The sequence below is a fragment of the Sphaerochaeta sp. genome, assembly GCA_022482495.1.
Taxonomy (GTDB): domain Bacteria; phylum Spirochaetota; class Spirochaetia; order Sphaerochaetales; family Sphaerochaetaceae; genus RUG023.
The window spans coordinates 57672-113820 of the sequence record JAKVPA010000006.1 but is presented as its reverse complement, the minus strand read 5'-3'; the positions used below and the strand labels follow the sequence as shown (position 1 = coordinate 113820).

General features: G+C 57.3%; 58 protein-coding genes, 2 pseudogenes and 1 riboswitch (2 of these 61 only partly in view). Of the genes and pseudogenes, 31 read left to right on the top strand and 29 right to left on the bottom strand.

Going from position 1 to position 56149, the window contains the following annotated elements; all coding sequences use genetic code 11:
- Positions 1 to 665: the 3' portion of a tRNA threonylcarbamoyladenosine dehydratase gene (locus tag LKE28_08175; GenBank protein ID MCH3908203.1), read on the top strand. 61 nt of this gene lie to the left of the window's left edge; the window shows 665 of its 726 coding nt (coding positions 62–726); its start codon lies off the left edge, out of view; it ends in the stop codon at positions 663 to 665.
- Here the strand turns inward: LKE28_08175 and LKE28_08170 are convergent.
- On the bottom strand, positions 653 to 1243 hold the full coding sequence (locus LKE28_08170) for a hypothetical protein (protein MCH3908202.1): 591 nt from the start codon (positions 1241 to 1243) through the stop codon (positions 653 to 655). The genes LKE28_08175 and LKE28_08170 overlap by 13 nt on opposite strands.
- A gap of 75 nt (positions 1244 to 1318) precedes the next feature.
- Between LKE28_08170 and LKE28_08165 the strand changes: the two genes are divergently transcribed.
- Positions 1319 to 2356: a hypothetical protein gene (locus LKE28_08165; GenBank protein MCH3908201.1), complete on the top strand. Its 1038-nt coding sequence runs from the start codon at positions 1319 to 1321 to the stop codon at positions 2354 to 2356.
- Here LKE28_08165 and LKE28_08160 read toward each other — a convergent pair.
- From LKE28_08160 to LKE28_08135, 6 genes are all read right to left on the bottom strand, one after another.
- Positions 2349 to 2741, bottom strand: coding sequence for a YbgC/FadM family acyl-CoA thioesterase (locus LKE28_08160; GenBank protein ID MCH3908200.1), 393 nt, complete (start codon positions 2739 to 2741; stop codon positions 2349 to 2351). The two genes, LKE28_08165 and LKE28_08160, sit on opposite strands and share 8 nt — an antisense overlap.
- Positions 2738 to 3991: a diaminopimelate decarboxylase gene (lysA, locus tag LKE28_08155; GenBank protein ID MCH3908199.1), complete on the bottom strand. Its 1254-nt coding sequence runs from the start codon at positions 3989 to 3991 to the stop codon at positions 2738 to 2740. Before lysA ends, LKE28_08160 begins: the two co-directional genes overlap by 4 nt.
- On the bottom strand, positions 3988 to 5220 hold the full coding sequence (locus LKE28_08150) for an LL-diaminopimelate aminotransferase (GenBank protein ID MCH3908198.1): 1233 nt from the start codon (positions 5218 to 5220) through the stop codon (positions 3988 to 3990). The genes lysA and LKE28_08150 overlap by 4 nt, the downstream gene beginning before the upstream one ends.
- Before the next feature lie 3 nt (positions 5221 to 5223).
- Positions 5224 to 6135, bottom strand: a complete 912-nt coding sequence (gene dapA / locus LKE28_08145) for a 4-hydroxy-tetrahydrodipicolinate synthase (protein MCH3908197.1) — start codon at positions 6133 to 6135, stop codon at positions 5224 to 5226.
- A gap of 14 nt (positions 6136 to 6149) precedes the next feature.
- The gene (dapB, locus tag LKE28_08140) at positions 6150 to 6902 is read right to left on the bottom strand and encodes a 4-hydroxy-tetrahydrodipicolinate reductase (GenBank protein MCH3908196.1); all 753 of its coding nucleotides are present in this window, start codon (positions 6900 to 6902) and stop codon (positions 6150 to 6152) included.
- Positions 6903 to 7000: 98 nt separating this feature from the next.
- Positions 7001 to 9298 (bottom strand): DNA topoisomerase 3, encoded by a 2298-nt coding sequence (locus LKE28_08135; protein ID MCH3908195.1) that lies wholly within the window; start codon positions 9296 to 9298, stop codon positions 7001 to 7003.
- Positions 9299 to 9375: 77 nt separating this feature from the next.
- On the opposite strand from LKE28_08135, the gene LKE28_08130 reads away from it, so the two are divergent.
- From LKE28_08130 to purU, 5 genes are all read left to right on the top strand, one after another.
- Complete coding sequence (locus tag LKE28_08130) at positions 9376 to 10104, top strand: NYN domain-containing protein (protein MCH3908194.1); 729 nt, start codon at positions 9376 to 9378, stop codon at positions 10102 to 10104.
- A 126-nt stretch (positions 10105 to 10230) separates the two neighbouring features.
- The gene (locus tag LKE28_08125) at positions 10231 to 10401 is read left to right on the top strand and encodes a 4Fe-4S binding protein (protein ID MCH3908193.1); all 171 of its coding nucleotides are present in this window, start codon (positions 10231 to 10233) and stop codon (positions 10399 to 10401) included.
- Between the two features lie 221 nt (positions 10402 to 10622).
- Complete coding sequence (gene xseA / locus LKE28_08120; GenBank protein ID MCH3908192.1) at positions 10623 to 11807, top strand: exodeoxyribonuclease VII large subunit; 1185 nt, start codon at positions 10623 to 10625, stop codon at positions 11805 to 11807.
- Position 11808: 1 nt separating this feature from the next.
- Positions 11809 to 12039 (top strand): exodeoxyribonuclease VII small subunit, encoded by a 231-nt coding sequence (xseB, locus tag LKE28_08115; GenBank protein MCH3908191.1) that lies wholly within the window; start codon positions 11809 to 11811, stop codon positions 12037 to 12039.
- The gene (purU, locus tag LKE28_08110) at positions 12036 to 12908 is read left to right on the top strand and encodes a formyltetrahydrofolate deformylase (GenBank protein MCH3908190.1); all 873 of its coding nucleotides are present in this window, start codon (positions 12036 to 12038) and stop codon (positions 12906 to 12908) included. The genes xseB and purU overlap by 4 nt, the downstream gene beginning before the upstream one ends.
- On the opposite strand, the gene LKE28_08105 is transcribed toward purU, so the two are convergent.
- From LKE28_08105 to LKE28_08080, 6 genes and pseudogenes are all read right to left on the bottom strand, one after another.
- Positions 12909 to 13382: a pyridoxamine 5'-phosphate oxidase family protein gene (locus tag LKE28_08105; protein ID MCH3908189.1), complete on the bottom strand. Its 474-nt coding sequence runs from the start codon at positions 13380 to 13382 to the stop codon at positions 12909 to 12911. It lies immediately after the preceding gene.
- An 85-nt stretch (positions 13383 to 13467) separates the two neighbouring features.
- Positions 13468 to 14829, bottom strand: a complete 1362-nt coding sequence (gene ltrA, locus LKE28_08100; protein ID MCH3908188.1) for a group II intron reverse transcriptase/maturase — start codon at positions 14827 to 14829, stop codon at positions 13468 to 13470.
- 546 nt (positions 14830 to 15375) lie between these two features.
- Entirely contained in the window at positions 15376 to 15678 is a 303-nt protein-coding gene (locus LKE28_08095; GenBank protein MCH3908187.1) for a P-II family nitrogen regulator, read from the bottom strand.
- A 258-nt stretch (positions 15679 to 15936) separates the two neighbouring features.
- Positions 15937 to 17016, bottom strand: a pseudogene (locus LKE28_08090) (ammonium transporter).
- Positions 17017 to 17277: 261 nt separating this feature from the next.
- Positions 17278 to 18387: an aminopeptidase gene (locus LKE28_08085; protein MCH3908186.1), complete on the bottom strand. Its 1110-nt coding sequence runs from the start codon at positions 18385 to 18387 to the stop codon at positions 17278 to 17280.
- A gap of 1 nt (position 18388) precedes the next feature.
- On the bottom strand, positions 18389 to 19108 hold the full coding sequence (locus LKE28_08080) for an RNA pseudouridine synthase (GenBank protein MCH3908185.1): 720 nt from the start codon (positions 19106 to 19108) through the stop codon (positions 18389 to 18391).
- An 81-nt stretch (positions 19109 to 19189) separates the two neighbouring features.
- Between LKE28_08080 and LKE28_08075 the strand changes: the two genes are divergently transcribed.
- Genes LKE28_08075 through LKE28_08065 form a run of 3 tightly spaced genes read left to right on the top strand, consistent with a single transcriptional unit; the run spans position 19190 to position 21187 of the window.
- Complete coding sequence (locus LKE28_08075; GenBank protein MCH3908184.1) at positions 19190 to 20131, top strand: CBS domain-containing protein; 942 nt, start codon at positions 19190 to 19192, stop codon at positions 20129 to 20131.
- Complete coding sequence (locus tag LKE28_08070; GenBank protein MCH3908183.1) at positions 20128 to 20472, top strand: iron-sulfur binding hydrogenase; 345 nt, start codon at positions 20128 to 20130, stop codon at positions 20470 to 20472. The genes LKE28_08075 and LKE28_08070 overlap by 4 nt, the downstream gene beginning before the upstream one ends.
- The gene (locus LKE28_08065; GenBank protein MCH3908182.1) at positions 20456 to 21187 is read left to right on the top strand and encodes a PHP domain-containing protein; all 732 of its coding nucleotides are present in this window, start codon (positions 20456 to 20458) and stop codon (positions 21185 to 21187) included. The genes LKE28_08070 and LKE28_08065 overlap by 17 nt, the downstream gene beginning before the upstream one ends.
- On the opposite strand, the gene LKE28_08060 is transcribed toward LKE28_08065, so the two are convergent.
- Positions 21167 to 21877, bottom strand: a complete 711-nt coding sequence (locus LKE28_08060) for a Bax inhibitor-1/YccA family protein (GenBank protein ID MCH3908181.1) — start codon at positions 21875 to 21877, stop codon at positions 21167 to 21169. The two genes, LKE28_08065 and LKE28_08060, sit on opposite strands and share 21 nt — an antisense overlap.
- A gap of 143 nt (positions 21878 to 22020) precedes the next feature.
- On the opposite strand from LKE28_08060, the gene LKE28_08055 reads away from it, so the two are divergent.
- Positions 22021 to 22410, top strand: coding sequence for a rhodanese-like domain-containing protein (locus LKE28_08055; GenBank protein ID MCH3908180.1), 390 nt, complete (start codon positions 22021 to 22023; stop codon positions 22408 to 22410).
- Here the strand turns inward: LKE28_08055 and LKE28_08050 are convergent.
- The gene (locus LKE28_08050) at positions 22379 to 23749 is read right to left on the bottom strand and encodes an MATE family efflux transporter (protein MCH3908179.1); all 1371 of its coding nucleotides are present in this window, start codon (positions 23747 to 23749) and stop codon (positions 22379 to 22381) included. The genes LKE28_08055 and LKE28_08050 overlap by 32 nt on opposite strands.
- Positions 23750 to 23824: 75 nt before the next feature.
- Here LKE28_08050 and LKE28_08045 point away from each other — a divergent pair, with 75 nt between their 5' ends.
- Both LKE28_08045 and LKE28_08040 read left to right on the top strand, forming a co-directional pair.
- Entirely contained in the window at positions 23825 to 24529 is a 705-nt protein-coding gene (locus LKE28_08045; protein ID MCH3908178.1) for a hypothetical protein, read from the top strand.
- The gene (locus LKE28_08040; protein ID MCH3908177.1) at positions 24526 to 26778 is read left to right on the top strand and encodes an AAA family ATPase; all 2253 of its coding nucleotides are present in this window, start codon (positions 24526 to 24528) and stop codon (positions 26776 to 26778) included. The genes LKE28_08045 and LKE28_08040 overlap by 4 nt, the downstream gene beginning before the upstream one ends.
- A 17-nt stretch (positions 26779 to 26795) precedes the next feature.
- Here the strand turns inward: LKE28_08040 and LKE28_08035 are convergent, their stop codons facing one another.
- Positions 26796 to 27986, bottom strand: coding sequence for an IS110 family transposase (locus LKE28_08035; GenBank protein ID MCH3908176.1), 1191 nt, complete (start codon positions 27984 to 27986; stop codon positions 26796 to 26798).
- A 228-nt stretch (positions 27987 to 28214) separates the two neighbouring features.
- Here LKE28_08035 and glf point away from each other — a divergent pair, with 228 nt between their 5' ends.
- Positions 28215 to 29309, top strand: coding sequence for a UDP-galactopyranose mutase (gene glf / locus LKE28_08030; protein ID MCH3908175.1), 1095 nt, complete (start codon positions 28215 to 28217; stop codon positions 29307 to 29309).
- Here the strand turns inward: glf and LKE28_08025 are convergent.
- The 6 genes from LKE28_08025 to LKE28_08000 all read right to left on the bottom strand — a co-directional run bounded on the left by LKE28_08025 (position 29287) and on the right by LKE28_08000 (position 33416).
- Positions 29287 to 30504: an HD domain-containing protein gene (locus LKE28_08025; protein MCH3908174.1), complete on the bottom strand. Its 1218-nt coding sequence runs from the start codon at positions 30502 to 30504 to the stop codon at positions 29287 to 29289. The genes glf and LKE28_08025 overlap by 23 nt on opposite strands.
- 57 nt (positions 30505 to 30561) lie before the next feature.
- Positions 30562 to 31089, bottom strand: coding sequence for an adenine phosphoribosyltransferase (locus LKE28_08020; GenBank protein MCH3908173.1), 528 nt, complete (start codon positions 31087 to 31089; stop codon positions 30562 to 30564).
- A gap of 36 nt (positions 31090 to 31125) precedes the next feature.
- Positions 31126 to 31452 (bottom strand): hypothetical protein, encoded by a 327-nt coding sequence (locus LKE28_08015; protein ID MCH3908172.1) that lies wholly within the window; start codon positions 31450 to 31452, stop codon positions 31126 to 31128.
- A gap of 36 nt (positions 31453 to 31488) precedes the next feature.
- The gene (locus tag LKE28_08010; GenBank protein MCH3908171.1) at positions 31489 to 31953 is read right to left on the bottom strand and encodes a hypothetical protein; all 465 of its coding nucleotides are present in this window, start codon (positions 31951 to 31953) and stop codon (positions 31489 to 31491) included.
- Positions 31950 to 32489, bottom strand: coding sequence for a phosphodiesterase (gene yfcE, locus LKE28_08005; protein MCH3908170.1), 540 nt, complete (start codon positions 32487 to 32489; stop codon positions 31950 to 31952). The genes LKE28_08010 and yfcE overlap by 4 nt, the downstream gene beginning before the upstream one ends.
- A 66-nt stretch (positions 32490 to 32555) precedes the next feature.
- Entirely contained in the window at positions 32556 to 33416 is an 861-nt protein-coding gene (locus LKE28_08000; GenBank protein ID MCH3908169.1) for a PocR ligand-binding domain-containing protein, read from the bottom strand.
- 102 nt (positions 33417 to 33518) lie between these two features.
- Between LKE28_08000 and LKE28_07995 the strand changes: the two genes are divergently transcribed.
- The 3 genes from LKE28_07995 to LKE28_07985 all read left to right on the top strand — a co-directional run bounded on the left by LKE28_07995 (position 33519) and on the right by LKE28_07985 (position 37337).
- Entirely contained in the window at positions 33519 to 34583 is a 1065-nt protein-coding gene (locus LKE28_07995; GenBank protein ID MCH3908168.1) for an aminoglycoside phosphotransferase family protein, read from the top strand.
- A gap of 86 nt (positions 34584 to 34669) precedes the next feature.
- Entirely contained in the window at positions 34670 to 36658 is a 1989-nt protein-coding gene (locus LKE28_07990; protein ID MCH3908167.1) for a DUF5107 domain-containing protein, read from the top strand.
- A 19-nt stretch (positions 36659 to 36677) separates the two neighbouring features.
- The gene (locus LKE28_07985; GenBank protein ID MCH3908166.1) at positions 36678 to 37337 is read left to right on the top strand and encodes a haloacid dehalogenase-like hydrolase; all 660 of its coding nucleotides are present in this window, start codon (positions 36678 to 36680) and stop codon (positions 37335 to 37337) included.
- Here LKE28_07985 and LKE28_07980 read toward each other — a convergent pair.
- On the bottom strand, positions 37324 to 38916 hold the full coding sequence (locus LKE28_07980; GenBank protein ID MCH3908165.1) for a hypothetical protein: 1593 nt from the start codon (positions 38914 to 38916) through the stop codon (positions 37324 to 37326). The two genes, LKE28_07985 and LKE28_07980, sit on opposite strands and share 14 nt — an antisense overlap.
- Positions 38909 to 39625, bottom strand: coding sequence for an ABC transporter ATP-binding protein (locus LKE28_07975; GenBank protein MCH3908164.1), 717 nt, complete (start codon positions 39623 to 39625; stop codon positions 38909 to 38911). The genes LKE28_07980 and LKE28_07975 overlap by 8 nt, the downstream gene beginning before the upstream one ends.
- A 173-nt stretch (positions 39626 to 39798) precedes the next feature.
- Here LKE28_07975 and LKE28_07970 point away from each other — a divergent pair, with 173 nt between their 5' ends.
- A complete protein-coding gene (locus tag LKE28_07970; protein MCH3908163.1) occupies positions 39799 to 41025 on the top strand; it encodes an argininosuccinate synthase in 1227 nt (408 codons plus the stop codon).
- Positions 41026 to 41078: 53 nt separating this feature from the next.
- A riboswitch (Fluoride riboswitch) is annotated at positions 41079 to 41153 on the top strand.
- An 18-nt stretch (positions 41154 to 41171) separates the two neighbouring features.
- The gene (crcB, locus tag LKE28_07965) at positions 41172 to 41531 is read left to right on the top strand and encodes a fluoride efflux transporter CrcB (protein MCH3908162.1); all 360 of its coding nucleotides are present in this window, start codon (positions 41172 to 41174) and stop codon (positions 41529 to 41531) included.
- On the opposite strand, the gene LKE28_07960 is transcribed toward crcB, so the two are convergent.
- Entirely contained in the window at positions 41521 to 42069 is a 549-nt protein-coding gene (locus tag LKE28_07960; protein ID MCH3908161.1) for a hypothetical protein, read from the bottom strand. The genes crcB and LKE28_07960 overlap by 11 nt on opposite strands.
- A gap of 76 nt (positions 42070 to 42145) precedes the next feature.
- Between LKE28_07960 and LKE28_07955 the strand changes: the two genes are divergently transcribed.
- The gene (locus LKE28_07955) at positions 42146 to 43024 is read left to right on the top strand and encodes an ankyrin repeat domain-containing protein (protein ID MCH3908160.1); all 879 of its coding nucleotides are present in this window, start codon (positions 42146 to 42148) and stop codon (positions 43022 to 43024) included.
- Here LKE28_07955 and LKE28_07950 read toward each other — a convergent pair.
- A complete protein-coding gene (locus tag LKE28_07950) occupies positions 43014 to 43712 on the bottom strand; it encodes a pyridoxamine 5'-phosphate oxidase family protein (protein MCH3908159.1) in 699 nt (232 codons plus the stop codon). The two genes, LKE28_07955 and LKE28_07950, sit on opposite strands and share 11 nt — an antisense overlap.
- A gap of 111 nt (positions 43713 to 43823) precedes the next feature.
- Here LKE28_07950 and LKE28_07945 point away from each other — a divergent pair, with 111 nt between their 5' ends.
- Entirely contained in the window at positions 43824 to 44294 is a 471-nt protein-coding gene (locus LKE28_07945) for a nucleoside deaminase (GenBank protein ID MCH3908158.1), read from the top strand.
- A gap of 1 nt (position 44295) precedes the next feature.
- Here the strand turns inward: LKE28_07945 and LKE28_07940 are convergent, their stop codons facing one another.
- Positions 44296 to 44601, bottom strand: a complete 306-nt coding sequence (locus tag LKE28_07940; GenBank protein ID MCH3908157.1) for a metalloregulator ArsR/SmtB family transcription factor — start codon at positions 44599 to 44601, stop codon at positions 44296 to 44298.
- Positions 44602 to 44711: 110 nt separating this feature from the next.
- Between LKE28_07940 and LKE28_07935 the strand changes: the two genes are divergently transcribed.
- From LKE28_07935 to LKE28_07925, 3 genes are read left to right on the top strand one after another with little or no spacing between them, the layout of a single operon-like run.
- Positions 44712 to 45596 carry an NAD(P)-dependent oxidoreductase gene (locus LKE28_07935; protein ID MCH3908156.1) on the top strand — a complete coding sequence of 295 codons (885 nt, stop codon included), beginning with the start codon at positions 44712 to 44714 and terminating at the stop codon, positions 45594 to 45596.
- Positions 45597 to 45599: 3 nt separating this feature from the next.
- Positions 45600 to 46898, top strand: coding sequence for a citrate synthase (locus LKE28_07930; protein MCH3908155.1), 1299 nt, complete (start codon positions 45600 to 45602; stop codon positions 46896 to 46898).
- The gene (locus tag LKE28_07925; GenBank protein ID MCH3908154.1) at positions 46885 to 47574 is read left to right on the top strand and encodes an HAD family hydrolase; all 690 of its coding nucleotides are present in this window, start codon (positions 46885 to 46887) and stop codon (positions 47572 to 47574) included. The genes LKE28_07930 and LKE28_07925 overlap by 14 nt, the downstream gene beginning before the upstream one ends.
- On the opposite strand, the gene LKE28_07920 is transcribed toward LKE28_07925, so the two are convergent.
- Together LKE28_07920 and LKE28_07915 are read right to left on the bottom strand one after the other, a co-directional pair.
- The gene (locus tag LKE28_07920) at positions 47549 to 49483 is read right to left on the bottom strand and encodes an aconitate hydratase (protein ID MCH3908153.1); all 1935 of its coding nucleotides are present in this window, start codon (positions 49481 to 49483) and stop codon (positions 47549 to 47551) included. The two genes, LKE28_07925 and LKE28_07920, sit on opposite strands and share 26 nt — an antisense overlap.
- A gap of 43 nt (positions 49484 to 49526) precedes the next feature.
- Positions 49527 to 50702, bottom strand: coding sequence for an MFS transporter (locus LKE28_07915; GenBank protein MCH3908152.1), 1176 nt, complete (start codon positions 50700 to 50702; stop codon positions 49527 to 49529).
- A gap of 67 nt (positions 50703 to 50769) precedes the next feature.
- On the opposite strand from LKE28_07915, the gene LKE28_07910 reads away from it, so the two are divergent.
- The 7 genes and pseudogenes from LKE28_07910 to LKE28_07880 all read left to right on the top strand — a co-directional run.
- Positions 50770 to 51228 carry a divergent PAP2 family protein gene (locus LKE28_07910; protein ID MCH3908151.1) on the top strand — a complete coding sequence of 153 codons (459 nt, stop codon included), beginning with the start codon at positions 50770 to 50772 and terminating at the stop codon, positions 51226 to 51228.
- 23 nt (positions 51229 to 51251) lie between these two features.
- Entirely contained in the window at positions 51252 to 52013 is a 762-nt protein-coding gene (locus tag LKE28_07905) for a basic amino acid ABC transporter substrate-binding protein (GenBank protein ID MCH3908150.1), read from the top strand.
- A gap of 206 nt (positions 52014 to 52219) precedes the next feature.
- Positions 52220 to 52978, top strand: coding sequence for a basic amino acid ABC transporter substrate-binding protein (locus LKE28_07900; protein MCH3908149.1), 759 nt, complete (start codon positions 52220 to 52222; stop codon positions 52976 to 52978).
- Positions 52979 to 53110: 132 nt separating this feature from the next.
- On the top strand, positions 53111 to 53965 hold the full coding sequence (locus LKE28_07895; GenBank protein MCH3908148.1) for an amino acid ABC transporter permease: 855 nt from the start codon (positions 53111 to 53113) through the stop codon (positions 53963 to 53965).
- The gene (locus LKE28_07890) at positions 53958 to 54701 is read left to right on the top strand and encodes an amino acid ABC transporter ATP-binding protein (protein MCH3908147.1); all 744 of its coding nucleotides are present in this window, start codon (positions 53958 to 53960) and stop codon (positions 54699 to 54701) included. Before LKE28_07895 ends, LKE28_07890 begins: the two co-directional genes overlap by 8 nt.
- A 41-nt stretch (positions 54702 to 54742) precedes the next feature.
- Positions 54743 to 55528 (top strand): RsmB/NOP family class I SAM-dependent RNA methyltransferase, encoded by a 786-nt coding sequence (locus LKE28_07885; protein ID MCH3908146.1) that lies wholly within the window; start codon positions 54743 to 54745, stop codon positions 55526 to 55528.
- Positions 55525 to 56149, top strand: a pseudogene (locus LKE28_07880) (DUF362 domain-containing protein); it runs 17 nt beyond the window's last position. Before LKE28_07885 ends, LKE28_07880 begins: the two are co-directional and overlap by 4 nt.

The following is a 56149-nucleotide window of genomic DNA, read 5'->3' as shown; positions in this document are numbered from 1 at the left end:
TGCACCACAAGAGCGTCACGTTCGTAGGGCTGGGCGCCGTAGGCGGATACGCGTTGGAAGGTTTGGTGCGACTGGGAATCGGAAGCGTGTGTTTGATCGACTTCGACAAGGTGGAGCCATCCAACCTGAACCGGCAACTTCTTGCCACCTGGCCGGATATGGGAAAAAACAAGGTTGAGATCGCCGCGGCCAGAGTGAAGGCCATCAACCCGGATTGTGTGGTTCAGGCGTTTCCGATGTACCTCACACCGGAAAACGCATCAGAAGTAGTTTCGCAGGCAGGGGATCTTCTGGTGGATGCCATCGATTCGGTGAAAAGCAAGTGCGCGCTTCTCGAAGCTGCCTATCTTGCCCAAAAGCCAGTGGTCAGTTCCATGGGAGCGGCGCTCCGGAGAAACCCCACGTTGGTCCGTACGGCCGATCTGATGGACACCACCGTCTGTCCGTTGGCACGGACGGTACGGCAGGAACTGCGCAAACGAGGCGTCGGCCGAGGCATCTCTGTCGTCTACAGTCCGGAACCGGTCTCCTTCACCTATCACCCGGAAGAAGGGAAAGTGCTGGGGTCCCTCCCCACCGTCACCGGCATCTTCGGCCTGAACCTGGCACATCTGGCGATGCTCCGGCTCCTCAGGGTGGAGAAACTGCCCGTTCAGACGAACTGAAACGGCACAAACGCCTCCGGGCGATGAAAGTCCGGTTGGTCCGTGTCGATCGGCGCGTAGGAAAGATAATGGGGCTTTTCCAATCCGTCTCCGCATTTGTAGAAGTTGCCAAAAAGGATTTTCCCCTTCAGGGATCCCCCCTCCTCAACCAAACCGAAACGTGACAGATCCAGCGTCACGGAAAGGTCCCACCGGCTCTGGGTGAGCGTGTTCTCCAGAATCCGTACCTGGAGAGGAACGGACGCAAGCCCCGCGTCCGGATAGGATTGCCTGCCTGAACGGCCGGTCCCCCGGGCCACATGGCAGAATCCCGCCGCACTGAACTCAAAATTGACATACTCAGCCTGGTCCGGCCGCTTGAGGAACACTTCCACGCAACTGTCCGTCCATACGGCATCGTTGTGGTGGGTGCACATTCTCCTCAGCTGGGGTTCCTTGACATGAAAAGAGACCAACAGATTCGTCCCTTGATACGACACATTCACCAATGTGGCCACGCCATCCGCTTCCACCCACTGGGGGTGCAACGCCAACCTCGTCGCGCCCTGGTTGGACGCGTCATGGATCAATACATTCATGCATTCAGTGTAGGAAACTCCGACCAAAAACGCAAGTTCAGAGGTAGATAGGGAAAACCCTACAGGAGGATTCCTATGCAACGAACCATTCACTCTGGCGTTCTGGCGCTGATCATGGCAACCATACTGCTTGGAGCGGGATGCAACCATGAGACAAGCGCCCCGGAGGAACGCACCGTCCAGGCCACCCTGGAAATCCAGTGCAGCCAGTTTTCCGAACAGGAGCGGAGCGTCAAACCCACCGACGCGGAACTGGAGATATCCAGCTACCATGTTACGGCCACAGGGCCGGCCGTCTCCACGGCGATCGACCTGACGGCGGAAACCAGTCCCATTACGTTGGGCAACATCGCCATCGGGACGTGGAGCATCACCGTCGAAGCGTTGAACCCGAACGGCAAGGTACTGGCAACCGGTTCCACAACCCAACGGTTCTCACCGGCGACCACTACGGCAACACTCTCTCTGGAAACCCTTCCCGGTGAAGGCGAAGTTTCCCTGCAGTTCAGCTGGCCGACCGACCAGGTCTCCACTGATGCCTATCTGTTGTTCACGCTGACCGACCAGAAGGGAAACGCGGTGGAAATCGACGCGGGAGAGATCACCAACAACGGGAATGGAACAGGCAAACTGGTCAAGACGCTTGCCGCCGGTTCCTACGTGTTCTCCACCCGATTGATCAGTGACACGGTCTCCGTCTCCGGCTCGACCATCGCCATCCGGGTGGTGGACGGAACGACTTCCAGCGGAACAATCGCGCTGGTCATCGGGGACATGAGCAATTCATTCTCCCTCTCGGTGACCAACAACACTTCGCTTCCCGTACAAGGGACGGTCACCTGCCAACCGACCACCCCCAAAGGGAACGAACCATTCACCCTGCAGTTCAGCCCGAGCAATCTGGCGAAGGCCGGCCTGACCACATCAGATCTGATCTACCAATGGTACTGCGAAGGAATCGCCATCTCGGGAGCCACCAGCTCCTCGTTGACGGTCAGCTCCCCCATCGCGGGAACGCATCGCTATGATCTGATCATCTCCGCGTCCAAGCTGGGATCGGTGGGGAGCGTCTCGACGTTGGTCTCCGTCCCGGTATCCGATACGGTCAACTGAAGCTTGCGACGAATGTATCCGGGAGTTTGGCGGGCCGGAGCGTCCGGTCATCCAGACAGGCCACCTTCACTTTGAGGGTGGCTTTTTTCTCTTCTCCGCTGAAAATCTCCTGCAGAAGGACAAACGAGAAGGCGCCCCACTCCACCGGCGAGCTTTCCACCCTTACCGGATCATCCAACTTCAGCGGACGGTGGTACTCGATGGTGATCGTCTTGACGACAAACAGCATGTGGTAGCGCTCCACCACCTGGGATGGACTCCCGAAGAGGGAACGCATCCATTCGGTACGGGCGTGTTCCGCCCAGTCCAGATACCGGGCGTGGTAGGCGATGCCTTCACAGTCCGTATCGGAATAATAGACTCTGCTTTCGTAGTGGAAACTCATACCTTCACCTCACATCCAGGAAACCGCAAGGTCGCCACATAATCGTCGTACGTCTCGGCGCGGCGGATCATCGTCACCGTCCCGTCCGGATGGAGAAGATATTCGGCATGACGCAGCTTTCCATTGTAATTGAACCCCATCGAATGTCCATGCGCGCCGGCGTCATGGATCACCAACACATCCCCTTCCGTGATGGCGGGAAGCGCCCGGTCGATGGCAAACTTGTCATTGTTCTCACAGAGGGAGCCGGTAACATCATACGTGTGGTCATGGGGCAGTTGTTCCTTCCCCACCACGCTGACGTGATGGTAGGCTCCATACATGCCCGGCCGCATCAGATCGGCCATCGTGGCGTCCACACCGACGAATTCCTTGTACTTGTGGGTGACGTGGCGGACTTTGGTGACCAGGTATCCGTACGGACCGGTGATGTACCGGCCACACTCAAACGCCATGGAAACCGGTCCCAGACCGGTTTTGACGATCATCTCATCGTACAACTGATGGATCTTTTGGCTCACATCCCGGATATCCATCCGCTGTTGTTCCGGCCGGTACGGGATGCCGATCCCGCCGCCCAGGTCGAGGAACGAGATGCGCACCCCGGTTTCGCGATAAATCTTTCCACAAAGGGAAAACAGCATCCGCGCCGTCTCCACGATGTACTGGCCGTCCAGCTCGTTGGACGCCACCATGGTGTGCAGGCCGAACCGTTTGACCCCTTTCTCCTTCATGATCCGGTAACAGTCACAGATCTGGTCACTCCGCACCCCATACTTTGCGTCCACCGGATTGCCGATGATGGCGTTCCCCGTCCGTTCCGGACCGGGGTTGTAGCGGAAGCAGATCGTCTGGGGAATCGTCCTCAGGCTGTCGATATGCGTGATGTCATCCAGGTTGATCACCGTGCCGAGGCGGTACGCTTCATCAAATTCCTCCACCGGGGTGTCGTTGCTGGTGAACATGATGCGTTCCCCACGGATGCCGCAGGCATCGGCAAGCAACAACTCAGGGAGTGAGGAACAATCCGCGCCAAAGCCCAACTCACTGAGCATCCGGATGATCACCGGATTGGGACACGCCTTGACGGCAAAGTAATCGGTGAATCCTGGCGCCCAGGAAAAAGCGGCCTTGAACGCCAACGCGTTCTCCCGGATGGCCGACTCATCGTACAGATAGAACGGCGTGGGCAATCGGGAGGCCAGCTCCTGCAGCCGCTCATCGGAAAGGGGAAGTGTTTTGTCGCTCATACGCTGAAATTCCTCCGGATGCTCTCCATCGCCGCCACCACATCCTCACGATGACCGTACGCGGAAACCCGCACATACCCTTCACCGGCAGGGCCGAAACCGGATCCCGGGGTAACCACCACATGGCAACGGTCAAGCAGCAGATCAAAGAACTGCCAGCTGGTCATGCCCTTCGGTGTTCGGGCCCAGATGTACGGGCTGTTGACACCACCATAACAGACCAGGCCGACGGATTCCAGTCCCTGACGGATGATCCTTGCGTTCTCCAGATAGTAGTCGACCAGTTGCATGCACTGTTTGTACCCTTCTCCGGAAAGGGAAGCTTCTCCACCGTATTGGGAGATGTTGCTGGCTCCATTGAAGAAGGTGCACTGCCTGCGGTTCCACAGACCGTTGAGCACTCCGGGACCGGCATCCTGACAGACCAGCTGTTTGGGAACCACCGTCCATCCCAGACGGACTCCGGTGAAACCGGCGAACTTGCTGAAACTGGAAATCTCAATGGCGCACCGCTGGGCCCCTTCCACCTGGTAGATGGAATGGGGGTACTGGTCATCGGTGATGTACGAACTGTAGGCGGCGTCGAAGATGATCACCGCATTCTCCCGGATGGCGTAGTCGACGAACGCCTTCAGTTGCGCTTTTGTCGCAACCGCGCCGGTGGGATTGTTCGGGCTGCACAGATAGATCAGATCGACATGCACCGATGGAGGATCGGGAATGAACCCGTTCTCCGCCACGCTGGGAAGATAGACGAACCCGTCATACCCTTCCTTTTCCTTGTTGTATGCGCCGGTACGGCCTCCCACGACATTGCTGTCCACATACACGGGATAGGCGGGATCCTGTACGGCGACGATGTTGTTCTGTCCGAACAGTTCCTGGATGTTCGCCGCATCGCTCTTCGCCCCGTCACTGATGAAGAACTCCATCGGATCCAGATCCACACCCCAATGGTCATGATAGAAACCACAGAGCGCTTTTCTCAGCGACGCGTCGCCCTGCTCGTCGCCGTATCCGGTGTACGTGGCGCGATCGGAGAGCAGGTCGATCTTATGCTTCATCGCCTGGCATACCGCCGGTGCGAGCGCCTCGGTGGTGTTGCCGATGCCCAACCTGAGCACCTTTGCGTCGGGATGCTTCTCCTGCCACGCTTTTGTCCGACGGGCGATCTCAGGAAACAGGTATCCGCTGGACAACGTGAGGAAATGGTTGTTGACGGTCGCCATCTGTTACCGCCTCACAATGGCGCCGATGGCATCCAGGTCATCCAACGCCTGATACAGGATCTGCCGGTGTTCTTCCGTGGCCAGCGTGCACAGCGGCAGGCGGAAACTCTCCTCGCACCAACCGTACCGAGCCATGGCCGTCTTGATGGGGATCGGGTTGGTCTCAATGAAGCAAGCCTTGAAGAACGGAGCCAACTTCTCCTCAATCTTCCGCGCTTCGGCCATCTTTCCGTCCAACGCGAGACCGATCATTTTGCTCATCAACGCAGGGCAGATGTTGGACGCGACGGAAACAACACCGTCCCCACCCCGTTCGATCAAATCCAGGCTGAGGTTGTCATCCCCGGAAAGGACGGCAAAGCTGGAGGGTTTGCGTTTGATCACATCCTCCATCTGCACCAGGTTGCCGCTGGCCTCTTTGACGCCGACGATGTTCGGGCAATCATTGGCCAGCTTGACCAACGTGTCCGTCTCGATGTTCACCCCGGTTCTTCCTTTGATGTTGTACAGGATGCAGGGGATATCCACGCTGTCCGCGACCGCCTTGAAATGAAGGTACAGCCCTTTCTGCGTCGGCTTGTTGTAGTACGGATTGACCAACAGGCAGGCATCTGCGCCGTTGGTCTGGGCGTGACGGGACAACTGGATCGCCTCACTGGTGGCGTTGCTTCCCGTACCGGCGATCACCGGCACCCTGCCTTTGGCGTAATGAACGGTCAAGGCGATCACCCGGTCATGCTCCAGATGGCTGAGCGTCGGGCTTTCACCGCTGGTGCCGCAGGGCACCAGGCCGGATACGCCGGAGGCGATCTGGCTGTTGATCATGTCATACAGCGCCTGTTCATCGATATTGTCCGTTTTGGTGAACGGCGTAACCATTGCGGTATACACACCGCGGAACGTAATCTTTTCCATATCTTTCTCCTGGGTCACATAATGTGCGAAATCAGGTCATCCAGCGTGTACAGCCCGGGCTTCTGCCCGACCAGCCAGGTGACCGCCGTAATGGCGCCTTGGGCGAATCCTTGGCGGTTCTTCGCCCGATGGGTAAGCTCGATGGTATCCGCGTCACTGTCAAAATAGACGGTATGCGTCCCGAAAACGCTGCCAACCCTCAGGCTGGCGACCTGCACTTCATCCGCTTCCCGGGTGCGATGCAATGTCTCCGAAACGATCTTGTCCTTGCCTGCTCCCGCGTCGGTGAGACTTTGGGCAAGCATCAACGCCGTCCCGCTGGGGCTGTCCGCTTTGGCGGCATGGTGCATTTCGAACACCCCGCTGTCATAGCCTCCCGCTTTGCCCAGCATCGCGGCGGCCTGCCGCACCAGCTTGAGGAATACGGCCACCCCCAACGAATAATTCCCGCTGTAGATGACGGAACTGGAGGAAGTCTCCACCATCTGCCGCACCTGAGGCAACTTGTCCGTCCACCCGGTCGTCCCGATGACGGCATCCAGCCCCATGCGGGTGTATACTTTCAGATGATCGACGACCACGCTGGGGGTGGAGAACTCCACCACCGCCTGGACGTCAGAAAGATTCTGTTCACAGACATCCGTGGCTGTCACCCCCGGATCCTTGGAAATCGGGTCGATGACGACAGGAACCTCGATACCAGAGGCTTCCGCGGTCGATTTGATCAACCGCCCCATCTTCCCATATCCGACAATCGCAATGCGCATATCCGCTCCTCGATGGGACAGCATAGCAGAAAGCACTGTGGTATGTCCATAGGATAACAGAATGTTTCAATAATAACAGTGATGTTCCAAAATCTTCCTCAATGCCGTCCGTGATGTTTGTCCCGTTGCTCTTTGGCGCGGAGAAAATCGGCGATGGTGCCACCACCCTCATAGGAATCCCCTCCGCCGCTCATGCGGGGATTGCGAATCGGAGTCTCACGCCGGTCGCGGTCATCACGCCGTTGCCGCTTGCTTGGGGTTACCACCACCGTTTCCGTCACATAGGTGTACGACGGCGCGGTCTCCACGTCATCCGGCAGGCTGAAGGAAGCCATCGGCTTTTTCTTCACCACCACTTTGCGCATTCCGTCCGGACGTGCCGAGGCGGAAACGGGAACCCGTTTGACCACCACGGCTTTTTTGACCGGCTCTGGAACAACCGGTTTTTCCACCGGCACCCTGCGTTTGAGCTCCATTTCTTCATACGAGCAGGAAAGGCGCTGGCAAATGTAGTGGGTGCGCCCCACCTCGTCGACGGCCTTCATCATCGGGCCATGGCAGAACGGGCACTCCTTTCCATCGGGAAATACCGGAGCGTAGGAATCCCGGGTGGAGATGATCTGGCCGACCAGTTCGCGGGCGTTCCGTTTGATGTCCGCGATGAACCGGTCAGGATCCTCCGTACCCTTGGCGATGCCGTCAAGCCGTTCTTCCCACCTTCCGGTGAGCTCTGGGGAACGAAGCTGCAGCGGCGCGAGCCGGACCACTTCCCTCCCCTTGGGAGTTGGGACGAATTCCTTCCCCACCCGGTCGACATAGTGGTACTGGACCAGTTTTTCGATCAGGTCGGCACGGGTCGCCGGCGTGCCCAGTCCGGCGCCCAGGTGTTTTTTCGCTTCGGCGTCATCGACGAACCGGCCGGCATGCTCCATGGCGGAGAGCAAGGTGGCGTCGGTGTACCGCTCCGGCATCGGGGTGGCCTGTCTGCGGCTCTTCACGCTTTGCACGGTGAGGTTCTGGCCGACCGTGATGCCGGAGAGCGTCGCGGGATCATCCGTCACCTCGCCCAACAGATTTCTTCGTCCCACCAGCCGGGAGACGGCGTGCCATCCTTGGCTCTTTGGAACGGATACACGCGCCTGCAGCAACGTTCCTTCCACATCAATCTTCACCGTCGTGGTCGTATAGACGTAGTCCGGAGAAAGTACTTCCAGGAAGCGTGTGGCGATCAACTCCCACAGGGCGCGTTCATCCTTGGACAGACGGGCCAGGTCGACCCGTTGTTCCGTGGGGATGATGGCGTGATGATCCGTCACCGCCATATCCTTGACGAACCGGTTCTCGTCCACCCGGTAGCCGTTGGCAAGGTACAGGGACGACAACGAAGCGAACGGCGTTCCGGAGAGCGCCTTCAGACGATCAGGGAGCGTCGCGACGATGTCGTGGGTGATGTACCTGCTGTCCGTCCGCGGATAGGTGACGATCTTGTAGGTCTCATACAATTTCTGCAGCGTATCCAGCGTCATCTTGGCGCTGAAGTCCAGCATGATGTTGGCGTCCCGCTGCAACTCGGTAAGGTCATAAGCCAGCGGCGGTTGTTCGGTCATCTCGACGCTTTCCACGGACACCACCGTACCGGTCTTCCCCTGCAGGCTGTCGGAGAGATGCTTGGCCAAGTCTTCCGAAAGAATGCGGTTGTTTCCCTCAGCATCCTGGTAACTGGCGCTGAAGGAGCCGAAATCAGCGCGGAGCGTCCAGTAGAACGCCCCGACGAATTTGTCCCGCTCATCCTCTCTGCCGGTCATCAGGGCCAGTGTTGGCGTCTGGACCCGCCCGGCGGTGAGTTTTGCGTCATACTGGCAGGTCAGCGCACGGGTGACGTTCATGCCGATGTACCAGTCAGCGGCGGCGCGCGCCTCGGCGGCATGGTACAGGTTGTCGTACAGGGATGCCGGTTTGAGATTGGCGAATCCCTCACGGATGGCGCCTTCCGTCTGGCTGCTGATCCACAGCCGCTCACAGGAACCCGTATACCCTGCCATCTTGATGATCCAGCGTGCCACCAGCTCTCCTTCCCGTCCGGCATCGGTGGCGATGACCAGCGAAGCGATGTCAGGACGCCCCATCAGGGAACGGACCACCTCGAACTGATCCTTGCTGGAGTCGATGACCTGTTGCTGCAAGGGCTCGGGAAGCATAGGGAGCGAGGAAAGCGTCCAACGTTTGTAGGAATCGCTGTAGGTGGCGGGAGGGGCCAGTTCGACCAAATGCCCCAACGCCCATGTGACGACGTAGTCTGTACCTTCCAGGTACCCTTTTTCACGGCCAACGCACCCCAGCACCTTGGCCAACTCCCGGGCTACGCTCGGTTTTTCGGCAAGAACCAGTTTTTTCATGTTCCCCAGCATACCTAAAACGGCCATCTCGAAACAAGCAGGTTGCGGGAACGCCGTTTCTCTGCTATACCGAACGTATGAGCAAAATCGCCGTCTTTTTCGATGCGGAGAACGTACCCAGCAGGGCCATCCCTGACATCATCGCGTGGCTTTCCGGACAGGGGGACATCCTGTACCAGCGCGCCTATGCCGACTGGTCCATCAAGAACACCAAGGCATGGCAGGACCAGATCACCCGCACGCCGATCAGTGTGATCCAGCAGTTCCACAATGGGGAGGACCAGGTGATCGACAAGGCGATCATGATGGACGCCGTCGCCCTGGCCATCGGGCATCCGGAGATCGACACGTTCGCCATCGTCGCGTCGGACAACGGATACTACATGCTCTCCCTGAGGCTTCGGGAGCTGGGCAAGACGGTCATCGGTCTGGGGGAAAAGGCCAAGTGCAAACCGATCTGGATCAACTCCTGCAACCAGTTCCAGTATCTGGAAGACCTGAATCCCGTCTCCGATGAGATCCCGGACACCAAGCTGGACAGTCGGACGTCCTTGCTGAAATTCCTTGACATGGCCTACGATTCCACCCCGGACAGCGAAGGCATCGGGGCGAAGATGCTGGCCAACCTGGGCAACTCCATCCACCGGTTCAAACCGGATTTCAGCTTCAAGGCGTTCGGATATTCCTCGCTGCTTTCCATGATTGAGGATTTCCCGGAAGCGTACAAGGTCGGCGTGAAGACGGGGACCAATCCCCCGATCTACTATCTGACCCGAAAAGAGCGGCGAGCCCCAAAGAAATCATAAGGATGGCGTATCCGCAGGAATCCTTTGAAAAAAACGCTGGGAACGGATTGCTTTTTCCTACCAGTTCTTGACGGTCTCACCTCGAGGAAGTATGATGAATGAAAACGTTGTGTGAAGGAGTTTACTATGGCTTACAGAATCAAAGATACGTGTGTTTCTTGCGGTACGTGTCAGTCGGAATGTCCTTCTGGCGCCATCTCGGAAGGATCTCCGTACAAGATCGATCCGGAGAAGTGCGTTGATTGCGGTACGTGCGCTGATGTCTGCCCGACCGGCTCCATCGAGCACGCTGACTGATTTACCTGGACACAAGGTAAAGCGTACCTGATGCGGTACGCTTTTTTTGTGTTCGGGACTGGTGAGGTCCATGCAGAACGATTTGCTCCCCCAGGAATTGACCGTCGGTGAACTGACCGCATTGATCAAACAGACGCTGGAGGGATCCTTCTACGGCCTGAAAGGTCACTGGTGAAATCTCCAACTTCCGGCCAGCCTCTTCGGGACATTGGTTTTTCGCGCTGAAGGACAATGACGCCGTCATCAACGCCGTGATGTTCAAAAGCGTCCTGTGGCGTGTGGGATTCACTCCCAAGAATGGCGACAAAGTGACCGTCACCGGCTCCATCGACGTCTACCCGCCCCGCGGCACCTACCAGATCGTCTGTTCCGCCATGGAGATGACAGGAAACGGTGAAATCCTTGCCATGCTGGAAGCGCGGAAACGACAATTCGACGCTCTTGGCTATTTTGATCCAGACCATAAAGCCCCCCTTCCCTTGTATCCGCAAAGAGTGGGGGTTGTGACCAGCCCGACGGGAGCTGCGCTGCAGGACATCCTGCAGATTCTTGGGCGGAGGGCGCCTTCATTGGATGTGGTGATCCTCCCGGCGGTCGTGCAGGGAGACGGGGCGGCTGCCACCATCGCCCAACGGATTGAAGAAGCGAACCTGCTGCACCTGTGCGATGTCTTGATCGTCGCCCGTGGCGGTGGTTCCATCGAGGACCTGCTTCCCTTCTCCGAGGAATGTGTGGTGAAAGCGATCTTTGACAGCGAAATCCCCGTGGTCAGCGGTGTCGGACATGAGATTGACTGGGCGCTGTGTGATTATGCCGCCGATGTGAGGGCATCCACACCAAGCGCCGCCGCGGAACTGGTCAGCAAAGGCTACAATGACCTCAGGCAGTCCCTTTCCGCAATGGAGGATGCGCTGATCGGAGCCATCCAGCGGAATCTGGATCAAGCGGCAATGGCACTGCGCTTCTACCGCGCGGAAGAGTTGGACCAGCGGATGACGACAATCATCACCGCGTGGCAGTACCAACTGGCAAACGCCAGCGATGGGATGGAGGGGGCCATGCGTCTTTCTCTTTCCCAACGGCAGAGCGTTCTGGGCAAAGCGGCGGGAGCGCTGGAAACCGTCAATCCGAAAGTACGGCTCACGGGAAAACGGGAAGTCATCTCCAGCGCGCGCACGTTGTTGGAAGCGGCGATGCGTACTCGTCTGGCGGGGCTTCAGGAAACGATTCGGTTTGAGAAAGACCGGTTGGAGGCATTGAACCCGCTGGCCATCCTGGCGCGGGGATTCAGCGTTACGACCGATGAAAGGGGAAACATCATCACCCATGCCGCCACTCTGGCGGCGGGGCAACATATCGGCATCCGTTTCCAGGATGGAAAACGGAAAGCCGTCGTGGAGGAATGAGATGGCATTTGCAACGGATTTGAAACGGGTTGAGGAGATCACCGAAAAACTCAATGGCCAGGGAGTGGATTTGGAGGAAAGCGTCAAGCTGTACGAAGAAGGCATCAAACTGGTCAAAAGCTTGGAGAAACAGCTGGACGACGCCAAACGCAAGGTTGAGATCGCAAGCGGCAGCATCGCCGACGGTGTCACGCTCACCGAAGTGGATGAGACGAAGGGAGACGCATCATGAGGCAGAGCGGGAAGATCATCATTTTGATCCAATGCCCTGACAAACGGGGCATTCTTGCCAAAGTAGCGTCATGGTTTTCCCAGCGGAACTTCAACGTGCTGCACTGCCAGCAACACACCGACGACAATGAGCATGAATTCTTCATGCGCCTGGAGCTGGATATGAACGACCTGAAGATGTCCCGCAAGGAATTGGAGGATGATTTCGGTTCGTTCGCCACCCAGGAAGGGCTATCCTGGTCGATCCACTACAGCGATTTCCGCGCCCGCGTGGCCATCATGGTAAGCAAGACCAGCCACTGCCTGTACGATTTGATCAGCCGCAAAGAGGAAGGTGACCTGAAGTGTGACATTCCCCTGATCATCAGCAACCATCCCGACCTGGAATACATCGCCAACCAGTTCCGCATCCCGTTCTACTGCTATCCGGTGGACAAGACCCACTCCAAAGAGGAACAGGAGGAGAAGGTGCTGTCATTGCTCAAGCGGTTTGACATCGACCTGGTGGTGCTGGCCCGGTACATGCAGATCCTCACCCCTCACTTCATCAACGAGTGGCAGGGAAAGATCATCAACATCCATCACGGGTTCCTGCCGGCGTTCCAGGGTGCGAATCCCTATCAGCAGGCGTATGACCGTGGGGTCAAGTTGATCGGAGCAACGGCCCACTATGCGTCCTGCGACCTGGACCAGGGGCCGATCATCGAACAGGATGTGGTGCGGGTCAACCATGAGTTCACCCCCACAGGACTCAAGGAAGTGGGAAAAGACGTGGAGCGACGGGTGTTGGCGAGAGCCGTTTCCGCCCATCTGGAGAGCAGGATCATCCTGTGGAAGAACCGGACGATCGTCTTTGGACAGGAACGGTGATCACGCGCGGCGCTTGCCGGTCATCGAGGAGACGGCAAGCGAATAGACGTTGGTACGCTCCAACGCCGAGGTGGAATACTCCCGCTTTTCTTCGTTTCCCGTCACATGATCAAGCAGAAGATCCAGACAACGGATTTTCCGTTCCGAATCCTGGATCAGGGTCACATCCCCTTCCCCGATGACGCTCCGGTAGGCGTAGCTGTAGGCGCACGCGTACGTTCCGGTGATCATTCCTTCCGGCACGTCAATCTCAAAGGTGACATGGCTGTGCTGTGAAAAAAAGGTTGCTTTCCTTCCTTCCGTAGCGCCATGGAACAGCAATTCCACGTTTCCGTCCGTCTCCACAAATCCATAGTTCACCGGAAACAACGCCACGCCCGCTTCGTCCACAAAGGCCAGGTGCAGCACCACTCCGTCCCGGAGCACCGCAATCAGGGATTCCTTGTCCGTCAATTCACGTTTGGTCAATCGCATGATGTCATTCTCGTAATCGAGTAGGAGGGAGCCGCCAGGCTCCTTCCTCTCACACCACCGGACGTGCCGTTCGGCATACGGCGGTTCAAACGAATAGACTGTGATACCTTAATTCCAGCATCACCCGGTCTTTCATCATGCGTTGGGCATGAATCTTGGCATAATGGGCTACGGCATCCACCAACCCGAATCTTTCTTCGAGAATCTTGTTTGTGAGGGCCCTGTTCATGGGCCCGCCGGACATGCTCCAGTATGAGTTGCTCGCAAAATTGCATTTGCCGAAGACCCATTCCGGCACCCCCAGTTGCCTTAGCTTGTGGCAACGGTTCCGGCCGTTCTTCCACTGCTTGTAGAGAACCTGCCTCACCCGTCTCCTGACCCACGGCATCAGTTCCTCGTTCAGGTACGACTTCATGTTCCCCCTTGCAAAGTAGGATATCCACCCCCTGAGAGTCGCGTTCAGTTCCCTTATGACAGTCTCTATCCTGACGCCACGGCTTCGTGCCGTTATCTCACGGATTCTGTCCTCCAGTTTCCTCACTTTCTTCTCTGTGGGCTTGAGCTTGCCGAGCGTCTCCTTTTCCCCGTTGGTGATGAATTCGAACCCGAGGAACTTCGACCCTACGGTCTTCCTCGCCTCTGTCTTCTCCATGTTCACCTTCAGCTTGAGCTTGCGCCCAAGATAGGAAATCACCCTGTCCCTCACCCTGTAGGATGCCATCATCGACTTCACGAAGATGTTGCAGTCATCCGCATACCTGACGAATTTGAGCCCCCTGCGTTCAAGCTCCTTGTCGTATGGGGTCAGATAAATGTTGCTCAGCATCGGGCTCAGGGGGCCGCCTTGTGGCGTGCCTTGTGCCGTGGCCATCATGCATCCGTTCGTCAGAACCCCGCTTTCAAGAAACGAGAATATGAGTCTCCTGATGTCCTTGTCCGGCATGTACTTGTCGACCAGTCCCATGAGGATGTCATGGTCCACCGTGTCGAAGAACTTCGACAGGTCTAGGTCTACCACATGCTTGTATCCCTCGGACATGTAGGTCTGTGCCAATCTCACCGCATCCTCCGCACTCCTGTCCGGGCGGAACCCGAAACTGTAGTCGGAGAACGTCGGCTCGAACACCGGCGTCAGCACCTGCACAATGGCCTGCTGGATTACCCTGTCCACTACGGTGGGCACTCCCAGAAGACGCACCCCGCCGTTGTCCTTGGGTATCTCCACCCTTCGGACAGGCATCGGCCTGTACGTCCTTGCAAGAATTCTTGACCGGATATCACCGAAATGCCTCGCGAAGTGCTCGTCCAGCATGGCCACGTCCATGCCGTCGACTCCGCACGCACCCTTGTTCGCCTTCACTTTCTTGATGGCGCTGGTGATGTTCCCGACCGAGACCAGCTCCCTGCACAGCCCAGTGTTCGGCACTGTCCTGTCTTCCCCTCTCATGAGGTACCTCCTTTCCGCATCGCGTTCGCGTTAAGGCTCTCGCCTTTTCCACGCTGGCGGATTGGCCTTCTCTTCTTCGAAGGCATTCATTCGTTCAGCCCTTCGCAGAGTCCCTCTCTGCTACTATGGCTTCTGCTGACTCCTCCCCATTCGTTGTTACTGCACCGTCATACGGCGATATTGCAGCCTAAGGCGCTGGAGAGGCCTCGCACGGTAATCCACTATTCTTTCCTCGTTTACCTGTCTGATTTACAACCAAAGGCTCGATACCTTTCGGAGCTTGACTGTTCTTTGCCAGCTTGTCCCCTTTGGGTGCCTTGTATCAGCCACTCGGGCATCTCTGTCCGGGTTACCTGTTCGTCAGGCCACGATTTCGCTATTGCTTCTTTCGCCTCATGCCTCACGACATGGAGCTTGCAAGTCGCTATCGGGTTCGTCGGTATCTACGCCCCTTAGGACTTTCACCTTAGAATAATGTCATGCGTGTCACACAAAAACGGGGGAGGTGTCATCACCTCCCCCGGCAAAGATTCGTAATATCCAACGTCACTCGGCGTCAGATTCATCCTGCAATGCGTCGTAGCCCTGTTCGCCGGTGCGCACCTTCACCACGTTCTCCACATCGTAGACGAAGATCTTTCCGTCTCCGATATGACCGGTGTACAGCGCCTTGACCGCGGTATCAATTACCGTCGATACCGGCACCTTGCTGACAACGATCTCCACTTTCATCTTGGGAAGCAACGTCATCTCCACCGGTACGCCACGATAATACTCGCTGCGTCCCTTCTGCATGCCGCATCCCATCACATGGGTGACCGTCATGCCGGTGACACCGATTTCGTTCATCGCTTTCTTCAGATCCTGGAACTTGCTCTGACGGGAGATGATCACCACTTTGGAGAACTTCACGCCAGCAGGTTTCTTCGGGGCCGTCTTGTCGATCACAGGAACGGCGACATTGACCGGAGTCGGGTTGCCGACATCTTCCATGATATGGCTGAAACCATTGGGAACAGCCGGCATGAAGTCGCTGTACGCGCCGGCGACCAAGCCATGCTCCTGCAGGTCGAGGCCCTGAATCTCCTCTTCCTTGGTGACCCGCAGACCGACCGTCTTTTTAAGAATGGTGAAGATGATCAGCATGCAGACGGTCACCCACGCGGCGACGACGACCACACCCAACACCTGGATGCCGAAGAATTTGAAGCCATGGCCGTAGAACACACCTTCGTCTACGGAGAACAGACCGGTGAGGATGGTGCCGAGCGCGCCGCATACCCCATGGACGCTGATGGCTCCGACCGGATCATCGATCTTCACTTTCTTGTCAAAGAACTCAACGGCAAACACGACCACGATACCGGCGATGATGCCGATGAGGGCAGCACCCGGAACGCTGACGGCGTCACATCCGGCCGTAATGGCGACCAGACCGGCGAGGGATCCGTTCAGCGTCATGGACACATCCGGTTTCTTGTAGCGAATCCAGGTGAAGATCATCGTGGCGCAGGACGCGCATGCCGCGGCGAGGTTGGTCGTCACGAAAATGCGGGAAGCGGCAACGATGGTGTCATCACCCGTCATGGAGACGGTGGAACCGCCGTTGAAGCCGAACCAGCAGAACCACAGGATGAATACACCAAGGGCTGCAAGGGTAAGGCTGTGGCCAGGAATCGCTTTGGGTTTCCCTTCGGCGTCATACTTCCCGATACGGGGTCCGAGCATTGCCGCGCCGACGCAGGCTGCGACACCACCGACCATATGTACCGCTGTGGAACCGGCAAAATCATGGAACCCAAGCTGAGCAAGCCAGCCACCACCCCAGATCCAGTGGCCGCTGATCGGATAGACGACCAAGCTGATCAAGAACGAGTACAGGCAGTATGCGCTGAACTTGGTCCGTTCCGCCATGGCTCCGGAGACGATGGTCGCCGCCGTCGCGCAGAACACCGTCTGGAAGATCAGATAGGCGTAGGTGGGATAGGAGCCTTCAACTCCGTAATTCCCGCGTACGAACAGGTCGGGGACTCCAATGAACGAAAGCACGTTTCCGTCCTTGGTCACCCCGAACATCAATCCGAATCCAAGGATCCAGAACGCCGGAGTTCCAATGCAGAAGTCCATCAGGTTCTTCATGATGATGTTACCGGCGTTTTTTGCCCGCGTCATACCGGTCTCCACCATGGCGAACCCTGCCTGCATAAAGAACACCAATGCAGAGGCGAACAACACCCAAATCGTGTCCACAGATGAATACATACGTTCCTCCTCAGGAAGTGAAATAAAAAAAAGGCGGCGGTGGGCCCAGTACCCAACGCACGCCTTTGTACGCCTGTGGTAAAAAAAAGAAAAGACGATGCGGATCATCCACATCGCCTTTGATGGTATGGGAGTTTTATAATGCAAACGCCCCTTTTCTGTCAAGGACCACCGGAAACTTTTTCGTTACGGTTCGAAATTCAACCCTTGAAGCGCCGGGTGGACAAACACGCCGTTCTCCCGCACCAGATCGCCATCGAAAAAGATGTTCGCCTCTGCGTACCCCTTGCGCTGGATCTGCACCAGATCCCAGTGTACGGCGGAATCGTTGCCGTTGTAACAGTTACGGTACGACTGTCCCGGTGTGAAATGAATGGACCCGGCGATCTTCTCATCGAACAGGATGTTGTCGATCGGGACGGTCACCTGGGGATTGCACCCAAGGGAGAATTCCCCGACATACCGGGCTCCGTCGTCCGTGTCAAACACCTTGTTCACCAGAACGTCATCATCCGCGTGGGCTTCCACAATCTTTCCGTTCCGGAACGTCAGTGACACGTCATGGAAGCAATGACCCTGATACGTACTGTCACAATTGTACGTGATGCGTCCGTTGACGCTCTCCTTGACCGGACAGCTGTAGATCTCCCCATCGGGGATGTTGGACTGCCCGGCGCAGGGGATCCACGGCATCCCTTTGACGCTGAAGCTCAGATCCGTCCCCTTCCCCACGATCTGTACCTGATCCACCGTATCCAGATACCGCTTGGCTTCCTCCATCGTCCGTTGCATCGCGGGGTAATCCACATCCAGACAGACACGGTAGAAGTAATCCTCGAACTCCACCGTGGACATGCCCGCCTGCATGGCGAAGCATTCCGTCGGATAACGGAGCACCACCCACCGGGTATGGGGGACGCGCACCTTCATGTGGACCGGCTGGTTGTACCAGGTGGAGACCAGTTCGGCTTGTTCCGGGATGGATGAAAGCTCCCGCACGTTGGCGATGCCCCGGATGCCGATGAACGCGTCCATCATCTTCATCCGGTAGACATCGGCGTCCGCCCAGACGGAGAGGGACTGCTTGGTGGCGCCGACGGCCATAGCCCGTTCGATCCGCTCACTCCAGACGTTGACCAAGGGATACGCCCCGGCCTGGTAGACGGCGCCGATCAACGCCTCGGTCATGCTGGTCGGCACATCCACCGCGTTGATCAAGCACTTTTCCCCAGGCTTCAACGCTACGGAGTACCGTACCAGCAACTGTGCCAGTCTCTGTTCCCGTTGATCACCCATCTCACGCCTCCGGCCGGACGCACCGCACCCGCTTGCCCGTCTCCGGATCAATGAACTGGAGTTCTTGCGCAGTGAGACCGAACGGCTTCTCCGGAAGTCCCCGATAGGTCACATCCCCGTCCAGCGGATATCCCGCCCACGCCATGTGGCAGCGGATCTGATGGCGGAAGCCCTGGGTGATGACGCAGGAGAACCGACAGGTAGTCCCGTCCTTTCCCAGAAACTCCACCTCCGTCTCATACCAGATCCCGGTGCTCTTGCCCCGAAGGGCCGAAGGGCTGTCCTCCGCCACCGGACGCACCACCCGCCCCTTCTCGCCGAAGGGACGGAAAAGACTGCGGATCACCGTCCTTCCCTGGGTGATGTCCCCGAAAGGAAACGGAACGAATCCCACCGGCAGTGGGGAAAGCCGTTTGGATGAGACGGCAAGGTACGTCTTGACGATCTCGTCATGCCGCTGCTCGTCCCACAGGTCATCGAACGCTCGCTGGGTGCGGGCGACCAACACCAGCCCGCTGGTTGGGGTGTCCAAACGGTGCAACACGCCTCCTTCCCAGGGGTTCCGCCCCACGGAAAGGACTTCCGGATATGCTTCGCCGAGACGAGACAACAGCGTGTCTTTCTCCGGCCTGTCACTTTTCAGGGGAACGGTGGGAAGGCCGGAGGGTTTGTCCACCACCAGCCAGTCATTCCGTTCCGCAATTACTTTGATCTGTTCCATATACCGATATCATAGCAGAGTACAGAAAGAAGCGCCATCTCTCCCCTTCAACGGTGGCGTACCCTGTGCTATACTTGTCGCATGCCCGTATCTGAAATTCCCATCAACATGGACACCAGTCCGACCGTCATCCTGGATTTGATCTACCGGTTGAAGATCAAGGACGTAATGTCCTGCACGTTGGTGACGGCGGGAAAGGACGATACACTCCGATCCATCCAGCAACTGATGAAGGACAACCATCTGACCGGCGTGCCGATCGTCCAGGGCAAGCGCCTGATCGGCCTGGTATCCGTCGACGACATCATCACCGCGCTGGATGGCGGGTATATTGAGGAGCCGGCAGGCAACCACATGTCCCGCTCTTTGATCGTCCTGGAAGAAGACATGCCGATCAGTTTCGCCATCCGGTACTTCGACCGATACCAGTTCCATCGCTACCCGGTGCTGAACAAACAGAAGGAGCTGGTCGGCATGCTGACCAGCAGGGACATTTCCCGTTCGCTGCTTCTGGAGATCAACCGGGAAGTGGAGGAAATGGAGAAGCGAAACGGCTTCCACAAGGAGCTGGTCGACTTCAACGGCGAGGCATACACCTACACACTGACCAAAAACGATTTCGAGAACGCAGGCTTCGCGTCCACGGAGATCAAGAAGCACCTGAAGCAGGCGGGAGTCTCACCCCACATCATCCGTCGTGCGGCCATCGCCAGCTATGAGCTGGAGATGAACATCGTCATCCACTCCAATGGTGGCGAGTTGATCGCCGAGTACAGCAAAGACAAACTGGTCATCACCGCGCGGGACACCGGGCCGGGAATCCCGGACATCCAGAAGGCGCTGACTCCGGGGTGGTCCACCGCCAACGAGTGGATCCGCTCGCTGGGATTCGGCGCGGGGATGGGACTGCCCAACGCCAAAAACTGCAGTGATGAGTTCTCCATCGAATCCAGTCCGGCAGGGACCACCGTGGTCTGCACCATCTTTCTGAATCCAGAACACAAGGGGGAAATCGCATCATGACCGTACAAGACCTCGCCACCAAATTCCAGACATTGATCATGCCCAACGGAAACGAGACGATCACCAACGCCTATACCGGGGATCTGCTCTCCGATGTGATGGGGAACGCCCCATCCGATTCCGTCCTGGTCACCATCCAGGCGCACCGGAACACCATTGCCGTCGCAACGCTGGCCGGCATCAAGGCAGTGGTGGTCTGCAACAACCGCTCGGTACCGGCTGACATGAAGAGCGCCGCAGAAGAGGAAGGGATTTCCATCTTCACCACCAATGAGAACCAGTTCTTCGCCAGTTGCCAGGTAGCCCTTCTGCTGGGGAAGATGGATGCGCCTGTCCGTTGACCTGCACAACCACAGCTGTCTCTCCCCTTGCGCCAATGACGACTTCACCCCGGCGCTCCTGTGCATCCAAGCAATGGAACAAGGGATCCAAGTGTTGGGGCTGACCGACCACAACAGCTGCCTGAACAATCCTGCGTTCGCGGCCGTCGCCAAGGTGTGCGGCATTCTTCCCCTGTTCGGCATCGAGGTGAACACCATCGAGGATGTGCATGTCCTGGTGCTGTTCGAGCATCTGGAAGACAGCCTTGACTTCGGTTCCTACATCCAGCGGATGCTTCCGGACATTCCCAACAATCCCAAGCTCCTAGGCAACCAGTTGATCGTCGACGAGGACGGCAACACCACCGGGACGTTTCCCAACAGCCTCCTGTCCACCAGCGGCATCAGCTATGAGGATACCATTGAGGAAGGAATGTCCCGCGACGCGCTGGTCATTCCGGCGCACATCGACCGGTACGCAAACAGCGCGCTGGCCAACCTGGGATTCCTCCCTGACCTGCCCTATTCCGCCGTCGAGATGATTCATCCGTCCCATCAGGCGGAGACGTGGGGGAACACCCGCATCACCGGCAGCGACGCCCATTGTTTTGAGCAGGTCGGCCGCAGATCGTTCCAGCTGGAGGCGGAATCCTGCACGTTCCAGGGCATAAAAGAAGGCCTCCGAAGAGGCCTTGTGACTCTGAAGGAAAGCTCCTCAGCTTCGATCTCCCCGTGAGAAAAGCCGTAGGATGTACAGGAACAGGTTGATGAAGTCCATGTACAGGGACAAGGCGAAGATGATGCCGGCCTTGGTGTACGTCGCTTCATCCATGTTGTACCCGTACTGGTCATTGAACCGCACCAGTTTCTGGGTATCCCATGCGGTCAGCCCCATGAAGATGAACACGCCGATGAACGAAATGATGTAATCCATTCCGGACGATTTGAAGAACATGTTCATCAGGGACGCGATCAGAAGACCCCACAGGGAGACGATCAGGTAGTATCCCCATCCGTTCAGATCCCGCTTGGTCGTCATGGCGTAGACACTCATGCCGGCGAACATCAGCGCCGCCGTAAGGAACGCCTTGTAGATCGTTGCGATCTGATAGACATAAAACAGCGTACTGAACATCACGCCGTTCAGCACGGCATAGGCGAAAAACGCCCCGATGGCGGAGCCTTGGCTCATGGAATCCAATCGCGCCGAAAGGAAAAACACCAACGCGAACTGGGCGATGACCAACAAAATGAAACCGAATGAACCCCCGAGCAACGCCTTCATCAGATTCGGGCTGGAAGCGACGATGTACGCCACACCTGCCGTTACCGCCAGTGCAGCCGTCATCCAGAGGTAGACGCTCTTGATGATCCCTTTCTCTCGTGCCGTGACATTGCGGAGCATTTCCGCTCGTTGTTCTTGCATTCCGTTTGTACTCCTACCTCCATAATGTGGTGGTTTTTTCCCGATTCGTCAACATTCAGACGCTTTCGCTGCGCAAGCGAAAGCGTTCCTTGCCTCTGGACGAGAGGGAAATCCGCCCTCTACATTGGGAAAAGGAGGCAGATATGAAAAAGCTATCCATCATGGCGCTCGCGCTCCTGATATCCGTCGCCACGGTGAGCGCGGCTTCCGCGCCCTACGCCAACGGTTCGGTGATCAGCGCGAAGCAAGGAAAGGAGCTGCTGGACCAAGGCGATGTGGTTCTGGTCGATGTACGGAGGCAGTACGAATATGACGCAGGCCATATCAAGGGCGCCCTGCTCGTCCCCAATGAGACGATCAACGCAAAGAGCGATCCCCCACTGCTGCCGGACAAACAAGCGGTGATCCTTCTGTACTGCCGCAGCGGCGCCCGCGCCGGAGTCGCGATGAAGAATCTGATCAAGCGGGGATACACCCACGTCTATTCGATGGGGGGCATCATCAACTGGCCGTACGGACTGGTGACCGATTGACCCTCCGGGTCATCCACCTGCCGGTTCGATAGGCCTTCAGCCGCCACAGGCAGTCCGTCGCGTCTCCGACCAGATAGGCAAGCCAAAGCCAACCGATCCCCAAATGGAGCGCCAAGGTGACCAGCATGGCGTATGGCACCAAAAACAGCCATTGGCTGACCAACGCTGACGTGAGGATCGGGCGGGTATCGCCGCTTCCGGTGAACGCCGCGGTGAATCCGCTCATCACCGATTGACAGAGCAGGCAGGGGGCGAAGACCCGCATCAGCAGGATTCCTTCCCTTGGAGCGGCGGCCCCTCCCAGAAACAGGGAAAGCAACGGACCGGGAAGAAAGCCCATCAAGGCGGCCAACCCCAGCGTGATGGCCGTACAATCCAGACTGGTCAACGCCACCGTCTTGCGTGCGTCTTCCATCTCCTCTGCGCCCAACGCGTGCCCGACAATGATGCCGCTTCCCATGGCGATGCCGTTGCTGGGAACCACGGCGAACTGGTACATCCGGGTGGCCACCCCCAGCATGGCGATGGCGTCCGTCCCATAGGAAGAAACCAGCTTGATGACGATGAAGTTGGCCAGGTTGCGCATCAACAGGTTCAAGCCGGACGGCAGGCCGATGAGGAACAAATCACGATCGATGTTCCGATGGAACCGGAACAACTCACGGAAACGGAGCCGTATCGGCGCCTTGCCGGAGAACAGCAGGAAGAAACCGACACCAAAACTGAATGAGATGGATATGACCGTCGCCCAGGCAGCCCCGGCGATCCCCAACCCCAAACCAGGGATTGTCGTGCCTGGAACGGTGGAGAACATCAGAAGCGGATCCAGCACGATGTTGATCACGCTGGCGGCGACCAGAAGGCGCATCGGGGTCTTCGCGTCTCCGGTGCACCGGAAAATCGTATTGACGGTATATGATGAGAAAAATACCGGCAGGAACGCCAGACGGATCACACCGTAGGAAAGACCGTAGCCGACCACCTGGGGGTCATCGGAGAAAAACCGGTAGTAGGCAGGCAGGACGGCGATCATCACCGTCGCTCCGATGATGGCCAACACCACTTTGAACCACAGCGTTTCCTGACTTACCAGGCGGGTGCGCTCCTTGTCATGGGCTCCCCACGCCTGGCTGATCATCGACACACTGCTGGCCCCTACAATTTCATTGAGGATGTCCAGCACCCAGAATACGGTGATGAACAGTGTCGCCGCCGCAACCGCCGCCTTGTCCATCATCCCGATGAACAGCATGTCCACCATGTCGTACAACGCCTGGCAGAGGAACCCCCACATCGTCGGCAACGACATGCGGCGGATCTCCCGTTGCAACCTTCCCATCCCATCCATGATACCGAAGGTACACGTTCCGCCGACGCTATGCAAGTGAATTGGAATGATGGTATGATTATCCACATGAAACGGCGGTTTCCCCTTCTGCTCATTCTCCTCGTGGCGCTCTCCGGATGTTCCTCCATGCGGACGGAGGATGCCGACGTGGTACGGGAACAACGACAGACAGCACTGCGCAACGCGTTGTCCCAAGCAACCGACAAGGTTCCGGTAACGTTGTTCGCAACGACAACAACGGCAACCTTTCTCACTTCAAGTTCCCAGCCTCTTCTCACCATGACGGAGATTCCCCTACTGCAACACTATCTGGGAACCTATCGCACGCTCTGCCAGAACGCGTTCCGTGCCACGTTGTTGTCCATGCCGGATGAGGTCAAGGGCATCGCCCAGACAATGGGAATTCCTGACCCCAAGGCGGTGATCGACCGAAGGGATGACAGCATGACGGAACTGCTTGCCACCACCTACGCCACACCCCTGAAGGAAGCGATCAGCAAGCACTTGGAGACGGAACTGGCTGACGCCCAGGCGATGCTGGGGAGAATCCTCACCATGTATCGCATCTGGGATACCGGGAAACAGCACGTCGGGGAAAAAGCGTTGCCCGAAGTATCCGAACCAACGCTCCAAGCGTACACCGACCTGTTCTTTGACCGGTACATCGCTTCTCTCCGGACACAGGAAATTGATGTCCGCACCACGCCCCGCCTTGTGGGAAGCGGCTCGTTGTACGAGTTCTTCGCCAAAGAAAAGGAGACCAGGAAATGACACTGTTCGACCAGCCGGATCCGAAAAACCAGCCGCTTGCGTTCCGCATGCGGCCCCGGACGCTGGACGAGTACATCGGACAGGAAGAAATCGTCGGCAAGGGAAGACTTCTTCGGCGTGCGATTCAGGCGGACCAGCTTTCCAGCGTAATCTTCTACGGTCCTCCGGGGACAGGGAAAACCACCCTGGCCCGGGTCATCGCCAACACCACCAAACGGCACTTCTCCACGCTCAACGCCGTTCTTACCGGCGTGAAGGAACTGCGGGATGAAATCGCCGAGGCGAAGAACCGCATAGATCATTTCGGGCAGGGCACCATCCTGTTCGTTGATGAGGTGCACCGCTGGAACAAGAGCCAGCAGGACGCACTGCTCCCCTGGGTGGAGAACGGTACGGTGATCTTCATCGGCGCGACGACGGAAAACCCGTTCTTCGAAGTCAACGCAGCCTTGGTCAGCCGCAGCAGGATATTCCAGTTGAAACCCCTGACGGACGCAAACCTGATGGACATCGCCCGTCAGGCGCTTTCCGACAAGGAACGGGGATATGGGTCGTGGGATGTGCGGTTTGAGCCAGGAGCCCTGGAACACCTCGTCGAGGTGGCCAACGGGGACGCCCGCTCGCTCCTCAACGCCCTGCAGCTGGCCGTGGAAACCTCCGTCGAGCCGTTTCCCCCACCCATCGGTTCGGTGATCACCATCAGCAAGGAAGCGGCGGAGGAAAGCATCCAGAAGAAGGTGGTGCTGTACGACAAGGAAGGGGATTACCATTTCGATGTGATCTCCGCCTTCATCAAGAGCCTCCGCGGCAGTGATCCGGACGCGGCATTGTACTGGCTTGCCAAAATGGTGGCCGCCGGGGAGGATCCCCGGTTCATCTTCCGCCGCATGTTGATCTCCGCCTGCGAGGATATCGGGCTGGCAGACCCCAACGCCATTGTCGTGGTGGAGGCGGACGCCGCGGCGTTCGACCGCATCGGGCTTCCCGAAGGCCGGTTCCACCTGACCCACGCGGCGCTGTACCTGGCCACGGCGCCGAAAAGCAATTCCGCCCTGGCGTTCTTCGACGCCTTGAAGACCGTCGAGGAAGAGAACTCCCGCACGGAAGTACCCAACCACCTCAGGGATCCCGGAAGGGACGCCAAAGGGTTCGGACATGGAGAGGGATACCTGTATCCCCACGCCTACCAGGATCATTGGGTGGCCCAGCAGTACCTGCCCACATCCCTGCAAGGGAAACTGTTCTACCAGCCTGGCACGTTGGGGTATGAGGCGAAGATCCATGACCAGGTACAGGAACGGAGGGAAGAACAGATCGAAAACGCGGCGGTGGATGCCGCGGCGGGAGAAAACCTCACCTTCAGTCCGGGAGACAAGGAACGGGAGCGTTGGGTGCAACGCACCATGGGACAGCGGGGTGCCGTGCTGAAAGCGGTACGGGACATGCTGTACGCCCAGGTGACGTTCCTCCGCAACGACCGGGTGCTGGTCCTGGGTGGCGGATACGGCCTGTTGCTCTGGCCCGCCTACAAGGAAACACCGGAAGGATTGGTCGTCGCCCAGGTGGGGAGCGTCGAAGAGAAAGAATACCTGGAACACAGCGCTTCGGCGTTGGATCCTGTTTCACGACCGATGATCATCCAATGCGCGCCCTGCGCGGTGTTCTCCCATCTGGAACCGGGGCTGCGGTTTGAGAAGGTCATCGGGCGCAACATCCTGACCCATCTGTCCGAAGACAAGGGAATCCTTGCCACCCTGACGCAATGGATGGCACCCAAAGCCGTGATGGTCCTTGCCCAGACCATCCCCAGTGGGGGCTCCCGCCTGTCCGACTTCGTTACGGACAAAGCTCTCTCGTCCTCACTGAAGGAAGCGGAACAAGCCATTTACCAGAAAGGCGGCACGTCCCTGTCCGATTGGGGCGTGGAAGAATTACAAAACGTGGTTGAAGATGCGGGATTGTACGCCACCATCACGGTACGGACATTCACCGAACAACGGCTGGTGACCAAGGCGAACCTCGCCTCCTGGCTTCGGGGAGGTTACCAATCCTGCGCATCCCATCAAGCGGAATTGGAGCAGGCGCTGTGCGGCCATCCCCTTTCCTGGAAGCATCAGGTCGCCTGCATCACGGCGAGCATGGAGCAACCAACCCCTTCCCGGAAAAAAGACGCCAAAGGGACGCAGGCCTGGAAGGAAACGGAAGCAAAAACCCACACCACCGCAAAGGAGTCAACTATAATTAAATGAGAAACTCTAAGAAAAGATCAACTTTTCTTCTCAGGGGCGTACATGACACCGTTGGTGAGCATGAAATGCAGCACCCTGACGAGTTTGTTCATGGTGTCGACCATGGCCTTCCGGTAAGGACGCTTGAGCTCCACTCCGTTTATGGTCACGGTCTGGCTCCTCTTCTTCCTGTAGTAGTCTCCGAAGACGGGGTTGTTGGCGATGCTTCCCTTTGCCATGAGGAACACGTATTTCCTGAGGACCGCGTCGCCGTGCTTGGAGATGTGTCCCCTGACGTTGGACTGCCCGCTCTGGTAGACCCCGGGGTCGGTCCCCATGTAGGCGATGAGCTTCTGGTAGGTCGCGAAGCGGTGGATGTCGCCGACCTCCGCCATGAACTGTGCGGCCTCCACCTCGCCGATGCCGGGCATGGAGGAGACGATGTCGATGTCCTCGGGATGGATGTCCTTCTCGACCTTGAGCAGGGCGGCGGTGAGCATCGCGTCACGCTCGGCGCACTCGATGACACGCTTGGCGCTGTCCCTCACGCAGAGGCCGTGCAGGGAGACGCCGACGGAGTCCCCTGCAAGCTCCCTGAGCCTCTTGGCGGTAAGGGTGACCTTCCTCCCTTTGCCCGGGATGAGCAGCGCGTTCTCCAACGCCTCGTCGCTTGCGTCCAGGACTTCCCTGGGGCTGCCGAAGAGCGCCAGGAAATGGAGCATCCCCTCGGTAAACACATCCATGGAAAGCAGTTCGGGGAACGCCACGGCGAGATCCTGTTTGAGGATGGTCTTCGCCTTCCCGGTCTCCTCGGCGTTCGCCGCACGCCTGCGGGCGATGATCTGGCTCTCTGTATCCGTCACGTTCTTTCCCTCCGGAAGACTCGCGGCGCGGTCGATGCCGTACTCGGCGATCGCCTTCGCGTCGATCCTGTCCGTCTTCGTGTTGCGCAGCGACAGGGACTTCTTGTAGCCGCGGATGAGCACAGGATTGATGATAAGCGCACGCTTGCCCCTGTTCAAGAGAAAGTGGTAGAGCGGCAGGTGGTAAAGCCCCGTGGACTCCATGAGGAACAGCACGTCGGAGCCCTCGGCATCCTTGTCGGAGAGCAGGGACTCCATGCCCGTCCTGTCCATGGCGAAGGTGCCCTTGTACACGGACTTGCTTCCCGTGACCGCGATTCCATAGTCGGCGTTCCGGCTGGAGACATCGATTCCAATGACTTTCATAAGCGGACCTCCAGGTCAAGAAAAAACAACAGGTCTCTTTGTCCAATCTCCCGTGTGAAGAAAGCTCGAAGGCCTAATCAACCGATAGGGATAATGGAGACCGAGGACAGACTCCTTTCAAAGTTTGAGAACTTAAATGGTATGTCGTCCTCTGTCCCCAGAATATACCGTGATTACGAATCTTATGCTCTACATTGTAGGGCTAATAATACTTAGGAGAAGTGACGTATGTACGATTATGTGATCATCGGTTCCGGGCTGTTCGGTTCGGTATTCGCCCATCAGGCGACCAAACGTGGGAAAAAGTGCCTGGTGGTGGAGAAACGGGACCACATCGGAGGAAACTGCGCCACGATCGCCCAGGAAGGCGTGACGATCCACCGGTACGGCGCGCATATTTTCCATACGTCCAATGAGACGGTCTGGTCGTACGTCACCTCGCTGTGCGACCTCACTCCGTTCATCAACAGCCCGGTGGCGCTGTGGCACCATGAGTTGTACAACCTTCCGTTCAACATGAACACGTTCCACCAGCTCTGGGGCGTCATCACCCCGGCGGAAGCGCAGGCGAAACTTGACAGCCAACGGATCCCTTGGGAGAACCCAACCAACCTGGAAGAGCAGGCGCTTGCCCTTGCCGGCCGGGACATCTATGAGAAGTTGATCAAATCCTATACGGAAAAACAGTGGGGGCGGCCCTGCACCGAACTGCCGCCGTTCATCATCCGTAGGGTTCCGCTGCGAATGCGCTACGACAACAACTACTTCAACGACCCCCACCAGGGAATCCCCTCCGAGGGATATTCCGCCCTGATCGAGCGCATGCTCACCGGCAGTGACGTTGTCCTGGGCGAGGATTACAATCTCGATCGGAAACGCTGGGACTCCAAGGGGAAAAAAGTGTTGTACACCGGGATGCTGGACGCCCTGTTCGATTACCAGTTGGGAAAGCTGGAATACCGGTCGGAGAAATTCATCACCAAACGGCTCATGGAAGAGAATCATCAAGGAGTGGCCGTCATCAACTACACATCCATGGACCAGCCGTATACCCGATCCATCGAGCACAAACACTTCCTAGGGGAATCCAGTCCGGTGACGTACGTCAGCTATGAGTACCCCGCGGACTATCAGGAGACGGGAGAACCGTACTACCCGGTGGCGGATCAGGCGAATCTGGAACTGTACCGGAAATACCGGGCTCTCGCCGAGACTCGCAAAGACTTCCTGTTCGGCGGCAGACTGGCAGGCTACGCCTACATGGACATGGACAAGACGATCGCGTCCGCCCTGACGTTGGTCAACGTGGAGTTTGGGGACTGAACACCCGGTCGACATCCTGGGCGATGCCGGCGTCCAGCAGACCGTTTTCCACCATCGTGGTGATCACCCGCATGGCGCCTTGGTGGCTCATGCCTTTGCGGTAGGGACGTGATTCAGTGAGCGCCTGATAGATGTCAATCACCGCCATCAGTCGTTCCTCGAAGCCCAGATCTTTTGCGCTCAAGCCGAACGGATATCCGCTGCCATCCAGTTTCTCGTGGTGCAACGCGCCCCACCGCTGGATGTCTTCCATCCCTTCGATTCCCGCAAGGATGTTCCATGAGGCAAGGGCGTGCCCTTTCATGATCTGGAACTCTTCCGGCGTCAGGCGATCCGGCTTTTCCAAGATGGAATTGGGGATGGTAAGCTTGCCGATGTCATGCAGCGCTCCGGTGAGGAACATCTTGGTGCACTTCTCCTCATCCCACTGGTAGAACTCTGCCATCCGTTTCGCCTTCTCGGCGATCCCGATGGAATGGGTGCAGGTGAAGTGGGATTTGTAATCGACGATCTTCGCAGCCATCCTCCCGATCGCCTCCAGTTCGGAAAGCGAGAAGTCCACGATGGTCCGGGGTACCAGAGCGTTCAGCGCCTCGACCACTTCATCTTTCCCGATGTGTTCCAATTGGGCATCCTTCACGCCGTCCAAAAACGCGTCGGCCACATGAGGAGCGAACGCCCTGCCCTTTTCCTTGGACACCTTGCTCCGTGCCATATCAATCTTGGAGTGGTCCATGTCAAACAGGTCGTAGCCAACGTCAATCCGGTCGGCCAGATGGATCAACTGGGCGAACAGGGGCACCTCATCGGCCTTTTTCTTGAACAGTCCGGACCCGTCGGCGTTCTCATGATGATACAGGATGGCGCCTTTGACCCGAGGATAGAATCCAAGGATGCTGATGTTCTTTTCCCCGAACTCACAATGTTTTCCGAACGCTTTGGACGTCTGGATATTGTCTCCGAAGGAACTGTTCTTGAATTCCTGCCAGAACTGGGTGAACGCGTTGTCGTGGAAAATGGCGACGGAAACCAAATCAGCGATCTCCGCCTGCGACACGCCCAGCACCTGCCCGGTAAGCGCGGCGAGGTAGGCGACCCTCAATCCATGGTGACGGGTCCCTCCGAGGATTTCCTTCTCTACGTAATCCAATCCCATGGAGAAGGCATACTGCAAATCGTTCCGGCAAATCTTCATGATGGCCTGTACTGTACAAGCTCTGATTCCCAAAATCAATAATTTTACGGAAAAAACTCAATATTCCAACAACGTGTGGACGGGGTACGCTTTCAACATTTCCTTGTAGGGAAGATAGGACAACCCGATGATGGCGAAGCATCCCGCCACCGTCGCTCCCAGCTCTTCGAACAGCTGGCAGGCGGCGAGCACCGTCCCCCCGGTGGCGATCAAATCATCGCAGACCAGAATACGGTCCCCTCTCTGGACATCCTCTTCCTGGACGCAGATCGTATCCGTCCCATACTCCAATTGATACGTCTTCTGGTGCACCGTACCACAGAGCTTGCCCGGCTTCCGGACCAGGATCAACGGCAGGTGCATCCGGTATGCCAAGGGCGCGCCGAGCACAAACCCACGGGCGTCAATGCCTGCGATCCGGTCAATATCGCGCTCTTTGGCGTACTCATACATCAAATCGATGCAGTCACCGAAGGCATCAGGAGTGACGGTCAGCCCGGAGATGTCGTTGTACAAAATCCCCTTGCGGGGAAAATCCGCCTTTTTCCTGATGGCTTTGTCGATGCGTTCCAACCTGCTGTCCATGGCGGCAGTGTAGCACAAACGTCTGCCTGTTGCACGTCACATTTCCGGAGGTTCTTCCGGTTTTTTGGTGGAATACGGGATGAAGCCTTCGATGAACCGGACCTTCTCCTCCCGTTTGGCGTAGAAATACCCATAGATGGAGAACACCACCGCACCGATGCAGTTGACGAACAGATCCTTCATCGTATCGTTCAGGCCGATGTCCAGATACCCGTCCACCCCAAGGTCCCGGCCATTCACTGCGGTCTGCCGGATGTCTTTGATCGCCACCACCTTGTTTGTCCTGGTCTCGTCCAACGTCACCGTATAGATGGCGTGCACCACGGTATCCTTCTGCATGTCGGTGTGGACGATGCTGTCCATCCCATACTCGAAAGAACTCCCACAACACTCCTACCGTCATGGAAAAACAGAACGCGGCGATGGCGACGTACGGGGGAGACAAACGAACACCAGGTTGTGGCTGCGGTGATTGATCAAATTGATCAACGCCAGCCCCACCCCGGCGCAGATGAACCCGTTGAGCATGTGAAGCATCGTGTCCCAGAACGGAAAACGCACGTAGAACGAACGCATCTCCCCCAGAATCTGGGCGGCGTAGATGAACAGATAGATGATGATCTCAAGCGTATCAGGAATCTCAATGGACAGGCGGCGTTCAAACAACGATGGCAGGTTAAACATCACCAAGGCCATCGCGCACATGAACAGATTTTCGTATTTCCGTTGCAAGATGGAAAGCACGATGATGGCGATGACCAGCCCCCGAAGCACCAGATAGACAGCCAGTGCCCGCTTATGCTCCTTCACCGCCTCGCGAAGCGAGTAGGTGCGTCCTCTCATCCGCTTGTGACCTTTGCTCACACTGCCCTCCATGAGCCGATGACTCCGCCATCGAAATCCTTGATGACGAACAGTCCGTCGTCATACACCATGTAAGATGGTTTGAATCCGCCTTTGGGGAGAGAAGCCGAACCAGGGTTCAGGTGGACCTGCGGGCCTTGATCGATCAACGGGATATGGGTGTGCCCGCTGATCACCACATCCCCATCACACAGGGGGGGAAGCGGATGATGCCCATGGGTCAGGTACACCATTCTCGGGGAAAGCGCTTCGACAAACAGGACGGCGTAATCGGCCATCACGGGAAACGGCAGGACCATCTGGTCCACTTCCGCCTCGCAGTTTCCCCGTACGCAGAGAATCTTCGGCGCCAACGGAGAAAGGAGGGAAACCACCTGTTTGGGGGCGTACCCTTCGGGCAGATCATTTCTTGGCCCGTGGTACAGGATGTCCCCCAGGAGGATCATCCGCTGGGCGCCGCTTTCCTGGTACGCCGCGATCATCCGCTCCGTCGCGGGAGCGCTGCCATGAATATCAGAAGCGAAAAAGAGTTTCATAGGTTCACCGTAGCATAAAGCGCGTCATTTGGGCATCCCATCCCTCACCAAAGCACCGTTTTTTCTTCATCCAACGACTTGGAGCGCCGGACCATCTCCAGATATTCCTTGGGGAGAGGAGGCACGCTTGCTCCGGTACAGACGGGAGAAATACAGCGCGTCGTCGTAGCCGACCATCCGGGCCGCTTGGTTGATGGACAACGTGGGATCGGCAAGGAGGATGCGTTCGAAACGCATCATCTTCTGCGTGATGACCAGCTCCTTGAACGACATTCCCACCTTTTCCTTCAACGTATGGGTCACCGTCGAGGGGCTTTTCCCTACGGCATGGGCAACCTCATTCAGGGAAACCGGCTCACTGAGATGGTGCTCGATGTATGCCATCACCTGCTCCACCAGTTCCGGTTTCTGCAGCTTCACATTCTGTGTGCTGATCAAAAACGACAAGGTGGTGGAAAACAGATAGAGCATTTTGGATAGGCGTTCCTCGGAGAAAAACGGACGATCCAGAAACGCCTGGCGAAGTTCATCCACCGGTTTCCCCGCGGCTTGCCATGCCTCCACAACCCCCACCGGGGGTTCCTTCGCCATTCGGAACTGTCCAAGCATCGCGTACGCCACAATACGATCATCCAGCTGGATGGGCATGACCGATTCCGTCAATCCCCCGTGGCAATGGTAGGAAAAGGAACGCCCCAACACCCCGCATCGTTTGCAAGCCTGCCCATCCTGGTACAGGCACTTGTATCTGACCTTGAGTTCCTTCTGTACCATGGTGCAGTAATCGCTCACATCGGTATGATACCCGACCAACCATTCGTCCAGATGGGGGGAATAGAAGGTAATCTTCACATCAAAGCAGTAGGAGAAACTCTCCACCAACCGTTTGACCATCGGATTCAGGTACAGTTTCATCTCTTCATGCATGGCGCAAGTGTAGCAAGGTTTGCAGAAATGTCCATATCCATACCAGATAATTGCATGGACATCTGAAAGAAAAACGGTAGACTAACACCAAGAGGAACTGATATGGAGATTAGGGACATCGTGCGACAGTTTGCCATTGAAGGCGAACTCGTCACGGCGGAAACAAACCATGAAGGGCACATCAACGGGACGTACATCTGTACGTTCTCCGATGGCGCCATGTACACGGTGCAACAGATCAACCGAACGGTATTCGTCCATCCGGAACAGGTGATGGAAAACATAGAGCTGGTAACCAGCCACATCAGAAGCCGTTTGACGGGTACCGCGGATATGGATCGTCGTTGTCTTACCGTCATTCGGACCAAAGAGGGAAACCTCTGTTTCAAAGATGACACCGGAGAATACTGGCGCGTGTATCGATACATCTCCAATGCCCGGACGTTCAGCACCATCACCGAACCGAAGGAAGTGTATTTGCTGGGAAGCGCCATCGGACGATTCCAAAACCAACTCTCCGATTTTGATGGAAGAAAACTCCATATCACCATCCCCAATTTCCACAATATGCGCTTCCGGTACGAACAACTCGCCCAGGCTTACAAAGCCGACCCCAAAGACCGGGTGCGGGAAGTCACCGATGATCTGGATTTTTTGATGGACAACAGGAAGCGGGGATGCGCCATCTGGGATGGCATGGAGCGTGGCACCTACCCCACACGGGTCACCCATAACGACACCAAGATGAACAACGTGCTGTTCTCCGAAGATGGCAGTGAAGCGCTCTGCGTCATTGACCTGGACACCGTCATGCCGGGGACCATCCTGTTTGACACTGGTGACATGATCCGCACGGCGACCAACACCGCCGTGGAGGACGAGCAGGACCTCTCCAAGGTTTCCTGCGACGTACGGTTGTACCACGCGTTGATGGATGGGTACCTTTCCCAAGCCGACCCGTTCCTCACCGATGAAGAGTTTGACGCCCTGGCGGAAAGCGGGAAGACCATCACCCAGATCATGGCCGTCCGGTTCCTCACCGACTACCTTGCCGGAGACGTGTACTACCACATCGATCGTCCCGGCCAGAATCTGGACCGGGCGAGGACGCAGATAGCCCTGATGCGTTCCATGGACCGGCAGTGGGATGATTTGCTTCATCTGTGACGCTTCGTAACCATGTTTTCACGCTTTTTTGTTGCCCTCTGAGGAAATGTACCCTATGATGGCTTAGGATGAGGTAAGGAAAAAAGATGGTTCGCATTGAGGAATTCCAGGTAAAGGCAGCCCTTCCCGCGGGGGAGAATCCCTTGCCGTTTTTCCGTGCCCCCCACCATGATGTTTCCGTCCAACTTACTCCAGACGTGCCGGAGGAATACCGGCAGTCGCTTGGTCTTGACTGTGGCTTCCGCATGCTCCCCTACCTCCGCCAGGACCGGTATGACCGGCTTCGGGCATGGACGCCGCTGAAGACGATCATTCTGGAGAACAACCATCTGAAGGCATCGTTTCTCCCCTCGTTGGGTGGCCGGTTGATCAGCCTGTACGACAAGGATGGCAAGCGGGAACTGCTGTACGACAACTGGAACATCCAGGTGGCCAATCTTGCCAACCGTGACGCGTGGTTTGCCGGAGGCATCGAGTGGAACGTCGGCCAGTACGGCCACGGTTTCTCCACCTGCTCGGACGTTTATTTCGCCAAAGTCAGCGGCGACCACATCCGCATGTATTCCTATGAACGGTGCAAAGGCCTGTGGTGGCGGGTGGATTTCTTCCTTTCCGAAGGCGACCGGATGCTGACATCCATCGTGACGATCGACAACCAGAAGCCCACGCGACAATCGCTGTACGCATGGGTCAACACCGCCGTCAGCCAGACGGAGACGACGCGGGTTTTCGCGTCCAACACCCATGCGCTGTATCTGGACATCCACCAGAGAGGACAACGCGTCTTCGGATACATGGACAGCCCGGATACCCCGCTGTATCCCGGGATGGACGCGTCGTACCCGGCGCGCTGGCCGGTCTCCGAAGAATACTTCTTCACCTGCAACCATGATCCAATGCCCTGGGAAGTCTCCATTCAGGAAGACGGCAGGGGGTTGATGGAAGTCTCCTCCCCGATCCTCGGCTATCGGAAGATGTTCTGCTGGGGTACGGGGAAAGGGGGAAGAAACTGGCAACGGTTCCTCGCTCCGGAACGGGAAGGTTCTTCTTATGTGGAGATCCAGGCAGGACTTGCCCCGACCCAACTGCATGGCGCGTACATCGAAGGATACCATTCGGTACGCTGGGTGCAGATGTTCGGCCCCATCGCCATACGGCGAAGCCAGGAATACCACAAGGAACGAGAGACCGTCATCCAGATGATCCAGACGATCATCGACCCTGAGAAAGTGACACGGGAAGGGAAACGACGCCAAGCGGAACTGGACAGCCCGGAACAGGAAATCCTCCACCATGACGATGGATGGTCGTATTTGGAAAAACAGGCGAACCAGGAAAACCCGGGTGTCGCCTATCATGTACGTCGGGAAGATGTATCCGAACGGCTTCTTCCTTGGCTGGATTTGGTGGAAGCGAAAAAGGTTCCACGGTACGACCCACTGCGTATTCCACCGGTCATCGGGGACAATTGGCTGGCGCTGCTCAAGGCGGGTGAAGGGGAACCGATGTCCCTTTCCTATTGGAGCGGCATCATGCTGGCCGAGCAGGGAAAGGACGCCGAGGCGATGGAACTGTTCCAAATCGTCCACACCCACATGCATGACGCTTTCAGCGCGCGGAACATCGCCCAGTTGCTGCTTCGCGCAGGAAAAACAAGCCAGGCGCGCTTGTGGTACCAGGCGGCCACCTACTCCACCGGATACGGGGATGATCCCGCGATCGCCGAGGAATACATCGCGTTGCTCCGCGAGGAACGTGATTGGCCGATGGTCCACGAAACACTCGCCGTCCTGCCATCCCGGTTGGAGACCGGCCGCATCCGTATGGAAAAGGCGATTCTTGCCAGCCATGAGAACAACCCCACCCTGTTGTCCCGCCTGTTGGATGAGGGGTTCCCCAATGTCCGGGAAGGAGAAGCTCCGTTTGAGGACCTTTGGGTCTCTCTTCTGTACATGCGTCTGGCCCCTCATGAGAAGAAAACCGACAAAATGACCAAAGAACTGCTTGCCGCTCATCCGCTTCCCGAACGTCTTTCCTTCTCCATGACCGACGAACCGGTTGCCTCAACGAAATGATTCCGCTAGCATACCACCCATGGACACCCTCATCGCGTTTGATTTTGATGGTACCCTGTACCCGTTCGCCCCGTATGACAGTGAAGAATTGCTGATGCTTTTGGCATCCCGCTCTCGGGGAGAGCTGATCAGAGCCAGAGCCAAACGGGCCGTGGCCAAGGACATGGCGGGGAAAAGTTCGCTGGAAGTCTTCGACCGTGATTATCTCCGCTACGCCAAGGGCGCCACGATGCAGACCATCCGGGAAGTAGTGGATTTCATTTCCCGCCCCTGCCAAGCGGAATGGTACGCCCCATTGAAGGAGCTTTCCGCCAAAGCCGATCTGATCGTCCTTTCCGCCGGCACGACGGAGATCGCCCGGATGTTCCTCCAGCGTTTCGGTGTCGAAAATCTCTTCACCGGATTCTACGGCAAACATCTTATCTTCAGTCCAGAAGGGAAAATGACCGGCTATACGTCGGAAGTTCCGACGACTCGGGCGAAGGCGGAGGTGTTGCATGGATTGGGGTCACGGTACCAGCGTGTCTTCGCCACCGGCGACGGGCTTACCGACCGGTTCATGCTCGCCGAAGCGGATGTCGGCATACAACTCCGCTACAACGGCAAACGCCTGTTCGACGAATACCCCATGACGCGATCTCTACCGGAGACGGTAGCGCTGATGCTCACGCGCCTTTGAGCAGGGAAGCGGCCTGCCTCACCGCAATCCGATAGCTTCCCCACGCAATAGTGGCAAGCATCATGCACCCAAGGACAATGGCGACGGGAAGCGGCAAGGCGAGCATCACCAGAGCCAGCACCGCCACCAGCGCCAACGACGGGATCATGGCGAGCATCGCGTTGATGTTGCTCTTCATCGCCTGCTGGGGAAGCGTCCAGGAAAGGTTGGGCCGATGGTAATCAATGGCCAGTCCGATGGCCGCCGAAGCGACTGAAACCAGAAGCAACATTGGCGCCATCCAAAGGAAGTGCCAGATGGGAAGCCCCAGCCAGCACAACGTAACGATCACAAACAGTTCCGTACTGACCCCCAGATACCTCAGGTGTGTCCGGATCTTCGCTTGGACAAACTGCCCAGCCTCCACCGGGTACGTCCGGTCAAGGTCGAACAACGCCCCCTCCCTGCTCACGCTGGTGGAGGATACGGTGCTCAGGGAAGGAAACAACGAAAAGACAATCAGAAGGATCTGGGGAAGCCGGGGAACGGTTTTCAGTTCCGCCAGCGAGGATGTCATCTCCCCGACGGCACCCGTCACGGCGAACACTCCGAGGAGGATCAGCGGGATGACCGTCTGGGCGTAGATCTCCATCTGGAATACCGATTGGCTGCGGATGATCATCCGCTCCCGCTTCTCCAACGCGGAGACGACACTCCGGGGAGGGATGTTTCGCGCGGCCCTGCGGGTCGCCTTCCCGCCCTGTGACCGTTGGGCAAGGGAATAGTTGCCGGGAAACAGCCGCGTGGAAAGGGAGAGCAACACCCAGGCGAAAAGCGGTAATCCCACCCAGACCACCATCACCCACAGGGGTTCCCAAAGCGAGCGGGCAAGCGTGGCGAACAAAGGAATCTTGGCCACCACGGCTTCAACACGGAGCGCGATGACGGAAAGATCGACGGAGCCGTCCAGCTGTCGGGTCATTCCCCTGGCCCCCAGCAATGTGATCGCAAGGATCGCGATGGTGAACCCTACCTTCCCCAACCATGGGGAAACAATACCACGCGTCAGGCGCACCATCACCATGGAAACAAGGAATACCAGAGAGAGTGTCGCCAGACTTTCCCCGACGACGGCGCCAAGAAAGGAGAGAATCGCCAGGGGTGCCGCCCCTCCATGCAGGATCCAGACGACCAGGGCGGGAAGCAGCATCACCGTATCCAGCACCAGCATGCTCAGCCAGGCGATCAAGAAACGGGAAAAGAAGACCGATCGGGTGGACAGGGGAAGGGTCATGACCAGCGGCATGTCACGGGAGGTGTACAGCAATGGCGGGACGGAGAACAGAAACGTGAAGAACGAAAAAATGAAGGAGAAAAGCAAAGCCATGGCATAGCCCCACTCCGGGTGCCCGACCATTCTCCCCGCCTCCTGATAACTCTGGTAGGAGAAGCCCAGCATCACGGCGAGGACGCCAAACCCGTAGATCAGGGCAGCCAACGTCAGCGCCCGAACCCACTTCTTGGAAGAACCGCCCAGCACCTGGTCCAGCGGTCGTGTTCCCTTCAGGTAGGCACGAAGCAGGAACACCGCCTCACCCATTGGTCTCCTCCGTCAGTGACAGGAACAGATCCTCCAGACTCCGGTCCGTCCCCTGCCTGAGCTCTTCGAGCGTCCCGTCAAAGCGGAGTTTTCCCCGGTCGATGATCCCCACCCTGGTGCACACCTCCTGGGCCACTTCCAGCACATGGGTGGAGAAAAAGACGGTGTTCCCCTCCTTGGCGTACCGTACCATCTCCTGTTTCAACGTATAGGAGCTTTTGGGATCCAGACCGACCATCGGTTCGTCAAGGATCAACAGGCGCGGCTGGTGGATCATCGCGCTGATGACGGCAAGCTTCTGTTTCATGCCGTGACTGTAGGAGGATATCTCGTCGTTCAGCGTGGTGAAATCGAACAGCCTGCAGAGCGCGTCCGCCCTCGCCCACCGGTCCTCCACGTGGTACAGGTCGGCGATGAACCCCAGGTGGTCCCGTCCGGTCATCTTCCGGTAGAACAATGGTTCATCCGGAACATAGCCGATGTTCCGTTTCACCGTGATCGGGTCCTGCTGTACGTCCACCCCGTCCACGGACAGATGCCCGGCATCCGGACGCAACAGTCCGACCAGCATCTTGATGGTGGTGCTTTTCCCCGCGCCGTTCGGTCCGAGGAATCCATACACCTCTCCGGAGGGAATGGAAAGGGAAAGGTCATCCACCGCCTTCTTCCCTTTTCCATAACTTTTCGAAACGTGATCCAACGTAATCATGGGGGAAGTATCGCATAGAAGCAGAAAGGACGCAACGCCTTCGAGTATTCCATTTCATTGCATATTTACCCATGAATATCCGGTTTTTCAGAATAAATATACAAAACTACTTGCATATTTTTTGCTTTTATGCATACTCTAAGCACAGAACAAGATCCTCTGGAGGATACGATATGCAGAAGGAAAAAATCATTCTCGCCTATAGCGGCGGGTTGGACACCTCGGTCATCCTGAAGTGGCTGAGCAACAAGGGCTTTGACGTCATCGCTTATGTGGCGAACGTCGGACAGAACGAAGATTTTGACGCGGTGGAGAAGAAAGCGTACGCCACCGGCGCCAGCAAGGTATACATCGAGGATCTGCGTCACGAACTGGTCACCGATTATGTGTTCCCCGCCATGAAGGCCAACACGATCTATGAAGGCACCTACATGCTGGGCACTTCCCTGGCCCGGCCGATCATCGCCAAGAAACAGATCGAGATCGCCAAGAAGGAAGGAACGGTGTATGTGGCCCATGGAGCCACCGGCAAGGGCAACGACCAGGTGCGGTTCGAGTTCGGCTACTACATGCACATGCCCCAGGTGAAGATCATCAGCCCGTGGAAAGACCCCGAGTGGCTTTCCCAGTTCGAAGGCCGGACGGATCTTCTGGAATACGCCAAGAAATACAACATCCCGGTCAAAGCTTCGGTGAAGAAGCCGTACAGCGAGGATGAGAACCTGATCCACATCAGCCATGAGGCAGGCATCCTGGAGGATCCTTCCAAGGAATGCCCGGATGATGTCTATTCCCTTTCCGTCAGCCCGCAGGCCGCTCCGGACAAGAAGACCTATCTGACCTTCACGTTCGAGAAGGGCATTCCGGTCAAGGTGGTCAACCAGGCGGATGGCACCACGGTGACCGATCCTCTGGAGATGATCCTGTACCTGAACAAGGTTGGGCACGACAACGGCATCGGCCGTGTGGACATGGTGGAGAACCGGTACATCGGCATCAAGAGCCGTGGCGTGTATGAGACGCCGGGATGCACCATTCTGTGGCACGCCCACCACGACCTGGAAGGGATCACGATGGACAAGGAAGCGATGCATCTGAGGGATTGCCTCTCCCCGAAGTATGCCGAGCTGATCTACAACGGCTATTGGCACGCGCCGGAGTTCGACATGCTCACCGCCCTGTTTGACGAGAGCCAGAAGTACGTCACCGGCACGGCGACCGTCGCCTTGTACAAAGGCAACGTCAGCTTCGCCGGAGTGGCCAGCCCCTGCTCCCTGTACAACCAGAAGCTGGGATCGATGGACGAGGCGGGTGGCTATCATCCGGTGGACTGCAAAGGGTTCATCAACATCAACGCCATGCGCCTTGTCGCCGATGCCAAGCAACGGGGTATGGACTGATCGTACACCCATCAACCAGGAGCCTTGCGAAGGGTTCCTGGTTTTTTTATACTTCGGAAAGAGGGAATGAGGTGCTCCCCGGGGAAACCCAAACCGCCATTATCATGGCTGATGACTTCTGACGTCTTTGGACGAAAGGAGTAGGTATGCTTGATTGCCTTCTGGTCGGTCTTGGTGGTTTCCTGGGATGCGTGGCGCGTTATGTATGTGCGCGAATCCCCATCTTCCAGAGTTTCGCGCCGCTCAAGACGCTTCTCATCAATTGTCTCGGATCGTTTCTCCTGTCGTTCGTCATGGCGACCGCAGCGCGAAGGGCAACCATTCCCCCTCGCCTCCTTCTGATGCTCACCACGGGCCTTTGCGGAGGCTTCACCACATTCTCCACCTTTGCGTTCGAATACGGCTCCCTGTTTTCGCAAGGAAGACCTGGAGCGGCGTCCCTGTACCTGCTTTCCAGTATTCTGGGAGGATTGCTTTTCTTCTTTCTCGGCCAACTCATCGGATGACCAACAACGAGACCACTCCTTCGACAATGATCACCAGAAGCAACGGAACCATTCCATCCACATACCGTGGGGTTCCCGCAAGGTGGTAATAACGAACGTAGCAGACCAAGGAGAGAACAAAGCACCCAATGATCAGCAGGGAGACGAAGACCAACCGCTTCAGGGAAAGAACGTTCGCGGCAAACAGTCCATTGCATTCCATCGCCATCAACAGGCCCCAGCCGACGATCAGAAAGAGTTCCGTCGTCACCGGACGGGCAACCCATCGGGAAACCAGCAAAAGCAGAAGATAGATTCCAACGGCAAGTCCGACAAGGATCCGCCCATCCATCCGTTTGGGAAGCGCGCCAGTTCCTTTGATGCCCCAGACGACCCCGATCACCCCAAGCAGTGTCGCGGGAATCAACAACCAACCGGAAGCGAATCCGACGATGGGATGCTTCGGATGAAAAGCAACCACCCACCAGGCGAGATAAAAACAGCAACAGAGGATGATGAGGAAGTTCCCCCGCATGATATCCCGAACCGAAGGATTCATCTGACGCCTCCCAAACCAGTATGGACGTTTTTCCCCCTCTTGACCATCCATTTCTCATCACCTACCCTGATCTGACATGGAAACCTTGGATACCGCTTTGATGGACGCCGTCCTCGATGGGGACGAAGAACTGGTCTACAGCCTGCTGGAATCCGGCGTGCCTGCCAATGGCAGGAATTCCCACGGAAAGACGTTGCTCTCCCTTGGGCTGGAGAATGGAGCACCGGACGCCACGCTGAAGGAGTTGATCCGTCATGGCGCGGATGTCAACACGAAGGATGAGAAAGGCGTCACTCCATTGATGATTGCCGCATCCACACCGTCCTGCTCCCCTTCGATGATCCGCTACCTGCTTCGCGCAGGAGCCGATCCTACCATTAAAAACGCAGATGGGGAAGACGCCAGAATCGTCGCGGCAAAAGTTGGCTCCCCGGAGGTGATCTCCCTGCTCTGTGACGAAGCTTCGTGCCAAAAGACCAACGAACGGGGAGAGACGTTGTTGCTCATGGCTGCCGCGACCAACCAGAAGCCCGACTCCATCGCCCGCCTGATCGCCCTAGGAAACCCGGTGAACACAGCATCCCATTCTGGTACAACCGCCCTGATGATCGCAGCTCTGATGAACCCCGAATACAGGGTGCTTGACGTCCTGCTCAAGGCAGGCGCTTCGGTGAACGCCCAAAACGGACATGGCTCCACCGCCCTGATGATGGCAGGCATTGATCCGTTCCGCATGGAGAAGATCACCACCCTGCTGGACGCGGGAGCGGACATCAACGCCCAGGATGTCGGCGGCATGACGGTCCTGATGCATGCCGTAGAAACCTACATCAAGCCAGAGAACATTCTCCTGTTCCTCTCCCGTGGCGCGGACATCCATCTGAAAGACAAACGGGGTCGCACCGCCCTGGATCTTGCGCCATCGAACGAAGTGCGGGAACTGCTTACCAGGTAAGATACTGCCGCACCCCGTATCCTTCCTTGCGGAACGCGGAGAGAAGCAGTTCACTCTGCTGGATACGGAACCGCAGGATGTGGGTGTCCACAGGACTGCGGGCATACACCGCCAGGTCCACCTGGTCGAGCACGAGCAATTTTGAGAACAGAGGGTCCTCCGGCAGAAGTTCGTCCAACACCCCTTCCGCCTGGAAGCCGGCAAGCGGCTTGAAGCGCCCGTACGGTTCCGAGATGGAAAGCGCCGCTTTTTCCGTTTCTGAGAATCCGATGAATTTCAACCCACCGCTGGAGAGCAAAAACAGACATCCGTCCAGATAGTGGTATTCCATTGGCGTGGATCGGGGTTTTCCTTTTCTGCAGGTGGCAAGCGCGCAGGTGTTGTGCTCCCTGAGAAACGATTCCATCCGTTCTTTCAGGAGATCAGGGGGCATCACCTTGCCATCGGCGCGCTCGAAACGGTAGCGGAGCCGCTCCCCTGCCTGGGCGGCGTCCTCCGCTTCGCTGATGAATTCTTCAGCTGCCCAGGGAAGCGGTTGCGGCGTAAGGGAAATGATATGGGTGTACCGCGTTGCGTCCACCTCCCCGCAACGCGCCACATCCATGGCGCGGGCGTTTCCGATGATCGACGCGATGAGTATCGCGTCCCGTTTTCTCTCTGCTGGGTAAATCACCAACGTACAGTGCATCGTCCGACCTCCAGAAAGAGTGTACATGAAACCAATTTTTCACGCAAACCCGTCCAAAATATCTGCAACAAACCGCAACGAGTATGCTATACTCTTTTTGGAGGAACCCCCATGGAAGCGAAAGAAATCCTGAAGAAAGCGGTGGCGGAAGCCAAGAAAACGATGACTGCCGGAGACGGCGGGCCGTTCGGAGCCGCAATCATTGATCCGGAAGGTCATCTGTACGTGGCGAGCAACACCGTCCTTTCCAGCAACGACCCGACTGCCCATGCCGAGGTCAACGCCATCCGCAAGGCGTGCAAGGAGAAACAGACCCATGACCTGAGCGGGTGCGTTCTGTACACTACCTGTTATCCCTGCCCGATGTGCCTTTCCGCGTGTGTCTGGGCGAACATCAAGACGATCTACTACGGTTGCACGCCGAAAGACGCCGAAGCCATCGGATTCCGCGATGATTTCATCTATCGGTTCATCAAAGGGGACTGCACCGACTCCAATGTGATGAAGATCACCCAGGAAGGACGGGAACTGACGTTGGTTTTGTTTGACGAATACGCCAAGGAGAACGGGAAAATCTACTGATTCATCCCAGTTCCTCGTAGTGTTCTGTGCCGAGATCGAGGATACGTTTGATGTGCTCATCGTTTAGACGGTACAGCACGTTGCGCCCTTCTTTTCGCCATTTGACCAGACGGCGCGCACGAAGCAGTTTGAGTTGCTGGCTGATGGTGCTCTGCTGCATGTCCAGTTCGGCGCACAGGCTGGAAACATCGGATTCACCTTCCAGCAGCACAAACAGGATCTTCAACCGGGTCGGGTCGGCAAACACCTTGAAGAATTCGGCCAGATCCACCACTTCCTCTTCCGCTATCTGAAGTTTTCCCGCCATCTTGCACCTCTGTTCTCATGATACGCGTTTCCCAGAAAAAAACAAAGTGTTGTATTTTCATTCCCCATTTTTTTCGCTACAGTGGTCTTGAGGTACGTATGGGGAAGGAAATGCTTGGATTCATTGGTCTGGGCGTCATGGGGCACTCGATGTGCTCCCACCTGCTTGACGCCGGGTATACGGTGCATGTGTACAATCGCACCAAAGCGAAAGCCGACCTTCTGGTCGCTCGGGGCGCCGTGTGGGAAGACACTCCCGCGGCGGTTGCGAAATCTTCCGATGTGGTCTTCACGATGCTTGGGTTCCCCCAGGATGTGGAACAGGTCTATTTCGGAGAGAACGGACTGCTCTCTGCGTGCCGGCATGGGCAATACTTCGTCGACATGACGACCACCAAGCCATCGCTCGCCCAAAAGATCGCAAAGGCTGCGACGGAAGCGGGATGCCACGCCTGTGACGCGCCGGTCTCCGGCGGGGACACCGGGGCGAAGAACGCCGCGCTGTCCATCATGGTCGGCGCGGAGAAAACGGTGTACGAGCACCTGCTTCCCCTCTTCCAAATCATGGGGAAAGCCATCACCTACGAAGGGATGCCGGGAATGGGCCAGCACACAAAAATGGGCAACCAGATCGTCATCGCCGGCACGATGGCCGGCATGTGCGAGGCGCTTCTGTACGCACGCAAGGCCGGACTGGATCTGGACACCATGCTCCAAACCATCAAGGCGGGCGCGGCGGGGTGCTGGAGTCTGGACAACCTTGCCCCACGGATCATCAAAGGGGATTACACCCCCGGCTTCATGATCGACCACTTCGTCAAGGACATGGGCATCGCCCTTGAGGAGAGCCGCAGGATGGGACTGTGCCTGCCCACGCTGGCGTTGGTGCAGCAACTGTACATCGCCCTGCAGGGAATGGATCTTGGCAAACTTGGCACCCAGGCGTTGGTGCTTGCGTTGGACCGCGTCAGTGGCGCGGGTTGTTTCAAGGAGTGAGCAATGAAACTGGACAATGAAGGCGCGAAACTGACCTTTGCGGATGGCTCGGAATATGTGTTGCCCGTCCTGACGGACAATATGGGCGACAAAAGCCTGAACATCACGGAACTGAGAACCAAGACGGGATACATCACCTACGACCCGGGCTTTGTCAACACGGGTAGCTGCCTCTCCTCGATCTGTTACATTGACGGGGAGAAAGGAATCCTCCGCTACCGCGGCTATGGCATCGAAGACCTTGTCGCCAACTGCGATTTCGTCGAGGTCGCCTACCTGTTGGTCAAAGGGGAGCTGCCCGATCTCAGACAACGGCAGATGTACAGCGAACTGCTCAACCGGCATTCGCTCCTGCACGTGGACATGCGGGATTTCTTCCGCAACTACCCGCAGAACGCCCACCCGATGTCCATTCTCGCCGCCATGGTTGCATCCCTGTCCGCCTTCTATCCGGAATTGGAGGAACGGGACCCTGAGGAAAACATCGACCTTACCGTCACCCGGTTGCTCTCCAAGATGCGCACCATCGCGGCATTCACCTACCGGCAGATGAACGGTCTGGATTTCGTCGACCCCTCGTACAAGTACTCGTACTGCGAGAACTTCCTCAACATGATGTTCCACACGTCAGTCAACGACTACAAACCAAACCCGATCCACGTCAAGGCGTTGAACGACCTGATGATCCTGCACGCAGACCATGAGCAGAACTGCTCCACCAGCGCGGTGCGACTGATCGGCTCCTCAGGAGCCAACCTGTACGCCTCGGTCTGCGCCGGTGTCTGCGCCCTGTGGGGCAGCAAGCACGGCGGAGCCAACCAGGCGGTGATGCAGATGCTGGAGAGCATCTACACCCGCGGCATGAGCGTTGAGGAAGTGGTACGCAAGGCGAAGGACAAGAACGAAAGCTTCCGTCTGTATGGATTCGGGCACCGCGTTTACAAGACGTATGATCCACGGGCGAAGATCGCCAAACAAATCTGCACCCAGGTGCTGGGTGAAGGAAAAGGGAACGACCCGTTGCTGCAGATCGCCCTGGAACTGGAGCATACGGCTCTGAACGATTCGTACTTCATCGAACGTCACCTGTACCCCAACGTCGACTTCTACACCGGCCTGATCTTCCACGCCATGGGCATTCCGGAGAACATGTTCACCGTGCTGTTCGCCATGGGACGCTTGCCGGGATGGATCGCCCACTGGTTGGAGTGGCGGCATGATCCGTATCAGAAACTGGGCAGACCACGACAGGTGTACAACGGTCCGCAGGAGCGGAAGGTCATCCCGCTTGCCGAACGCTGACGCCCTGATCTTCGATTTCAACGGAACCCTGTTCTGGGATACCGCATTCAATACGGCGGCCTGGGACAGGATTTCCCGAATTTATCGGAAACAACCGTACACCGAGGTGGAAATCCTCCGTTTCAACGGAAGGAACAGCAGGGAGACGGCCCGGTTCTTCTTGGGTCCTGATGTGGACGAACGGGAGATTCTCCGGGTCATTGACGAGAAGGAACGGTTCTACCGGGAACTCTGCCAGAAGGATGGAGCCCCCCGTCTTGCCCCGGGAGCGGAAGAGCTCCTTGAGGAAGCACACCGCCGGGGAATCCGGATGGCCATCGCCACCGGAGCGCCAAAGTCGAACGTGGAGAGCTACCTTCGTTGGTTTCCCATCCTTTCCCTCTTTGGAAGCGCCCTACTGTATGATGACGGAACACGAAGGGGCAAACCGGAACCGGACATCTACCGGGACGCTATGCGCGCCATCGGAGCTACCCCCCAAGAGACGGTGGTCTTCGAGGATTCCCCGCCCGGCGTGGAATCGGCAGGACGGGCCGGCATCCGGCGCATTTACATAGTGGCCAGTCCATTGGCCGAAACGGCAAAGGCGGCACGGATGCCAGGTGCGCAAGGAACGCTGACCGATTTCCGGCAGTATCTTCCCCTGCTTCCTACTTTTGGTGGCGAAGCAGGTTGAGCAGCCCTCCGGCCAGCAGCATCCCTTTCTGCTCATCCGTAGCGATAAGATCCAACGGAATGTCTTTTTGGGTGGTACGGTCATGGAGGGTGAACGAACCGCTCTCCACCATGGCGTGCACATCATCCAGTTCCAGCGTATCCCCTTGGGAGATGGATGCGTAATCCTCCGCGTTGCGGAAGACCAGCGGCAAAATGCCGAAGTTGCACAGGTTGGCCTGGTGGATCCGCTCGATGGAGAGCGCCACCACCGCCTTGACCCCCAGGTACATCGGGCAGATCGCCGCGTGCTCCCTGCTGGAACCTTGTCCGTAGGAAAGGCCGGCGATGATGAAGTTGGCGACGCCGGCATCCCGGTTGGAGGCGGCATTCTTTGCGAAATCCTTGTCGACGTTCTCAAAGACGAACGTACTGTACACCGGAATGTTGGAGCGGTATTTCAGACGGGCTCCGGCCGGCATGATGTGGTCGGTGGTGATCTTGTCCCCCACTTTGATCGTCGCCACCCCACGGATTTGGTCGGAAAGCGGGGAATTTGTCGGAGGTTCTCCGATGTTGGGCCCCCGCACCACCGTAACGGAACTTCCGTCTTTCGGTGGGAAGATGAACATCGAATCATCCGAAGCGTAGTGATCGGGAAGTTTCACCGAAGGAGCGGGGATGTCCACCGTCGTGGGATCGGTGACAACGCCGGTAATAGCGGCCAGCGCCGCCATCTCAGGACTGACCAGGTACACCTGGGCGTCCTTGGTGCCGCTGCGGCCTTCAAAGTTCCGGTTGCTGGTGCGAAGCGAGACGGCATGGCTCTTCGGACTCTGGTGGTTGCCGATGCAAAATCCGCAGGCGCTCTCCAGAATCCTCGCCCCGCTTTTGACCAGCTGGGAAAGAATGCCGTTGTCGGCGATCATCTGCAGCACTTCCCTGCTTCCCGGAGCCACCCCCAGGCTGACGGTGGGCGCCACCACATGACCGGAGAGCACCTCCGCCACTTTGGCCAGGTCGGTATAGCTTGAGTTGGTGCAGGAGCCGATCAACACCTGGTCGACCTTCATCCCGGCCAGCTCCTTGATATCCTTAATGTTCCCCGGGCTGTGTGGGCACGCCGCCTTTGGGGTGACCTTGGACAGGTCGATCTCAAACAGCCCGTCGTACACAGCGCCGGGATCGGCGCAAAGCGGCGTGTAATCCTGGGCTCTTCCCTGGGCGGTGAGGAAACGGAGCGTCTCCTTATCACTTGGGAACAGGCTGGTCGTCACACCGCACTCGGCCCCCATATTGCAGATGGTGGCGCGGGAGGGCACATCAAGGGTCGCCACGCCATCGCCGGTATACTCGAACACCGTGTTGACGTTTCCCTTGACGGTGAAATGCTCCAATACGGTGAGGATCACATCCTTTGCGGACACCCAAGGCTCTAGGTGACCGGTCAATCGGATCTCGATGACCTTCGGGGTGATCAAATGGAACGGACGCCCCGCCATGGCCAGGGCGACATCCAACCCTCCGGCGCCAATGGCAAGCGCCCCCAGCCCGCCGTCCGTCGGTGTATGGCTGTCCGAGCCGAGCAACGTGGCGCCACATTTCCCGAACCGTTCCAGATGCACCTGATGGCAAATGCCGTTTCCCGGTCGGGAAAAGACCGCGCCGATCTTCGCGGCGACGGACTGCAGGTACGCGTGGTCGTCTGCGTTTTCATACCCGACCTGCACGGTATTGTGATCGACGTAACTGACCGCAAGATCGTTCTTCACATGATCGATGCCCAGCGACTCGAATTCCAGGTACACCATCGTTCCTGTGGCGTCCTGCGTCAATGTCTGGTCAATACGAATGCCAATGTCCTTCCCCGTCTGGTACGTGCCCTCCACAAGGTGGGCGCGAAGAATTTTTTCCGTCAATGTCTGTGCCATGGTACACTCCACCGGAGATTGTACGTGAAACCTTCTTCCCTGCCTAGCCTCGCTTGGGGGAATCGGTCCGGATGAACGATTCGACGCAGACGGCCACCAGCGCGATGGCGCCGTATACGGAGAGGATCCGTGAGAAGCTCTGGTATTGGTAGATGGCGCCGCCGGCCACCGAACCGGTGATCTGCCCCACCGTCAGCAGAATCTCGTGGATGGCCATCCGTCGGGCACGCTTCTGGCAACCGGCAACCCCATGGAACATGGACAGCGAGTAGCCGAAGGCGAACACCACGCCAAAGGCAAGGAAACAGAGGCCGAACACCAAAGCCGAGCGGATCATCGCGCCCCAGAAACAGACCAACGCAAATCCCAATTGGGAAAACAAAATGGTTTTCCTGCTGAACTGCCAGAAATGGGTTTTCGCCAGGAAGACGAAGGTGAAACAGGTAGCGACACCTCGGATCAACAGCAACAGGCCGGTCATCGACTCGCTGATGCCCAGCTCATCCTGGGCGTACAGAGGAAAAATGTTCTGCACGACGCTCATGCCGGTGTACACCAGAACGATGCCTGCCCAGCAGAAAAACCGCAGCGGCGTGCTGTGGTCCTCCTGGACCGTCTCCTGTCGGGAGACATTCTCACTGGGAAGGGCGCGCATGCCGGGCACAAAATGGGCGAACAGGCTGACATACGCGGCCAGCCCGAAAAGCATGGCGATGCCCACCCAGAACGCAAGCGTCACGGAGACTTCCACCAACATGCCTGCGAACAACGTCGACACCCCGGCGGCAAAGCTCCAGGAGAAGTTGAAGCTGTTGGACGCCTTGTTCAACGCCTCCCCTTCTTTTCCTCGGGAGAACCAGGCCTCGATGGAAGGCCAGAGCATACTCATGAACACGCCATACAACGCCAATCCGAGATATGCCACCCATAACAGGTGGGCGCGGACAAACAACAGCAGGGAAGAACCCATGCCAACCAGCGCCAACGCCACGGCGTACCGGGGTTTCATCGCGCTGACCAGACGTGCCAGGCAGAGGCAGCCGATCAGATAGCTGAACGTGCTGACGCTGGTCCCCACGCCGATCTGCGAGGGGGTGAGCAAGAAGACGGAACGAAGGTAATAGACCAACGAAAGCGCCATCATGGAGATGGCGGTGTTGGCGAAAAAACTCGCCGAATTCAATACCCAGGACTGCAATGTATCGCTCTTTGTTTGCATGGCAAAGGAAGGTATACACGAGTGGAGCGCTCTTGTCTAGCGAAGCCAAACAAGATACATTGGAGCCATGAACAATGACATCCTGGGCAATGCGCCGTTGTGGTCCGCTTTCCTTGCGTTCTTTGGCGCGCAATTTCTCAAGCCGTTCATCACGCTTGCGTTGGAGCGATCGTGGAATCCCCACGCAGCCTTCTCCACCGGCGGAATGCCTTCCAGCCATACGGCGGGAGTGGTTGCCCTGATTGTTTCCATTGGCATGACCATAGGATGCGGTACGGTGGAATTCGCCATCGCCTGCTGTTTCGGCGCCATCACGATCCATGATGCCATGGGAATCCGCCGGGCCGCGGGAAAGCAGGCTGAAGTGATCAACGAATGGAGCTCCATCCTTTCGGACATCCACAAGGACGGGAGGTTCACCCAGGAGCATTTGAAGACGATGCTGGGTCATTCGTTCCCCCAGGTGTTCGGAGGCGCCGTCTTTGGCGCGGTGGTGGGTTTCCTGATCACCTATTTCTTCAAGTAATTCCAAATCATCAGAGGTAAAAGATGAAAAAAGTATGGATTGTGTTGCTTTGTGTTTTGGCGTGTGGTGTGGTCTTCGCCGGTGGGGCGAAGGAGAGCGCGCCATCGGAAGCGAAGAGCTATGTGTTCGCCGCTGACGCGACCTGGCCTCCGCTTGAGTTCATTGATGAGAAAGGCAACCTGACGGGATTTGAAGTCGAGTTGATGCCGGCCATCGGAAAGGAAGTCGGCGTCACCATGACGGTGAAGAACATCCCATGGGACACCATTTTCGCAGGTCTTGCCAACGGCGCGTATGACGGTGTCTCCTCCGGCGTCACCGTGACGGAAGAGCGCAAGCAGACAATGGATTTCTCCACGCCGATCCTGTCCAATGGACAGGTGGTGATCATCCGCGCGGCGGACAAGGACAAGTACGCATCGATCAACGATCTCTCCGGAAAGAAGATCGGCGTGCAGATCGGCACCACCGGCGATTTCGCCCTGGCCGACTACCCGGTCGTCCCCAAACAGTACGATGACATCGGGCTTGCCATCGAAGACATGCTGAACGGCAACCTTGAGGCGTGCGTCTGTGACTCCTTGATCGCCAGCGACTTCGTGCTCTCCAACGAGAACTACAAAGGCAGACTGCTGTTGGCCGGTGAGCCGTTCACCCAGGAGGACATCGCCATTGCCGTCAAGAAAGGCAACACCGAGTTGCTCAACCTGGTCAACCAAGGCTTGGCAGCCATGGAGAAAGATGGCTCCCTCGCCGCGTTGAAGCAGAAATGGAACATCCTGTAACCAATTGGGTTTGTATGCAACGCGCTTCCCTCCGGGGAAGCGTTTTTTTTGATTTCTTTCCTCCTCAAAACGAATTATTCAAAAAATATCAGAATTATTACTGTATAATTATGCTCGATTAGTTGACATAGATTGCATATATATGCATAATCTCTGGTAATTCGAGGTGAGGAATGATGAAAAAAACAGGAATCGTACTTTTGATAATGCTGATGGTTGTCGGCTCGTTTGCGTTCGCCCAAGGGCAGAAAGAAGCGGTCGGCACGGAAAAAGACAGCTATGTGTTCGCGGGGAACGCCGAATGGCCGCCGTTGGAATTTGTGGATGAGAAGGGAGATGTCGTAGGATTCGAGGTCGATATGCTGAAGGAGATCGAAAAGATTTCCGGCAAGAAGATCACCTACCGGAACGTCGCGTGGGACGGCATCTTCGCGGGCCTTGCCAACGGCGCGTACGACGCGGTTGCTTCCGGCGTTTCGGTGACGGAAGAGAGGAAAGCCACGATGGATTTCTCCACCCCGTTCATGACGATCACCCAGGCGATCATCGCGCCGGTGGACCATCCTGAGCTGAAGGATCTGAAGAGTCTTGCCGGCAAAACCGTCGGGACCCAGATGGGGACCACGGGAGACCTGTATCTGAAGGATCAGGACGCGGCGGACCCCACGCTGAACATCGACGTCAAGGGATATGACTCCATCGGACTGGCCGTGGAGGACCTCCTGAACGGAAACCTGGATGCCGTTGTCTGTGACAGCATCATCGCCAGCGACTATGTGCTTTCCAACCCGAACTACAAGGGCAAGATGATCGTCACCGGCAAAGCGAGCGACATCGGGGAGCCGATCGCCATCGCCATCAAGAAAGGCGACAGCGCCTTGCTGAAGATCGTCAACGACGCCATCGCCCAGATGCAGAAGGATGGCACGCTGGATACGCTGAGCAAGAAATGGAACATCCTGTAACCGGATGAGGGAAGATACGGAGGGCCGGAGACGGCCCTCTTTTTGTTTTTCACGGAATAAATATGCATACAGCTTGACAGGCTTTGCATGAAACAGGAAGATTTACCCTATCTAATCGTATGAAAGGCGCATATGGATACTGAACTGCAAGACGTGGAGAAACGTGCTCTGCGCAAAGACCAGATGGTTTCGATTGATCCGACCTCACCGAAGAAAAAGAACGTGACCATCCAGATGACGGACGGGGTGTTGATACCCCGCAAGGATGACAATCATGTGCTGAACGCGTGGAGGTTGACGTTCTTTGGGGCGTTGCTCCTCCTCCTTGGGTTGGTGTTCCTCAAACCGAAACCGTACCGGGATATCTTCCTGGTGTGTATCAAAGGCGCACCGGTGACCTTCGAAGCCACCATCTTCGCCATGATCTTCACCGTGATCATCGGTACGATCACCGGGCTGGGCGCCGTCTCCAAACACCGGTGGGTCAACATGATCAGCGGCGTATACGTGGAGTTGATCCGCGGCATCCCGCTTCTGGTACAGATCATCTTCATCTACTACGCCATGGGACGGTTCTTCAAAGTGGAAGGAATGGTCGCCGCCGTTGCGGCGCTTTCCATCTGTTTCGGCGCCTACATGGGCGAAATCATCCGCGCCGGTATCCAGGCCACCCCGAAAGGGCAGATGGAAGCCGCCATCGCGTTGGGCATGACCAGGGCGCAGGCGTTCCGCTACGTGGTGCTTCCCCAGACCGTAAAAGTAGTGTTGCCGGCCATCGGCAACGAGTTCATCTCCATGTTGAAGGATTCCTCGTTGGTTTCCACCATTGCGTTGGCGGACATCCTGCGCAAAGGCCGGGAGTACATTTCCCGCACGTTCCTTTCCCTGGAGACGATGTTGATCGTCGCGTTGATCTATCTGATCATCACGTTGATCCTCTCCCGCCTCGTGGGAATGCTCGAGGAAAGGCTGCACGAAAATGGCTAGAATCGTCATCAAGGATCTTTGCAAGGACTACTCCACCGGCAGAGGAAAAACCATCCATGCGGTACGGGACGCATCCCTCACCGTGGAGAACGGAGAGGTTGTCGTCATCATCGGGCCGTCCGGCTCTGGCAAATCAACGTTGCTCCGGTCGATCAACAAGCTGGAGATTCCCACGAGCGGTCACATCTTCATCGACAAGGATGATGTGACCAGCCCTTCCACCGACATCCGCAAGATCCGGGAGGAAGTGGGCATGGTGTTCCAGAGCTTCAACCTGTTCCCCCATCTGTCCGTGATGGACAACATCACCCTCTCCCCGATCAAAGTGAAGAAAATGGGGGATGCGGAGGCGAAGGAACTGGGGATGAAACTGCTCAAGCAGGTGGGTTTGGAAGACAAGGCCAATGCCTTCCCCAACCAGCTTTCCGGCGGACAGCAGCAACGAGTCGCCATCGCCAGGGCCTTGGCGATGCAGCCACAGGCGATGCTGTTCGATGAACCGACCTCCGCGTTGGATCCCGAGATGATCAAGGAAGTGCTGGATGTCATGCTGGATCTGGCCAAGAGCGGCATGACGATGCTCCTGGTCACCCATGAGATGGGGTTCGCCCGGGCCGCCGCCGACAAGGTGGTGTTCATGGACAACGGAGAGATCATCGAGACGGGGACGCCGGACGAGCTGTTCACCCATCCAACCAACGAACGGACGAAGAGTTTTCTGGACCATATCCTGTAATCCTCTTTTCATCCTCGGACAAAGAAGGTACATTTTCCCCTATGGGAAAACACGCAAAGCCTTCCGGAGCGGAACAATTCGACACCTACTACCGTGGGGTTTTCGGCCAACGGTGGGATGCTCTCTGCGCTGCTCTTGGCAAGGAGCGATCTCCCATCGCGTTCACCGATGGATTGACCACCCCGTATTTCCTGGATGAAGCCTCCCTTTGGGCCGCGCGCCTCCTCCCGGTACACGAAGGGGACCAAGTCCTTGACATGTGCGCGGCTCCTGGAGGAAAGACACTGGTCATCGCTTCCCAGCTCAGGGGAACCGGACGCCTTGTCAGCAACGACCGCTCCGCCGATCGCCGGAACCGTCTCCTGTCCGTCATCAAGGATCATCTGCCGGCTCCGTGGCAGAACGCCGTCACTGTCACCGGATATGATGCAGCCCAATGGGGAATACACCAACAGGAAGCGTTCGACGCCATTCTGCTTGACGCCCCCTGCTCCAGTGAGCGGCACGTCCTGACCAGTCCTTCGGCGCTGTCCCAGTGGTCGCCTTCCCGTCCCAAACGGCTTGCCATCGGGCAGTTCGCCATGCTGTGCTCCGCCCTTGAAGCAGTGAAGGTCGGAGGGGTGATCCTGTACAGCACCTGCGCCATCACCCCGGAAGAGGATGAGATGGTCATCCAAAAGCTCTCGGAACGAAGAAAAGGCAGATTTTCCTTGCTTCCCACCCGCCTCCCCCAGGGAGAGGCGCGTTCCTTTGGGAGCATCATTCTGCCGGATACGGCGGAAGGAAGAGGCCCGATGTATGTCTGTATGATCAGGAGGGAATCATGAGCACCGTCACTATTGTATCCTGCCCGACGTATGACGCCGAGCCGTTGGAGAAGGCGATTCAACAGGTTGCTGGGGATCCCTCGTTTCCCGTGGTACGGGACAAAATCGTGTTGCTCAAACCAAACATTCTCTCTGACGCAAAAGCTTCCTCGGCCATCACCACCAATCCGGCGGTACTCCGTGCCGTCATTCATCTGCTGAAGCGCCAGGGAGCGAAAGAAATCCTGGTGGGGGATTCACCGGGACTGCAGGGGGCGGGATTTGTCCCCCGCGCTTCTGGCATCGCCGATGTATGCGAGGCGGAAGGCGTGAGCTGGGTTGATTTCACCAAGGACCCCATCGTCCACCCAATCCCGTACACCCGGCACATCAGCCTGCCATTGACACGGGCGTTGGAGACGGCCGACGTGTTGATCTCCCTCCCCAAGTTCAAGACCCACCGCCTGATGTACGTCACTGGAGCGGCGAAAAACCAATTTGGTTTGGTTCCATCGCTCCATAAGAGCGCCTGTCATGTGAAATGCACCTCCCGCCGACGCTTCGCCGACCTGATCGTCGGCATCAACGCCGTCGCCAAGCCGGCGTTCGCCATCATGGACGCCGTCGTCGGCATGGAAGGGG

Excerpts from the sequence above, each read along its gene's own strand:
- LKE28_08165 (MCH3908201.1), top strand. The coding sequence starts at position 1,319 with ATGCAACGAACCATTCACTCTGGCGTTCTGGCGCTGATCATGGCAACC.
- LKE28_07940 (MCH3908157.1), bottom strand. The coding sequence starts at position 44,601 with ATGGCGGGAAAACTTCAGATAGCGGAAGAGGAAGTGGTGGATCTGGCC.
- LKE28_08080 (MCH3908185.1), bottom strand. The coding sequence starts at position 19,108 with ATGGAACAGATCAAAGTAATTGCGGAACGGAATGACTGGCTGGTGGTG.
- LKE28_07895 (MCH3908148.1), top strand. The coding sequence starts at position 53,111 with ATGGATACTGAACTGCAAGACGTGGAGAAACGTGCTCTGCGCAAAGAC.
- LKE28_07920 (MCH3908153.1), bottom strand. The coding sequence starts at position 49,483 with ATGGCACAGACATTGACGGAAAAAATTCTTCGCGCCCACCTTGTGGAG.
- LKE28_08035 (MCH3908176.1), bottom strand. The coding sequence starts at position 27,986 with ATGAAAGTCATTGGAATCGATGTCTCCAGCCGGAACGCCGACTATGGA.
- LKE28_08020 (MCH3908173.1), bottom strand. The coding sequence starts at position 31,089 with ATGGACAGCAGGTTGGAACGCATCGACAAAGCCATCAGGAAAAAGGCG.
- LKE28_08025 (MCH3908174.1), bottom strand. The coding sequence starts at position 30,504 with ATGAAGATTTGCCGGAACGATTTGCAGTATGCCTTCTCCATGGGATTG.
- crcB (MCH3908162.1), top strand. The coding sequence starts at position 41,172 with ATGCTTGATTGCCTTCTGGTCGGTCTTGGTGGTTTCCTGGGATGCGTG.
- LKE28_07960 (MCH3908161.1), bottom strand. The coding sequence starts at position 42,069 with ATGAATCCTTCGGTTCGGGATATCATGCGGGGGAACTTCCTCATCATC.
- xseB (MCH3908191.1), top strand. The coding sequence starts at position 11,809 with ATGGCATTTGCAACGGATTTGAAACGGGTTGAGGAGATCACCGAAAAA.
- LKE28_07990 (MCH3908167.1), top strand. The coding sequence starts at position 34,670 with ATGGTTCGCATTGAGGAATTCCAGGTAAAGGCAGCCCTTCCCGCGGGG.
- LKE28_07900 (MCH3908149.1), top strand. The coding sequence starts at position 52,220 with ATGCTGATGGTTGTCGGCTCGTTTGCGTTCGCCCAAGGGCAGAAAGAA.
- dapA (MCH3908197.1), bottom strand. The coding sequence starts at position 6,135 with ATGGAAAAGATTACGTTCCGCGGTGTGTATACCGCAATGGTTACGCCG.
- LKE28_08070 (MCH3908183.1), top strand. The coding sequence starts at position 20,128 with ATGACCGTACAAGACCTCGCCACCAAATTCCAGACATTGATCATGCCC.
- LKE28_07975 (MCH3908164.1), bottom strand. The coding sequence starts at position 39,625 with ATGATTACGTTGGATCACGTTTCGAAAAGTTATGGAAAAGGGAAGAAG.
- LKE28_08015 (MCH3908172.1), bottom strand. The coding sequence starts at position 31,452 with ATGGACAGCATCGTCCACACCGACATGCAGAAGGATACCGTGGTGCAC.
- LKE28_08040 (MCH3908177.1), top strand. The coding sequence starts at position 24,526 with ATGACACTGTTCGACCAGCCGGATCCGAAAAACCAGCCGCTTGCGTTC.
- LKE28_08125 (MCH3908193.1), top strand. The coding sequence starts at position 10,231 with ATGGCTTACAGAATCAAAGATACGTGTGTTTCTTGCGGTACGTGTCAG.
- LKE28_07905 (MCH3908150.1), top strand. The coding sequence starts at position 51,252 with ATGAAAAAAGTATGGATTGTGTTGCTTTGTGTTTTGGCGTGTGGTGTG.
- LKE28_07955 (MCH3908160.1), top strand. The coding sequence starts at position 42,146 with ATGGAAACCTTGGATACCGCTTTGATGGACGCCGTCCTCGATGGGGAC.
- LKE28_08050 (MCH3908179.1), bottom strand. The coding sequence starts at position 23,749 with ATGGGAAGGTTGCAACGGGAGATCCGCCGCATGTCGTTGCCGACGATG.
- LKE28_08060 (MCH3908181.1), bottom strand. The coding sequence starts at position 21,877 with ATGCAAGAACAACGAGCGGAAATGCTCCGCAATGTCACGGCACGAGAG.
- lysA (MCH3908199.1), bottom strand. The coding sequence starts at position 3,991 with ATGAGCGACAAAACACTTCCCCTTTCCGATGAGCGGCTGCAGGAGCTG.
- LKE28_08085 (MCH3908186.1), bottom strand. The coding sequence starts at position 18,387 with ATGGGTGATCAACGGGAACAGAGACTGGCACAGTTGCTGGTACGGTAC.
- LKE28_07915 (MCH3908152.1), bottom strand. The coding sequence starts at position 50,702 with ATGCAAACAAAGAGCGATACATTGCAGTCCTGGGTATTGAATTCGGCG.
- LKE28_07995 (MCH3908168.1), top strand. The coding sequence starts at position 33,519 with ATGGAGATTAGGGACATCGTGCGACAGTTTGCCATTGAAGGCGAACTC.
- ltrA (MCH3908188.1), bottom strand. The coding sequence starts at position 14,829 with ATGAGAGGGGAAGACAGGACAGTGCCGAACACTGGGCTGTGCAGGGAG.
- LKE28_08150 (MCH3908198.1), bottom strand. The coding sequence starts at position 5,220 with ATGGCGACCGTCAACAACCATTTCCTCACGTTGTCCAGCGGATACCTG.
- LKE28_08065 (MCH3908182.1), top strand. The coding sequence starts at position 20,456 with ATGCGCCTGTCCGTTGACCTGCACAACCACAGCTGTCTCTCCCCTTGC.
- purU (MCH3908190.1), top strand. The coding sequence starts at position 12,036 with ATGAGGCAGAGCGGGAAGATCATCATTTTGATCCAATGCCCTGACAAA.
- LKE28_07985 (MCH3908166.1), top strand. The coding sequence starts at position 36,678 with ATGGACACCCTCATCGCGTTTGATTTTGATGGTACCCTGTACCCGTTC.
- LKE28_08055 (MCH3908180.1), top strand. The coding sequence starts at position 22,021 with ATGAAAAAGCTATCCATCATGGCGCTCGCGCTCCTGATATCCGTCGCC.
- dapB (MCH3908196.1), bottom strand. The coding sequence starts at position 6,902 with ATGCGCATTGCGATTGTCGGATATGGGAAGATGGGGCGGTTGATCAAA.
- LKE28_08135 (MCH3908195.1), bottom strand. The coding sequence starts at position 9,298 with ATGAAAAAACTGGTTCTTGCCGAAAAACCGAGCGTAGCCCGGGAGTTG.
- LKE28_07980 (MCH3908165.1), bottom strand. The coding sequence starts at position 38,916 with ATGGGTGAGGCGGTGTTCCTGCTTCGTGCCTACCTGAAGGGAACACGA.
- LKE28_08130 (MCH3908194.1), top strand. The coding sequence starts at position 9,376 with ATGAGCAAAATCGCCGTCTTTTTCGATGCGGAGAACGTACCCAGCAGG.
- LKE28_07970 (MCH3908163.1), top strand. The coding sequence starts at position 39,799 with ATGCAGAAGGAAAAAATCATTCTCGCCTATAGCGGCGGGTTGGACACC.
- yfcE (MCH3908170.1), bottom strand. The coding sequence starts at position 32,489 with ATGAAACTCTTTTTCGCTTCTGATATTCATGGCAGCGCTCCCGCGACG.
- LKE28_08075 (MCH3908184.1), top strand. The coding sequence starts at position 19,190 with ATGCCCGTATCTGAAATTCCCATCAACATGGACACCAGTCCGACCGTC.
- LKE28_07885 (MCH3908146.1), top strand. The coding sequence starts at position 54,743 with ATGGGAAAACACGCAAAGCCTTCCGGAGCGGAACAATTCGACACCTAC.
- LKE28_07945 (MCH3908158.1), top strand. The coding sequence starts at position 43,824 with ATGGAAGCGAAAGAAATCCTGAAGAAAGCGGTGGCGGAAGCCAAGAAA.
- LKE28_08105 (MCH3908189.1), bottom strand. The coding sequence starts at position 13,382 with ATGCGATTGACCAAACGTGAATTGACGGACAAGGAATCCCTGATTGCG.
- LKE28_07935 (MCH3908156.1), top strand. The coding sequence starts at position 44,712 with ATGCTTGGATTCATTGGTCTGGGCGTCATGGGGCACTCGATGTGCTCC.
- LKE28_08095 (MCH3908187.1), bottom strand. The coding sequence starts at position 15,678 with ATGAACGAAATCGGTGTCACCGGCATGACGGTCACCCATGTGATGGGA.
- LKE28_08045 (MCH3908178.1), top strand. The coding sequence starts at position 23,825 with ATGAAACGGCGGTTTCCCCTTCTGCTCATTCTCCTCGTGGCGCTCTCC.
- LKE28_08000 (MCH3908169.1), bottom strand. The coding sequence starts at position 33,416 with ATGCATGAAGAGATGAAACTGTACCTGAATCCGATGGTCAAACGGTTG.
- LKE28_07950 (MCH3908159.1), bottom strand. The coding sequence starts at position 43,712 with ATGCACTGTACGTTGGTGATTTACCCAGCAGAGAGAAAACGGGACGCG.
- LKE28_08170 (MCH3908202.1), bottom strand. The coding sequence starts at position 1,243 with ATGAATGTATTGATCCATGACGCGTCCAACCAGGGCGCGACGAGGTTG.
- LKE28_07930 (MCH3908155.1), top strand. The coding sequence starts at position 45,600 with ATGAAACTGGACAATGAAGGCGCGAAACTGACCTTTGCGGATGGCTCG.
- LKE28_08160 (MCH3908200.1), bottom strand. The coding sequence starts at position 2,741 with ATGAGTTTCCACTACGAAAGCAGAGTCTATTATTCCGATACGGACTGT.
- LKE28_07890 (MCH3908147.1), top strand. The coding sequence starts at position 53,958 with ATGGCTAGAATCGTCATCAAGGATCTTTGCAAGGACTACTCCACCGGC.
- glf (MCH3908175.1), top strand. The coding sequence starts at position 28,215 with ATGTACGATTATGTGATCATCGGTTCCGGGCTGTTCGGTTCGGTATTC.
- LKE28_07910 (MCH3908151.1), top strand. The coding sequence starts at position 50,770 with ATGAACAATGACATCCTGGGCAATGCGCCGTTGTGGTCCGCTTTCCTT.